The sequence below is a fragment of the Streptomyces sp. NPDC004609 genome, from assembly GCF_042873655.1.
GTDB lineage: Bacteria > Actinomycetota > Actinomycetes > Streptomycetales > Streptomycetaceae > Streptomyces.
In genome coordinates, this window is record NZ_JBIALS010000013.1 from 1 (window position 1) to 56666 (window position 56666).

Here is a 56666-nt window from a genome sequence, read left to right on the forward strand (position 1 = left end):
CTCGTACTGGACGTACTTGGGTGATTCCGACAACGCAGCGAGTGTGCGTGCTGGGCGTCGCAGGCCAGGCGGGACTTTCGATACACGCCCTAGGGTCCGGTGGGCTCCGGGAGGCCGGGGCCCACGCCCGGTCCCGGCCTCCCGGAGCCGGGCGGCTGGGGGATCCGGGGGCCCCGGGGTACGGGGGTGGTGCGGTCAGGTCACCCGGCGGGCGCCGTGCTTCGACGCCCTCAGATGGGCCTCCGTCGGGAGCACCGCCAGGCCCGCCGAGTCACGGGCGCGGGCCAGCGTCTCGCCGGACAGCCGGGAGAGCGTCCGCGCGGGTGAGGCGTACGGCTCCAGTTGCAGCCGGATCCGGGCCTCGGGTCCGGCCCTGCGGCCCTTGAGGGTGACCCGGGCCCGGTGGACGCCGTCCAGGGACTCCGCCTCCCCCGCCAGGACACCCTCCAGGGCCCGGCCGTGCAGCAGCGCGCCCTCGCCGTCACGGCTGTCGACGAGGACTTCGGTCAGCCGGGCGCGGCGGAGCTGTGCGAGCAGCAGCCACAGCGCGAGCAGGACGAGGATCGCGAGGCCCGCGATGACGGAGGGCCACCACCAGCTCTCGTCGCGCCACCGCTCGCGGTCGGCGGTGCTCAGCAGGACGTCGTCGCGGCCGTCCCAGGGCCACCAGGAGGGCACCGAGAGGCCCGCACCCGCCGCGAGCACCCCGCCCCCTACGCACACCAGCACTACTCCGGCAAGGCCGAGCACCACACGATTGACGCCACGCAGCATCCGTCTCTCACCTCTTCTTCGCGGGCGGCCGGGTCACCTGCACGGTCAGCGCCGGGCTCCTGGCGAGGCCCAGCTCGGCGATGCCCGCGCCGAGCGCCTCGTCCAGATCGGCACGGACGTCGTCGAGTTCACGGAAGTGGGACCGGGCCCTCACCGAGACCTTGGAGCGCCCCACCCGGACCCGGGCGGACTGGACGCCGGAGACCTCCATCGCCCGGTCGCGCAGCACCAGTGCCGCCGCGTCCCGCGTCAGCCCCGCGCGTACGGAGGGCTCGTCCCGGCGCATCGGGAGCACCGAGCGCATTCCGGGGGTGGCCGCGATCACGATCAGACAGATCCCGAGAAGGGCGACGGCCGCGGCGACCACCAGCACCCAGGGTTCGTCGACCTGCCACTGGGCGAGGTCGTGCCCGAGGGAGCGCCGCCATTGCATGGCCGGCCGGTCCACCCGTACCGCCGCGATGTCGTACAGGAGGATGCCCGCGCCGCCGAGGACCACCAGCGCGAGCAGCGCGGCCGGCACCCGGCGGACGGACCAGAAGCGCCCCGCCCTGTGGCCGCTTTCGCCGTCGCGCTCCGGGACCGGTGCGTGCGAGGCCCCCGACGCGGACCGGTCCGGGTCGAGCACGGGCGCCGTCGGTTCGGACTCGGTCATCTGATCCTCCCCTGCGCCGCGCCGCGCGCGTGCGCCGAGTGCAGGCGTTCGACGAACACCGACACCTCGGGCACGTCCATGCCGGCCAGCGTCCTCACCCGTTCGGTGACCCGGTGCCGCACCGCGCCGCACTGTCCGCCGATGTCGGAGGGGTAGTCGAGTTCGAGGGTGATCCGGACCCGGGCGGCGTCGTGGTGCACGACGACCGTGGCATGGGGCGCGCTGCCGCCCCGGGGCACCGCGTCGAGCGCTTCCCGCGCTGCCTGTGCGGCGATCTTCGCCACGACCCGGTCGGCGATGACGGTCGCACCGCGGTCTCCGGCGGCGACACCGGGGGCGGAGCCGCCGCGTCCACCGCTCCGTTCACCGGCCACGCCGGGTCACCGCCGCCGGTCGCCGCGCTCGCGACCCCGGAAGAAGTCCCCGGCTTCGAGATCGCCCTCCAGGAAGCGGCCCACCACGAACCCGACCGCGCCGAGCGCGGCGACCAGCAGAAACGCGCCGAAGCCGCCGAAGTACCCGGCGAACCCGAGCGCCATGCCGGCCAGCAGGCCGACCACAGCCATGTTCATCGTGAACTCCTCCATCAGGACTGCCTGCGGGGACGGCCCGTGCCACCGGTGTGGCCCGTGCGGCCGGCCCCTCGGCTACTGGATCCGTGGCTCTTCCTCTTCCTCTTCCTCTTCGGGCAGCTTCACATCGCTGACCGCGATATTGACCTCGACGACCTCAAGTCCGGTCATCCGCTCGACCGCGGAGATCACGTTCTCCCGCACCGCGCGGGCGACGTCCGAGATCGAGACGCCGTAGTCGACGACGATCTCCAGGTCGAGGGCCGTCTGCACCTCGCCGACCTCGGCCTTCACTCCACGGGTGGCCTGGGATCTGCTGCCTCCCGGCACCCGGTCGCGTACCGCGCCGAAGGTGCGGGACAGCCCGCTGCCCATGGCGTGGACACCGAGCACATCGCGTGCGGCCAGTCCGGCGATCTTCTCGACGACGCCGTCGGCGATGGTGGTCCGGCCCCGGGAGCCGGGGTCCCCGCCGCCGCGCTTGCTCGTCGTCCTCCGGGGTTCGTTCCTGGGGGCCTCGGCCGAGCCGGACTCACCACCGGCTGTGTCGGTCCGGCTCCTGGGGGCGGTCTCACTCATCGCCTCGTCCTTTCGGGGCTGTACGGCCTTGCGGACAGTGCTGGAGTCCCCTCACGGGTGCCTCGGTGGATCCCGCCGGAGTCCGGTGCGGTCCGCAAGACACCCCCTAGCCCACATTAAGCGCGGATGCCCCGTCCCGCTCCGAACATGCGGCAGGCTGGAGCAGTGACCACTGCAGACGCGGTACGGAGACGGCTCGGCCTCGGCAGACTGCTTCCGCTGGGAGACCCCGGGGCCGGGGCCTGGCTGACCGAACAGTCGGCCGAAACCGTGCTGCGGCACGCGGCCGACGGCCTTCCCGGGGTGGAGCCCGGCAGGCTGCGGCTGGCGCTCGCCGACCCGGAATCGGTCGCCGCCCCCGCCGTACCGCCACCGCCGAGCGCCCTGCCGCCGGGTCCGCTGCGGATCGACGCCGACTTCGCGGCCGTGGGGCCGCGACCGCTGCCCGAGCTGGCGTCCGCGCTGCGGGAGACCCTCTTCACCGCGGCGGCGGACAGACTCGGACTGGTGGTCACCGAGGTCGATCTGCGGGTGACGGAGCTGCTCGACGCGCCCGCCGGGGTGCCCGGCGCCCCGCCGCAGGCTGCGGGAACAGCCGGGGCCGGAGGAACAGCCGGGGCCTCGGGGAGCACGGCGGGCGGGACCGCCGGGGAAGCCGACCGGGCGCGGCCGGACACCGCCGGTCCTGCCGCGGCACGGCCCGCCGAAACCGCCGATCCGGTCGCGGTGGCGGCGGCCGGGGCGCCCGGCGTCGCCGGTCTGACGGCCGTCCTGGGCGCTCCGGTGCATCGCGCGGCGGACCATGTCCGTGTCGAGGTGGCGGTGGCGCACGGCCACCGTCCGCCCGAGGTGGTGCGGGCGGTCCGCGAGGCGGTCTCGGCGGCTCTCGCGGACGGGCGCCCGGTATCGGTCCTGGTCACCGCCGTCGAGATCTGACCCCGAGCCCCGCTCCGGCCGGTGACGGTGCGGTCAGTCGCCGATGCCGGCCAGGTCCCGGAGCCTGCGTGCCTGCGCGGCGCGCTCGGCGGTGCGCTGCTCCTCGTACGTCCGGCCCGGCACGCCCTGGAGCAGGGCCTTCGTCTCGATGACCGCGTCGCGGGGCGCCGCGAGCAGCGCGGCGGCCAGGTCCCGTACCGCGGCGTCGAGTTCGTCACCGGGCACGACGAGGTTGGCGAGCCCGGTGCGCTCGGCCTCCTCGGCGTGGACGAAGCGGCCCGTGGCGCAGATCTCCAGCGCACGGGCGTATCCGACGAGCGACACCAGCGGATGCGTCCCGGTGAGGTCGGGGACGAGCCCGAGGCTGGTCTCGCGCATGGCGAACTGGACGTCCTCGGCCACGACCCGCAGATCGCAGGCGAGAGCGAGCTGGAATCCGGCACCGATCGCATGGCCCTGCACGGCGGCGATCGTGACGATGTCACTCCGCCGCCACCAGGTGAACGCCTCCTGGTACTCGGCGATGACGGCGTCCAGCTCCGCGTCGGAACCCCGTGCGAGATCGAGGAAGGACGGCTCGCCGTCGAATCCTTCCGGCGTGAACGCCTGCCGGTCGAGTCCGGCGGAGAAGGACTTGCCCTCGCCGCGCAGCACCACGACCCGCACCGTGCCCGGCAACGACCGTCCGGCATGCGTCAACGCCCGCCACAGAGCGGGGGATTGGGCGTTGCGCTTGGCCGGGTTGGCCAGTGTTACGGTGGCAACCGCGTTCTCGACGGTGAGCCGTACGCCGTCCTTGTCCAACACGAGATCACGTACAGGGTCACGGTCCTGTACGGAGTCACGGTCCTGCGCGGGGTCGGACGAAGTCATGGAGCGCCTCCGGTTCGGGTGCAGTCACTGCAGACTAGCTAAGCGACTGCACAGTAACCACCCGGCCGACCGTGACGACCGGCCGGGTGACCACCGTGAGAACCGGTGGACCGAAGGAGCCCTGACGTGCTGACCGACGCCAGACGTCCGGCATCAGGCCGATGCGGCCTTCTTGCCTCGTGTCGCCCCGCCGCGTCCCCGCAGCGTGACTCCGGACTCGCTGAGCATCCGATGGACGAATCCGTAGGAACGGCCGGTCTCTTCGGCCAGCGCCCGGATACTCGCACCGGAGTCGTACTTCTTCTTCAGGTCTGCCGCGAGCTTGTCGCGCGCGGCGCCGGTAACCCGGCTGCCCTTCTTCAGAGTCTCGGCCACCCGTGCCTCCTCATGGGAAGTGCGCTCTGGACTTCTCATGATCACCCCTTGTCGGCTTCCTGGCCACCCATTCGGCAAGGTCCATGGGACGACCTTTGCCGTGCGCGGAGCGCCCATCACGACCGGAATCCCTGATTCCGAGTGCAGGTGTCGGGCACGCCGGGCCATCGCCTCCGGAGAGTTGGCAGGTCAGGGGCTGTACGGAGAATCCGGCCGGGGGCGGCGCAGAAACGCGGGCGCTGCACCGAGTGCCACGCCGGGGTACGAGACGCTCTCACTCAGATGATGGATCACCCGTGGGCCGAATGATCCATACGGAGTGGATCACTCCCCGCCCCCGGGCCCCGCCGGAGCGGCCCCGGGAACGGCGCCGGAGACGGATGCGGAACGGCCCCGGACCGCCCCGGACCGCCTCGGGGCCCGTCAGGACAGGGTCCGCACGGTTCCGGCGGAACCGCCGCGGGCGATGCGGGGCACGCGGGTCCGGTCCGCGGGCTCGTCAGGCGAGGGCCACCAGGTCCGCGTAGTCCGCGCCCCACAGGTCCTCGACCCCGTCCGGCAGCAGAATGATCCGCTCCGGTTCCAGTGCCTCCACGGCGCCCTCGTCGTGGGTGACGAGGACGACCGCTCCCTTGTAGGTGCGCAGCGCGCCGAGGATCTCCGCTCGGCTGGCCGGGTCGAGGTTGTTGGTGGGCTCGTCCAGGAGCAGGACGTTGGCCGAGGAGACGACCAGGGTCGCCAGGGCGAGCCGGGTCTTCTCCCCGCCGGAGAGCACTCCGGCCGGCTTGTCGACGTCGTCGCCGGAGAACAGGAACGAGCCCAGCGTCTTGCGCACCTCGACCAGATCGAGGTCGGGCGCCGAGGAGCGCATGTTCTCCAGGACCGTGCGCTCGGGGTCGAGGGTCTCGTGCTCCTGGGCGTAGTAGCCGAGCTTGAGGCCGTGGCCGGGGGTGACGGTGCCGGTGTCGGGCTTCTCGACACCGGCGAGGAGCCGGAGCAGGGTGGTCTTGCCCGCGCCGTTGAGGCCGAGGATGACGACCCGGGAGCCCTTGTCGATCGCGAGGTCGACATCGGTGAAGATCTCCAGCGAGCCGTACGACTTGGACAGGCCCTCGGCGGTGAGCGGGGTCCTGCCGCACGGCGCGGGCTCGGGGAAGCGGAGCTTGGCGACCTTGTCGGCGGCCCGCACCTCCTCCAGCCCGGCGAGCAGCCGCTCGGCGCGCCTGGCCATGTTCTGGGCGGCGACCGTCTTGGTGGCCTTGGCCCGCATCTTGTCGGCCTGCGAATTGAGCGCGGCGGCCTTCTTCTCGGCGTTCTGGCGCTCGCGCCTGCGGCGCTTCTCGTCGGCCTCGCGCTGCTGCTGGTAGAGCTTCCAGCCCATGTTGTAGATGTCGATGACGGAGCGGTTGGCGTCGAGGTAGAAGACCTTGTTGACGACCGTCTCGACGAGGTCGACGTCGTGGGAGATGACGATGAAGCCGCCGCGGTAGGTCTTCAGATAGTCACGCAGCCAGACGATCGAGTCGGCGTCGAGGTGGTTGGTGGGCTCGTCGAGCAGCAGGGTGTCGGCGTCCGAGAAGAGGATGCGGGCCAGCTCGACCCGGCGGCGCTGACCGCCGGAGAGCGTATGGAGGGGCTGGCCGAGCACGCGGTCGGGCAGTCCGAGCGCGGCGGCGATGGTGGCGGCCTCGGCCTCGGCGGCGTAACCGCCCTTGGTGAGGAACTCCGTCTCCAGGCGCTCGTACCTCTTCATCGCCTTCTCGCGGGTGGCGCCCTTGCCGTTCGCCATCCGGTCCTCGTTCTCGCGCATCTTCTTCAGCACGCTGTCGAGTTCCCGGGCGGAGAGGATGCGGTCGCGCGCGAGCATGTCGAGGTCGCCGGTGCGCGGGTCCTGCGGGAGGTAGCCGACCTCACCGGAGCGGGTGATGGCGCCCCCGGCGGGGATGCCCTCGCCCGCGAGGCATTTGGTGAGGGTGGTCTTGCCGGCGCCGTTGCGGCCGACCAGGCCGATGCGGTCGCCCTTGGCGATACGGAAGGAAGCGGACTCGATGAGGACGCGCGCGCCGGCGCGCAACTCGATGCCGGAAGCGGTGATCACGGACAGACTCCAGGGCAAGCGGTACGGACGGCGGAAGGGAGGGCGCGCGAGACTTCGACGCCGTCTAATGCACGAGGAGAATGGCCATGGGGGCCAGTCTAACGGGGGCGTGCAAGTGGTTTCGCCGCCCGCGGGGGCGGGAGAGGTGTTTCCGGCGGGCCGGGGACGGGGCCACGGGCCCGGCCGCGAGGCGGGCCTGGGGTACGGCGCCGGGGCGTCCGTCACGCGGGAGCCGGGACGGACGGGACGGAACCGGTGGAAGCTGATCGACGGGGAACTGCCGGCGGTGTTCGTCTCCGACGGCGGCGAAACGCTCTCGGGCGTATCCGATCCGGACGAGGGCGTATCCGGCCTGGACGAGGAACGTCCACATCTGGCCGGACCCCGTCCTCCCGTCGGCGACCGGCTCGCCACACGGGTGCCGCGCCACGCCGGGTACCACGGCCACAACGCCCCCGCGGTCCTCTCCGGCATGCTGCTCGCCGCCCTGCTGATCACGCCCGTCCTCTGGCTGGGCCGGGACGGGCTGCCCGGCGCCGTCGCCTGGCTCCTGTGCGCTCCGGCCGTCTCGGTCCTCTTCGCCGGGGTGCGCAGCGGATTCCCCAGGGGCGCGCTCTCGGACGACCTGACGTGGTCCGAGCGCGAGGAAGGGGACCCGTCGATCCGGTGACCCGGCGGGGGTGACGCCCGCCGGGCTCGCTCACCGTCTCCGGACCGGCCGGCGGCGGACGGACCTACGCGCCGCCGGTGTGGACCTGGAACGCCGCTCGCCGGACGGCCTTGGCGAGCGCCGGGTCGGGGTGGGCCGCGGCGAGGGCGACCAGGACCTGGACCGTGCGGGGGTGGCCGCCGGAGCGGACCTCTTCGAGCAGTGCGGGGACCGTGCCCTGGACCGCGGAGTCCAGGTGGCGCAGCAGCAGTTGGGGCTCGCCGTGGTCCGCGACGGCCGCCGCGGTGTCCACCCAGAGCCAGGTGGCCTCCTCGCGGGTGAGCACATCGGCCGCGTCGTCGGCGTCGACCCCCTCGTACTCGGCGAGCCAGAGCAGGGCGTACGGGCGCAGTGTGGGCTCATCGGCGGCGGCCCGGACCTCGGCCTCGGCGGGGGCTCCGACGGCCCGCAGCGCCTCGAAGGCCAGGCCCCGCAGGAGGGCGTCCTCGCCGCGGGCGACGGTGAGCAGTTCGGCCACGGCGCTGGAGACCGTACGGGCGGCCAGCCAGGCGCGGTACTCGGCGCGGGCCGGGCCCGGGGTGAGGCGGGCGCAGCCGCGGAGCATGTCGTCGGCGGACTGCTCGATATTGCCCGCCGGGCTCTGGGCGGCGACACAGATCTGCTCCAGCTTGACCCAGACCGCCCAGTTGCCGAGGGGGGTGAGGGTGGCGGACCGGCCCCTGTCGAGCGTGAGCGCGCCGACGGCGGCCAGGCCGTCGAGGGCCCAGTCGAGCAGCCGGGAGACGGGGACGTCCGGCTCGGCGTCCGCCGTCCCGCCGCCGCCGGACACCACGAGCGCGGCCGGGCCGCCGGCGCGGGCGGCGGCGGTCCCGGTGGCGGGCAGGGAGGTTTCGGCGGCCGGACCGGACGCGTCCGGTCCGAGGGCGCCGGACCGGAGCACCGCCGCGTCGGGGGCGTCGGCCGCGGGCCCGGGCGCACCCGCGGCGGGCCGTGCACCGGTGTCCGGCACGGGTCCGGCGCCGGGCGGCGGGGCGGCTTCGGCCGGGGATCCGGGCTGCGCCTGGGGGCCGTACGGGACCTCGCAGCGCTCCTCGCGGAGTTCCGCGACCCGCTGCTCCAGCAGATCGAGCAGCGCCGGGACGAGCACCGGCCCCGCCGAGAGCTGGAGGAGGGAGAGCAGCTGGGGGACCGCTTCGACGACCTCGGCGACGGCGGTGGGCGCGGCATCGCCGGGGGCGGGGTGCGCCAGCGACCAGGCGTCGAAGAGGGCGACCCAGCCGCGGAGCACGGCCATGTCGTCGCGGTCCCAGGCGCGCAGCCGCCAGCCGGGGCGGGCGATGTCGCCGTGCAGTTCGACCAGTCCGGCGAGGCGGGCGCGGTCCCAGCCGGCGCGTACCTGGGCGGGGGTCAACTCCAGTGCGGCGGCGGCCCGTTCCTCCGCGCAGTCGGCGAGTGGGGCGGTGCTGGGGTCCCGGTCGACGGCGGCCCAGCGGGCGATCCGTACGGCGTCGGTGAGGACTTCTCTCGCCCGGCGGGCCAGTTCCGCGGGCGGAGGCGTGCCCTCGGGAGGCCTCGGGGCCGAACGGGTGCGCCGCGTCGTCACGGCCCTGCGGGCGCTGGCCAGCGGCCGCGGGCGGACGAGACGGAGTCTGGAGTTGCGCGCCAATTGCTCATCAGGCTTTCGGGACGTCACAGGGAGCAGTCTTCCCGTTGACGGCCCGAAAGCCCAAACGGAACCCTGCGGGCGGAAGATCGGCCGGATTCCGCACCCGCGGCGGCCGGGCGGCGCGGGGATCCGCGGGAGAGTCCGGCGCGGGCTAGAGCAGAGGGGTGAGAAAGCGGCGGAGCGCTTCCTCGTAACGCGCCGGGTCGGCGTTCCACATGGCCGCGTGCGGGGCGTCGAGGACCGTGTGGAGGGTGACGAGTTCCGGGCGGCCCGCGGCCAGCGCACGGGAGGGTCCCCAGGGGGCCAGGGTGTCGTCGGGGCCGTGGACGATCAGGGTCGGCACCCGTACGGCCTGTGCGTCGGCCATGGTGAGGAGCCGGCCGCCGTTGAGCCCCGCCCGGCCGCGGGCCGCTCTGGCGACGAGCGGCACCAGGGGCCCGGGAGTGTGGCGGGCCGCGGCCAGACCCCGCAGGGTCGCGTCCTTGTCGAGAACCGGGGAGTCGAGGACGAGGCCGCTGATCCGGTCGCGCAGCGCGGAGTTGGCGGCGGTGTGCAGTGCCATGGCCGCGCCGGTGGACCAGCCGAAGAGAACGACGCTCGCGGCTCCGCGGCCCACGGCGAAGCGGAGGGCGGCGTCGAGGTCCCGCCACTCGGAGTCGCCGAGGTGGCCGAGCCCGTCCGGGGGCCGGGGGGCGTCCGGGTCGCCCCGGTAGCCGAGGCCGAGCACGGGCACGCGTCTGCCGTGGAGAAACGGCAGGAGGTTCATGGGGTGTTCCCGGGTGGCGCCGAGCCCGTGCACGGCGATCACCCAGGTGTCGCGGGGGGCCGGCACCAACCAGGCGGGCAGCGGGCCGAGTTCGCCGGGGATGCTGACGTCCTCGTGGTCGATGCCGAGGGCGTCCGTGGGGGTGCCGGTGTGGAGCCGGGGGCTCATCCGGACGCGGGTGCCCGGCTCCAGGACGCCGTGGCCGACCTGCTCCAGCCTGCGGACCAGGGTGTCGGCGGGGTGGGAGACCCCTTCGAGGACGGGGCCGACGATCGCGTGCACGCCCGGGCCGTCGATCCCGTACGTGCCGGGGCGGCGGGAGGCGAGGCCCCGGGTGAGGGTCACCCGGCCGGCCGCGGTGGCGTGCACGGTGAGCCGGGGGTCTCCGGGGAGGGGTCGGCCGGGCGACGCCTTGAGCGTGGCGTCGCCCGCGTACCGGCCGGCCGCGACCGCGGCCGCGCCGACGCCTATCAGGGTGGTGACGGCCGCTGCCGTCGCGGTTACCGGGCGCATCCCCTCAGTGTCGGCACGGGCGCGGCACGCTGCCAGTGGACGGACGCCGGCCGGGTACCTCCGGGGGTGCCGGTGCGCCGCGCCTTCGGCGGCGCGCGGCCGGGTCCTCCCGGCGCCCGGGGCGGCATGGGCGGCCCGGCCCCGGGCCCCTCCCCCGACTCCGGCGGGCTCCGGAACACCGGGCTGGGAACACCGGGCGGCGGGCTCCGGAACACCGGCCGGAAACACCGGGCGCGGGCGGGGGCGCGGGGACCCGGGCCGCGGGTTCCGGATCGAACGCCCGGCATCGGATCCCGTGGCTCCTCCGGCCGTCCCGGCCGGCGTGATGACCCGGGCGGCGGATCACGGAAGCGCGGTGACGCGGATCACCATAAAATCCTACGAAAGCCACTTCCCGCCGGCTTCGACCTGCCACAACCGGAATCCCGGTCCCGGGGAAGCGGAAGCGGAAGGATGAGAACCGGTTGGAGACACCCTGAGTCCCGCCCCAGTTCACCTTCCGTTCACCCAGGTTACCTACGTTCGGCGGGCCACTGACCTCCAGAGATTGCCTGGGTAAATGGAACACATCACGCTGCTGCTCACGATCGTGATCGTGACAGCTCTCGTGTTCGATTTCACGAACGGTTTCCACGACACCGCCAACGCGATGGCGACGACCATCTCGACCGGCGCAATGAAGCCCAAGACCGCGGTGGCCATGTCCGCCGTGCTCAACCTCGTCGGCGCGTTCCTGTCGGTGGAGGTCGCGAAGACGATCTCCAGTGGCATCGTCAACGAGTCAGGCATCACCCCAGAAGTCATCTTCGCGGCGCTCGTCGGCGCCATCCTCTGGAATCTGGCCACCTGGCTGATAGGCCTGCCGTCCAGCAGCTCGCACGCCCTCATGGGCGGACTGATCGGGGCGACCATCGCTTCGGTCGGTATCAGCGGGGTCAACGGCGGCACGGTCGTCACCAAGGTCCTGATTCCCGCCGTCGCCGCGCCGCTGGTCGCCGGCATCGCGGCGCTCCTCGCCGCCAGGCTGACGTACCGCATCGGCCGCAAGACGGGCGGCAAGGGCACGGAGAAGGGCTACCGGGCGGGTCAGATCGCCTCGGCGGGTCTGGTCTCCCTGGCCCATGGCACCAACGACGCCCAGAAGACGATGGGAATCATCACGCTGGCCCTGGTCGCCGGCGGTGTGCTCTCCCCCGGCTCCAACCCTCCGATGTGGGTCATCGTCTCCGCGGGCGTGGCGATCGCGCTCGGCACCTACCTCGGCGGCTGGCGCATCATCCGCACCATGGGCAAGGGTCTGACCGACCTCCAGCCGCAGCAGGGCTTCGCCGCCCAGACCAGCGCGGCCAGCGTCATCCTCGCCTCCTCGAACCTCGGCTTCTCCCTCTCCACCACGCACTCCTGCTCGGGCGCCGTCATGGGCGCGGGCCTCGGCCGCAAGGGCGGAGTGGTCCGCTGGTCCACCGCCACCCGGATGTTCGTGGCCTGGGGGCTGACGCTGCCGGCCGCCGCGCTGGTGGCCGCGGGTTCCGAGTACGTGACCAAGCAGGGCGACTGGGGAGTGGCGGCCGTCGCCGTCTTCCTCATCGCCTCGTGCGCCGCGATCTGGCTGGTCTCGCGCCGCCAGGTCGTCGACCACACGAACGTGAACGACGTGCACCACGGCGACGGGCGCCCGGGCGCCGTCGACGCCGCCATCGCCCAGGACGACCTCAAGACCACCATCCCGTCCCCCGCTCCTTCGGCCCCCGAAGCGGGTCCGGCGAGCCGGGCCGCGGTGTAAGGACGGATCAGCATGAAAATCGACTGGGCAGCTCTCGGCTCCGTCTTCGGTGTGAGCCTCGTGTCGACCGTGGTGGTGGTGGGCTTCTTCGCCCTCGGCGTGGTCGCCCTCAGCAGGCAGGAGTCGGCAGCAGGCGGAGGCGGCGGCTCCGCGGCACTCGCCCGTACCGGCGCGTACGCCTGCTTCGCGGTCTGCGCCGCGGCGGTGGCGTACGGGATATATCTGATCATCACCTGACGGCCGCCGCCCAAGGACACTCCTCGCGCATCACCCCGTTCCCGCCGCAGGGCCGGGCACCCGAGTCGGGTGCCCGGCCCTGCGGCTGTCCGGATGTGGGCCTCAGCACACTGTCCCTCCGCAGGTCAAGGACAGGTTGACGGGTGTTCTCGGCGCATGGTGGACTTCCGGGGCCATCACGACGGAGGCAGAGGAAGCCGGTGCGAATCCGGCGCGGTCCCGCCACTGTGACCGGGGAACGACTCCCGGGAGCCAGGAACTCTCACCGTCGGACTCGTCGAACCAGGGCGCGGACACCCTGAGTGAGGACATATCGCCATGCGCGGCTGCGGTTCAGCTCCTGCCCCGAACACACCGAGAGCACCGAAGGACCTGAGGGCGCCGGGTACGGCACCGGGTTCGCCGTTCCCCCGAGGCGGGGCACCGGCCTGACCCATGCGTGCCGACCGAGTATTCGCGTACGGCTCCGCTCTCGGCCTCACCGGCGACCTGCTGCTCGGCGATCCGCGCCGGGGGCACCCCGTCGCCGCGTTCGGGCGGGCCGCGGGCGCCGTCGAGCGGGTCCTGTGGCGTGACCACCGGGGCTGGGGCGCGCTCCACACCGCCGTGTGCGCCGGAGGCGCCGCCGCCGGTGCCGCGCTCCTCGCCCGTGGGGCGCGCCCGAACGCGGCCGTGTCCCTGTCCCTGACCGCCGCCGCCACCTGGACCGTCGTCGGGGGTACGTCGCTGGGGCGCGAGGCCCGTGCCGTCGGCCGGGCGCTCGCCGCGGGCGACACGGCGGCGGCCCGTGAGCGGCTGCCGCATCTGTGCGGACGCGATCCGCACTCCCTGGACGAGCAGCAGATCGCGCGCGCCGTCGTCGAGTCCGTCGCCGAGAACACCTCCGACGCCGTCGTGGGGGCGCTGGTGTGGGGTGCGCTGGCCGGTGTGCCCGGGCTGGTGGGGTTCCGCGCGGTCAACACCCTGGACGCGATGGTGGGTCACCGATCGCCCCGCTACCGGCGGTTCGGCTGGGCCTCGGCCCGCCTCGACGACCTCGCCGGCTGGCCGGGCGCCCGCCTCACCGCCGTGCTGGCCGTGCTCGCGGGCGGCGACGCTCCCGGAGCCGTACGGGCCTGGCGGTCCGACGCGCACCGGCATCCGAGCCCCAACGCGGGCCCGGTCGAGGCGGCGTTCGCGGGAGCCCTCGGCGTACGGCTCGGCGGGACCCTCTCGTACGGCGGCCGGGTCGAGCACCGGCCCGTGCTCAACGGCGGGGGGCGCGCGGTGCGGATCACCGACATCGAACGGGCCGTCCGGCTGTCGCGCCGGGTCGGGCTGCTCGCGCTCGGCGCCTCCGTCGCCGGACGGCTGCTGCTCCGCAGGGCGGCACGCGCCGCGGGAACGGCGGGGGCGGCCGGAACCACGGGCACGGCAGCGGCTCCGCTCCACCGGGGCGGCGTGCGATGACCGGGCGCGGGGGCGGGCTCCTCGTCGCCGGCACCACGTCGGACGCGGGCAAGAGCGTCGTCACCGCGGGGATCTGCCGCTGGCTCGTACGGCAGGGGGTGCGAACGGCCCCCTTCAAGGGGCAGAACATGTCGCTCAACTCCTTCGTGACCCGTGACGGCGCGGAGATCGGCCGCGCGCAGGCCATGCAGGCGCAGGCCGCCCGCGTCGAACCGACCGCGCTGATGAACCCCGTCCTCCTCAAGCCCGGCGGCGACCGCAGCAGCCAGGTCGTCCTGATGGGCAGGCCCGTCGGCGAGATGAGCGCGCGCGGCTACCACGGCGGCCGGCAGGAGGCGCTGCTCGGGACGGTCGTGGAGTGCCTGGAGGAGCTGCGGCGCACGTACGACGCCGTGATCTGCGAGGGGGCGGGCAGCCCGGCCGAGATCAACCTCCGGCGCACGGACATCGTGAACATGGGGGTCGCCCGGGCCGGACGGCTGCCGGTGCTCGTCGTCGGGGACATCGACCGCGGCGGGGTCTTCGCGTCCTTCTTCGGCACCACCGCGCTGCTGAGCGCCGAGGACCAGGGGCTGGTCGCGGGGTATCTCGTCAACAAGTTCCGCGGGGACGTGTCGCTGCTGGAGCCCGGACTGGACATGCTGCGCCGGCTCACCGGGCGGCGGACGTACGGGGTCCTGCCGTACGCGGCCGGGCTCGGCATCGACGAGGAGGACGGGCTGCGCGTGTCCCTGCGCGGAGCCGTCCGCGAGTCGGTCGTGGCGCCGCCCGTCGGGGAGGAGATCCTGCGGATCGCGGTGTGCGCGGTGCCGCTGATGTCCAACTTCACGGACGTGGACGCCCTCGCCGCCGAACCGGGTGTGGTCGTGCGATTCGCCGACCGGCCCGAGGAGTTGACGGACGCGGATCTGGTGATCGTGCCGGGAACCCGGGGCACGGTCCGGGCATTGGACTGGCTGAGGAAGCGGGGACTGGCGGCGGAGCTTGTGCGCAGGGCGGCCGAGGGGCGTCCGGTGCTGGGGATCTGCGGCGGGTTCCAGATGCTCGGTGAGCACATCGAGGACGCGGTCGAGTCACGGGCGGGTTCCGTGACCGGTCTCGGACTGCTGCCCGTGCGGGTGCGGTTCGCGGCCGAGAAGACACTGGCGAGGCCGGCCGGCACAGCCCTCGGCGAGCCCGTGGAGGGATACGAGATCCACCACGGCGTCGCCGAGGTCCTGGGCGGGGAGCCGTTCATCACCGACGGCTCGGGACACGGCCTGGAGGGCTGCCGGGTGGGTGAGGTGTGGGGCACCCACTGGCACGGCTCATTGGAGAGCGACGGCTTCCGGCGGCAGTTCCTGAGACGGGTCGCGAGCGCCACCGGCCGGCGCTTCGTGCCCGCTCCGGACACGTCGTTCGGAGCGCTGCGCGAGGAGCAGCTGGACCGGCTCGGCGACCTCGTCGAAGAACACGCGGACACGGACGCGCTCATGCGGCTCATCGAGCGGGGCGCGCCCGTGGATCTTCCCTTCATCCCCCCTGGCGCGCCCAGTGGCCCCGGAGACCTTGGAGCACCCGCATGAGCACTGTGCTGTTGTTGTCGACCGCCGACACGGATCTGCTGGCGGCCCGCGCGTCCGGCGCGCCGTACCGCATCGGCAACCCGACCCGTGTGGATGCCGGGAGCGAACTGCCCGCGCTGATCGAGGGCGCGTCCATCGCGGTCGTACGGCTGCTGGGCGGCAGACGCGCCTGGGAGGACGGGCTGGCCGTGCTGCGGGAGTCGGGGATTCCGACCGTGCTGCTGGGCGGGGAGGCCGTTCCGGACGCGGAGTTGATGGCCGAGTCCTCCGTCCACGCGGGCGCGGTGGCCGAGGCACTGCGCTATCTCGTGGAGGGCGGCCCGGACAATCTCGTGGAGCTGGCCCGGTTCCTGATCCAGGACGTGCTGCGGACGGGGGCCGGGCGGGCCGGGGAGGCCCGCGAGAGGCAGAGCGCCGAGCCCCGGAGGATGCCCGCCTGGGGCGTGCACGGCTCCCGTGAGCGGCGGGAGGGGCTGCCGACGGTCGGGGTGCTCTTCTACCGCGCGCACGAGCTGTCGGGGAACACCTCGTTCGTCGATGTGCTGTGCGACCGGATCGAGGCCCGGGGCGCCAATGCCCTCCCGGTGTACGTCGGTTCGCTGCGGGACGCCGATCCGGAGCTGTTCGGGCTGCTGGGGACCGCGGACACCCTGATAGCGACGGTCCTCGCGGCGGGCGGGACCACCGCGTCGCGGGCGAGCGCGGGCGGTGACGACGAGGCGTGGGACATCGGCGCGCTCGCCGAGCTGGACGTGCCCGTCCTCCAGGGGCTCTGCCTCACCTCGTCCCGCCGCGCCTGGGAGGAGTCGGACGCGGCCCTCTCCCCCATGGACGCGGCGATGCAGGTCGCGATCCCCGAGTTCGACGGGCGGATCGTCACGGTCCCGTTCTCGTTCAAGGAGCAGGGCCCGGACGGCGTCCCGGTGTACACGGCGGACCCCGAGCGGGCCGGGCGCGTCGCCGGGATCGCGGTGCGCCACGCCCGGCTGAGGCACCAGGCGAACGCGGACAAGAAGGTGGCGCTCGTCTTCACCGCGTATCCGACGAAGCACTCACGGGTCGGCAACGCGGTGGGGCTCGACACGCCCGTCTCCGCCGTGCGGGTGCTCGACGCGCTCAGGGACGCCGGTTACCGGGTGGAGGGCCACCCGGACAGCGGGGACGAGCTGATCCACCGGCTCATCGGCGCGGGCGGCCACGATGTGGAGTGGCTGACCGAGGATCAGCTCGCCGCCGCGCCCGCGCGCGTGCCGCTCGCCGACTACCGGGCCTGGTTCGACAGGCTGGAGCCAAAGCTGCGGGACGCCATGCTGGAGCACTGGGGGGAGCCGCCGGGCTCGCTCTACGTCGACGGTGACGACATCGTGCTGGCCTCGCTCCGCTTCGGGAACGTCATCGTGATGATCCAGCCGCCGCGCGGCTTCGGTGAGAACCCGATCGCGATCTACCACGACCCGGACATGCCGCCCTCGCACCACTATCTGGCCGCCTACCGGTGGCTGGAGGAGTCGTTCGGGGCCGACGCGGTCGTCCACATGGGCAAGCACGGCACCATGGAGTGGCTGCCGGGCAAGGGGCTGGGTCTGTCGGCCGGCTGCGGCCCCGACGCGGTCCTCGGCGAACTGCCCCTCGTCTACCCGTTCATCGTGAACGACCCCGGCGAGGGCACCCAGGCCAAGCGCCGGGGCCACGCCACCGTGGTGGACCATCTGGTGCCGCCGATGGCGCGCGCCGACACCTACGGCGACCTCGCCAAGCTGGAACAGCTCCTCGACGAGTACGCGCTGGTCAGCGATCTCGACCCGGCGAAGGCACCGGCGGTGCGGGCGCAGATCTGGACGCTGGTGAAGGCGGCCGAGCTGCATCACGACCTGCGGGTCGAGGACCAGCCGGACGACGACGCGTTCGACGAGTTCGTCATGCACATCGACGGCTATCTGTGCGAGATCAAGGACGTCCAGATCAGGGACGGGCTCCATGTCCTCGGCGGCGGCCCCAAGGCGGAGGCCCGGGTCAATCTGGTGCTGGCCGTGCTGCGCGCTTCCCAGGTCTGGGGCGGCAAAGCGAACGCGCTGCCGGGCCTGCGGGCCGCCGTCGCCGGCCACTTCGGCCTGGTGGAGAAGGAGCTGCTCGCCGAGCCGGGCGCGCCCGTCAAGGTCCCGGACGCTCTCGTGTCACTGGTCCCCGGCCTGCCCGCGCGCACGGGCGCGGACGCGATCGATCTGCTGGAGCAGCTCTGCCGACGGCTGGCCGAGGGCATGGAGTCCCACGGCTGGGAGCCGGCCCGGGTGGGCCCCCTGGTCCGCCGGGTGCTGGAGACCGAGCTGCCGGACGCGGTGGCGGTGCTGGAGTTCGCCTGCCGGGAGGTCGTGCCCCGGCTGGCGCGGACGACGGACGAGATCGGCAACATCCTGCACGCGCTGGACGGCGGGTACGTCCCGGCCGGACCGTCCGGCTCACCGACGCGCGGCCTGGTCAACGTCCTGCCGACCGGGCGGAACTTCTACTCCGTCGACCCCAAGGCGATCCCGTCCCGGCTGTCGTGGGAGGTGGGCCAGTCGCTGGCCGACTCCCTGGTGGCCCGCTATCTCGCCGACACCGGCGCCTATCCCCGGTCGGTGGGCCTGACCGTCTGGGGCACCTCGGCGATGCGCACCCAGGGCGACGACATCGCCGAGATCCTCGCGCTGCTGGGCTGCCGCCCGGTGTGGGACGACGCGTCCCGGCGGGTGACCGGTTTCGAGGTGGTACCGCCCGGGGAGCTGGGCCGCCCGCGCATCGATGTGACGGTCCGGATCTCCGGCTTCTTCCGGGACGCCTTCCCGCATGTGGTCGGCCTGATCGACGATGCCGTACGGACGGTGGCCGAGCTGGACGAACCGGCCGACGTCAACTACGTACGGGCGCATGCCGACGAGGACACCGCCGGGCACGGCGACCGCCGCCGGGCCACGTCCCGGATCTTCGGTTCCAAGCCCGGGGCGTACGGAGCGGGCCTGCTGCCGCTGATCGACGCGCGGAACTGGACGTCCGACGCGGATCTCGCCGAGGTGTACGCGGTGTGGGGCGGCTACGCGTACGGGCGCGGGCTGGACGGGCGGGCCGCCCGCGGGGACATGGAGACGGCGTTCCGGCGGATCGCTGTCGCCGCGAAGAACGTCGACACCCGGGAACACGATCTCGTCGACGCCGACGACTACTTCCAGTACCACGGAGGCATGGTGGCGATGGTGCGCCATCTGACGGGCGGGTCCCCGGAGGCGTACGTCGGTGACAGCGCGACCCCCGACCAGGTGAAGACCCGCACGCTGGGCGAGGAGACGCACCGCGTGTTCCGGGCGCGGGTGGTCAACCCCCGCTGGATGAGCGCCATGAGAAGGCACGGCTACAAGGGCGCCTTCGAGATGGCCGCGACCGTGGACTATCTGTTCGGCTACGACGCCACGGCGGGGGTCGTGGACGACTGGATGTACGAGAAGTTGTCCGCGGAGTACGTCTTCGACCCGGAGAACCGGGACTTCATGAAGCGGTCCAACCCCTGGGCGCTGCGGGGCATCGCGGAGAGGCTGCTGGAGGCGGCCGACCGGGGGCTGTGGGCGGAGCCGGACGCCGCGACGCTGGAGCGGCTGCGGGAGACCTATCTCGAACTCGAAGGTGATCTGGAGGGGGACGCATGAGCACGCCTTACCCGTTCACGGCGATCGTCGGACAGGACGACCTCCGGCTCGCCCTGCTGCTGAACGCGGTGTCGCCCCGGGTCGGCGGGGTGCTGGTGCGGGGCGAGAAGGGGACCGCGAAGTCCACCGCCGTCCGGGCCCTGGCGGCGCTGGCACCGGAGGTCGCGGTCGTCGCCGGGTGCCGGTTCTCCTGCGATCCGGCCTCCCCCGATCCGGGGTGCCCGGACGGGCCGCATGAGACGGGCCCGGGGGTGGTCCGGCCCGCGCGGACGGTGGAGCTGCCCGTCGGCGCGTCCGAGGACCGGCTCGTCGGGGCGCTCGACATCGAGCGGGCGCTCGCGGAGGGCGTGAAGGCGTTCGAACCGGGACTGCTCGCGGACGCGCACCGGGGAATCCTGTACGTCGACGAGGTGAACCTCCTCCACGACCATCTGGTGGACGTCCTGCTGGACGCCGCGGCCATGGGCGCGTCCTACGTCGAGCGCGAGGGGGTCTCCGTACGGCACGCCGCCCGGTTCCTGCTCGTGGGGACCATGAACCCCGAAGAGGGTGAACTCCGGCCGCAGTTGCTGGACCGCTTCGGGCTGACCGTGGAGGTCACGGCCTCGCGGGAGCCGGATCAGCGGGTGGAGGTCGTCCGCCGCCGGCTGGCGTACGACGACGATCCGGCCGCCTTCGCCGACCGGTGGAACGACGAGGAGAGCGCGCTGAGGGCCCGGATCGCGGCGGCGCGGGCGCTGCTGCCGGAGGTCCGGCTCGGCGACGGCGCGCTGCGCCAGATCGCGGCCACATGCGCGGCGTTCGAGGTCGACGGGATGCGGGCGGACATCGTGATGGCCCGGACGGCCACCGCGCTGGCCGCATGGGCGGGGCGCGCGGACGTCCTCGCGGAGGATGTGCGGCAGGCGGCGCTGCTGGCGCTGCCCCACCGGCGGCGGCGCAATCCGTTCGACGCACCCGGTCTGGACGAGGACAGGCTGGACGAGACGCTGGAGGAGTTCGCGGGCTCCGGGGGCCCGGATGCGGCCGGAGCGTCCGGGGCCCCGGACGAGTCCCGTGAACCCGGGGAGCCCGATCAGCCCGATCAGCCCGGGGATTCCGGGGATTCCGGGGACGACGACGAGCCGGACCCCGGCGGCGGCGGGCAGCCGCTGCCGGACGGGCCCGAGGGGCCCGAGGGATCGTCGCCGGGCGGGACTCCCGCGGGGCCCGAGGGCGATGAGGAGGGCGGGCCTTCGGGTGGTGGCGGCGAGCAGCGGGCCGTCGGGGCGGGCGAGCCGTTCCGGGCGAAGACGCTGAGTGTGCCGGGCATCGGCGAGGGCGCGGCCGGCCGGCGCTCGCGCTCCCGGTCCGAGCACGGGAGGACGACGGGGGCGCGCCGCCCCCGGGGCGCGCTCACCAAGCTGCATCTGGCGGCGACCGTGCGGGCCGCGGCCCCGTATCAGCGGGCCCGGGGGCGCACGGGCGCCGGCCTGGTGGTGCGCCGGGACGATCTGCGGCAGGCGGTGCGCGAGGGCCGGGAGTCGAATCTGGTGCTGTTCGTGGTGGACGCGTCCGGTTCGATGGCGGCCCGACAGCGGATGAGCGCGGTCAAGGGCGCGGTGCTGTCGCTGCTTCTGGACGCGTACCAGCGCCGGGACAAGGTCGGTCTGGTCACCTTCCGCGGCCGGGACGCCGAGGTGGCGCTGCCTCCGACGTCCTCCGTGGACGCGGCGGCGGCCCGGCTCGGCCTTCTGCCGACCGGCGGGCGCACACCTCTGGCGGCGGGGCTGCTCAGGGCGCATGACGTCCTGCGGGTGGAGCGGATGCGCGATCCGTCGCGCCGCCCCCTGTTGGTGGTGGTGACCGACGGCCGGGCGACCGGCGGCCCCGATCCGGTGGGGCTGGCGTCCCGGGCGGCGCGGCTGCACGCCGCCGAGGGGACGGCCGCGATCGTCGTGGACTGCGAGTCGGGGCCGGTGCGGCTGGGGCTCGCGGGCGCGCTCGCCGGTGAGCTCCGGGGTGCCGCGGTGACGCTCGGCGAGCTGCGGGCGGACGCGATAGCCGGGCTGGTGAAGGACGTTCGTACGGCGGGCACCGGTTCCGCCCCGGGGCCCGGCAGGGGTTCGGGTTCCGCTCCGGGTCCGGGGCGGGGCTCAGCCTCCGCTCCGGGTTCGGGTTCGGGTAGTCGTACCGCAAGGAGGGCCGCGTAGTGCCACAGGGACAGCCGTCCGTCGTTCCGGACGACGGGCTCACCACACGTCAGCGCCGTAACCGACCGCTCGTCGTGGTGCACACGGGCATCGGCAAGGGCAAGTCGACCGCCGCGTTCGGGCTCGCGCTGCGGGCCTGGAATCAGGGGTGGCCGATCGGGGTGTTCCAGTTCGTGAAGTCCGCGAAGTGGAAGGTCGGCGAGGAGAACGCGCTGAGGGTCCTCGGGGCGTCCGGCGAGGGCGGCCCGGTGGACTGGCACAAGATGGGCGAGGGCTGGTCATGGGTCCAGCGCGACCGGCAGCTCGACAACGAGGAGGCGGCCCGCGAGGGCTGGGAACAGGTCAAGCGGGATCTGGCCGCGGAGTCGTACCGGCTGTACGTCCTGGACGAGTTCGCCTACCCCCTGCGCTGGGGGTGGGTGGACACCGCCGAGGTGATCTCGGTGCTGCGGGACCGCCCCGGTAACCAGCATGTGGTGATCACCGGACGGAACGCGCCGGAGGAACTGCTCGGCTTCGCCGATCTGGTGACCGAGATGTCGAAGGTGAAGCACCCGATGGACGCCGGCCAGAAGGGGCAGCGGGGCATCGAGTGGTAGCACGTCTCGTGATCGCCGCGCCCTGCTCGGGCAGCGGCAAGACCACCGTCGCGACGGGCCTGATGGCGGCCTTCGCCGCGTCGGGGCTCGCCGTGTCCCCGCACAAGGTGGGGCCCGACTACATCGACCCGGGCTATCACACGCTGGCGACGGGCCGGCCGGGCCGCAATCTGGACGCCTTTCTGTGCGGTACGGAACTGATGGCCCCGCTGTTCGCGCACGGTGCGGCCGGGTGCGACGTGGCCGTGGTCGAGGGGGTGATGGGGCTGTACGACGGCGCGGCGGGCGCCGGTGAGCTGGCCTCGACCGCGCAGATCTCCCAGCTGCTGCGGGCGCCGGTGGTGCTGGTCGTGGACGCGTCCTCCCAGTCGCGGTCGGTGGCGGCGCTGGTGCACGGCTTCGTCTCCTGGGACCCCGGGGTCCGGATCGGCGGGGTGATCCTCAACAAGGTGGGCTCCGACCGGCACGAGGAACTGCTGCGGGAGGCACTGGAATCGGTGGGGGTCCCGGTGCTGGGGGCGCTGCGCCGGGGCGCCGCCGTGTCGACACCGTCCCGGCATCTCGGCCTGGTTCCGGTGGCGGAGCGGGCGGCGGACGCGGTGGCCTCCGTACGCGCGATGGGCGAGCTGGTACGGCGCGGGTGCGATCTGGAACGGCTCCTGGCGCTGGCGAGGTCGGCTCCCGAGGACACGGCTCGGCCCTGGAGCCCGGACGGGTGTCTCCGGGCTGCCGCCCCGCTCCCCGCTCCGCAGCCGCCCGCGCGGGGAGCGAGCCCCTCGCGGGGTGCCGCGACCGGCCCCGGTTCCCGGACTCCGCAGGGGCCGGACGATCCCGCTGCCGCCGGAGGGACGACCGGCCTCCGGGGCGGGCGGGCACCGGGCCCCGACCGGCGTCCGGGGCCCGGTGGTCCGGGGGCACGGCGCCCCGTGATCGCCGTCGCGGCTGGAGCGGCGTTCACGTTCTCGTACGCCGAGCAGCCGGAGCTGCTCCGCGCGGCGGGCGCGGAGGTCGTCCGGTTCGACCCCCTGCGGGACGAGGCGCTGCCCGACGGCACGGGCGGGATCGTCGTCGGAGGCGGGTTCCCGGAGGTGTACGCGCCGGAGCTGTCGGCGAACGAGCCGCTGCGGAAGGCGGTAGCCCGGTTCGCGCGCGCCGGCGGGCCCGTCGCCGCCGAGTGCGCCGGACTGCTGTATCTGGCGCGCTCGCTCGACGGGCAGCCGATGTGCTCGGTGCTGGAGGCCGACGCCCGGATGGGTGAGCGGCTCACGCTCGGGTACCGGGAGGCGGTCGCGGTCACCGACAGCTGCCTCGCGCCGACGGGGACCCGGCTGCGCGGACACGAGTTCCACCGGACCGTGATCGAACCCGGGGCGGGGCCCGGCCCCGCCTGGGGCCTGCACCGCCCGGAGCGCCGTACCGAAGGGTTCGTACAGCAGGGCGTGCATGCGAGTTATCTGCATACGCACTGGGCCGCGGCGCCCGGTGTCGCCCGTCGATTTGTGGAGAGGTGCACACGATGAGCAGGCTGATCGGCGTCGGAGTGGGGCCCGGTGACCCGGAGTTGGTGACCGTCAAGGGCGTACGCGTGCTGCGTGAGGCCGATGTGGTCGTCGTGCCCGTGATGGAGGGCGGCGAGCGGGGGCGCGCCGAGGCGACGGTGCTGCACCATGTGGGCGCGGACCGGGTGGTACGGGTGGTGTTCGCGCTCAACGAGCGCACCGACCGGGCCCGGCGCGAGGCCGCGTGGGACGCGGCGGGCGCGCGCGTGGCGGAGCTGCTGCGGGACCGGGGCACCGTCGCGTTCGCGACGATCGGCGATCCCCATGTGTACTCGACGTTCACCTATCTCGCGCAGACGATCGGCGAACTGGTTCCGGGGACCGTGGTGGAGACCGTGCCCGGTATCACCGCGATGCAGGATCTCGCGGCCCGCAGCGGCGCGGTCCTGGCGGAGGGCACCGAGCCGCTGACCCTGGTGCCGGTGACCGCGGGGGCCGCCGTGCTGAAGCAGGCGCTGGAGGGGTCGGGGACGGTCGTGGCGTACAAGTTCGGACGGCTGGCGGCGGAGGTCGCGACGGCCCTGCGGGAGACCGGCCGCACCGGGGACGCGGTGTGGGGGTCCGCGCTCGGGCTGCCCGGCGAGTCGATCCGCGGGGCGTCGGAGATGGACGGGCTCGCCGGCCCGCTGCCGTATCTGTCGACGCTGATCGCGCCCGCGCCGCGCGACGGCGGCAGAGGCGGCAAGCTGTGAGGCGGCCCGGCGAACCACCCGGCGAGACCCACCACCGACCGGACTCATGCGACCAGACCCACCCCCGACCCTACTCATGCGACGAGACCCACCGCCGGCCGGACTCATGCGGCAAGGCCCACCGCCGGCCGGACTCATGCGGCAAGGCCCACCGCCAGCCAGATGAAGGCCACTCCCCCGACGGTGCACAGCAGGGTGGAGCGCCCCGGATGGGTGTGATGGGCCTCGGGCAGGATCTCGGCGGCGGCGAGATAGAGCAGGGCGCCGCCGAAGAATCCCAGGTAGCTGCCGAGCAGTTCCACCGGAATGGTGAACAGCAGGGTGGAGGCCGCCCCGGCGACCGGCGCGATCGCGTCGGCGACGAGCATCGCGACCGCCTTGGCCCGGGTGTTCCCGTAGAGGCTGGCGAGGGTGTAGGTGTTGAAGCCGTCCGCGAAGTCATGGGCGATGACCGCGAGTGCCACCGTGAGCCCCATGGCCTCGCCGACCTGGAACGCCGCGCCGATGGCGATGCCGTCCATCAGGCTGTGGCCGACCATCGCCGCTGCCGCCGTCAGCCCCACCTGCGGGACCTTGTCCTCCTCGCCCGCCCCGTGTGCCGCCTGGCGCCCGGCCAGCAGCCGTTCCACCAGATGCGCGGTCAGAAAGCCTCCGACGAACAGCAGCAGTGCCTGCGGTACGCCGAACACCGGCCGGCCCGCCGCCTCCAGCGCCTCGGGCAGCAGATCGAGGCCGACCACGCCGAGCATCAGCCCGCCGGCCAGACCGAGTACGAGGTGCCGTCGGTCGGTGACGCGTTGCGCCGTCCACCCGCCGAACAGCGTCATCAGGAACGCGCCGAGCGCGACGAACACCGCCATGCGCCCTTGCTAGCGGATTGAGCCGCGTCTTCTCTCCTTCGGACCGGTGCGGTTCACCCGTTTGCCCGCAGACCGCCGGGATCCGCCGACCGCCCGCCGCCCGAGACCACCCGCCACCCTCCGCCCACCACTCACGATCTTCGACCCGCGACTTTTCGCCCGAGACATTCGATCCGAGTCGTGCGACCCACGATTCCGCCGTTCCGAGAGGACCCCGTCATGGCCGATGCCGTACCCGGCGTACCCGGCAAGGTGACGTTCGTCGGCGCCGGCCCCGGTGCCGCCGATCTTCTGACGTTCCGCGCAGCGCGGGCGATCGCCGCCGCCGATGTCGTCATCTGGGCGGCGAGCCTGGTGCAGCCCGATGTGCTCGACCACGCCCGGGAGGGCGCCGAGATCCTGGACTCGGCCGCCATGTCGCTGGAGGACGTGGTCGCCGTGTACGGGCGGGCGCGGGACCAGGGGCTGAAGGTGGCCCGTGTCCACTCCGGCGACCCGGCGCTGTGGGGCGGTACGCAGGAGCAGGTCGACCGCTGCGCGGAGCTGGGCATCGAGGTGGAGATCGTGCCGGGGGTGTCGTCGTTCTCGGCCGTCGCCGCCATCGCGCAGCGGGAGCTGACGATCCCGGAGGTCGCGCAGTCCGTGATCCTGACCCGCCTGGGCGGCGGGAAGACCCCGATGCCGCCGGGCGAGGAGGTCCGGGAGTTCGCACGGCACGGGACGACGATGGCGCTCTTCCTGTCGGCGGCGCGCTCGGGGCAGCTCGCGCAGGAGCTGCTGGAGGGCGGCTATCCGACGAGTACGCCGGTGGTGATCGCGTATCAGGCGACCTGGCCGGAGGAGCTGGTTCTGCGCTGCACGGTCGGCACACTGGAGGAGACCGTCAAGGAGCACCGGCTCTGGAAGCACACGCTGTTCCTGGTCGGCCCGGCGCTGTCGGCGTCGGGCACCCGCTCGCACCTCTACCACCCGGGGCACTTCCACGGCTTCCGCAGGGCCGAGCCGGCCGCCCGCAGGGCGCTGCGCGCGCAGGGTGCGACGCCGTGATCACCGTCATCGGTACGGGCGCGGGGACGCCGCTGCCGGCCCCGGACGCCGAGGCCCTGGCGTCGGCGTCGCTGGTCGTGGGCGCGAGGCGGCATCTGGCGGCGGCCGCCGTGCCCGCCGCGGCCGAGCGGATCGTCCTCGGCCCGCTGGATCCGGCGCTCGACCGCATCGAGGCGGTCCTCGGCCGCGGCACGCCGGTGCCCGGCCGTGGCCGGGACGCGAACGGAGAGACCGACGGACACACGGACGGCGACACAGCAAGCGATACGGAGGGCGATCCGGACGGTGATACGGGCCGACCGGGCGCGGTGCCCGGCGGGAGGCCCCGCGTGGTGGTCCTCGCCTCCGGGGACCCGGGCTTCTTCGGGATCGTCCGGGCCCTGGCCGACCGCTTCGGCCCGGGTGCGCTGGACGTGCGGCCCGGAGCCCCGTCCGTCGCCGTCGCCTTCGCCCGCGTCGGACTGCCCTGGGACGACGCGGTCGTGGTCAGCGCCCACGGCCGCGATCTGCGCACCGCCGTCCATGTGTGCCGCGCACACCCCAAGACGGCGGTGCTGACCGGCCCCGGGGCGGGCCCCGCCGAGCTGGGGGCCGCGCTCACCGGCACGGGCCGGACGCTGGTGGTGGCCTCCGCGCTCGGCGACCCCCGGCGTGAGCGCGTCGAGCGGCTGTCGCCGCGGAGCGCCGCCGCCCGGGAGTGGGAGGCGGTGAGCGTGGTCCTGTGTCTGGACGAGTCCCGGGCGCTCGCTCCGGAGCCGGTCACGGTGGCCGGGCCCCGGACCGGCCCCTCCCGGTGGGCGCTGGAGGAGGGCGAGTTCGAGCACCGGGACTCGATGATCACCAAGTTCGAGGTGAGGGCGCTGGCACTGGCCCGCCTCGGGCCGCGTACGGGCGATCTGGTGTGGGACATCGGCGCGGGCTCCGGTTCGGTGGCCGTCGAGTGCGCCCGGTTCGGCGCCGCCGTGGTCGCGGTGGAGAAGACCGCGGACGGTGTCCGGCGCATCCGGGCGAACGCTCTCGCGCACGGCGTGGACGTGCCGGCCGTGCACGGGACCGCGCCCGCCGCGCTGGCCGACCTGCCGGACCCGGACGCGGTGTTCGTCGGAGGCGGGGGCGGTGATCTGCCCGCGATCGTCGCCGCGTGCGCGCGGCGTGCCCGGCGCACGGTGGTCGTCGCGCTGGCGGCCCTGGACCGGGTACCCGGGGTCGGATCCGTGCTCGCCGCGGAGGGCTTCACCACCGGTGGCGTCCTGCTGAACGCGGCCCGCCTCGCACCGCTGCCCGGGGACGTGACCCGGCTCGCGGCGGTCAATCCGGTGTTCCTGCTGTGGGGCGACCGCTCCACGGCCGGTGTGTCCGAACCCGGACGCGCAGGAGAACCAGAGCATGAAGAAGGAGGGGTCCAGTGATCGGCCTGATCTCCGCGACGGCGTCCGGTGCCGCCGCCCGTGACCGGCTCGCGGCGGCCTGGCCCGGCCGCACCCGGGTGTACGAGGGTCCCGTGCGGGCCGCCGTGGAGCGCGCGTTCGCGGAGTGCGAGCAGGTGGTCTGCTTCTTCGCGACGGGCGCGGCCGTACGGCTGATCGCCCCGCTCCTGGAGGGCAAGTCGGCGGATCCCGGTGTGGTGTGCGTGGACGAGGGACAGCGGTACGCGGTGTCCCTGCTGGGCGGGCACGGCGGCGGCGCGAACGAACTGGCGGGCCGGATCGCGGAGGTCCTGGGCTGCGAGCCGGTGGTGACGACGGCCACGGACGCGGCGGACGTACCGGGCCTGGACACCCTGGGGCTGCCGGTCGAGGGCGCGATCGCGGCGGTGACCCGGGCGGTCCTGGACGGCGAGCCGGTGGAACTGCGGGCGGACGCGGTGTGGCCGCTGCCGCCGCTGCCGCCGAATGTGGGGCCCGACCCGGCGCCGGTGGTGCTGCGGGTGACGGACCGGATCGTCGCGGCGGATCCCCGCCAGGCGGTGCTGCGGCCCCCGTCGCTGGTCGTCGGGGTCGGCGCGTCCAGCGGGGCGCCCCTGGAGGAAGTCCTCGGGCTTGTCGAGGAGACGCTCCGCGACGCCGGTCTTTCGGCGCTGAGCGTCGCCGAGCTGGCGACCGTCGACGCGAAGGCGGACGAGCCGGGCATCGTGGGCGCGGCCCGGGCGCTGGGCGTGCCGCTGGTGACCCATTCCGCGGAGCGCCTGGCGGGAGTCTCCGTACCGAATCCGTCCGACGCGCCGCTGGCGGCGGTGGGGACGCCGTCGGTCGCCGAGGCGTCCGCGCTCGCGGAGGGCGGGGAACTCCTCGTGCCGAAGCGGAAGTCGAGCCCCGGGGGGCGGGCCGCGATGGCGACCTGCGCGGTGGTGCGCCGACGGCCGCGCGGGCGGCTCGCCGTGGTCGGCCTCGGGCCGGGCGCGCGCGATCTGCTCACTCCCCGGGCGGCGGACGAGCTGCGGCGGGCCTCGGTGCTCGTGGGGCTCGATCAGTACGTCGACCAGATCCTCGATCTGCTGAGGCCCGGGACCCGCGTGCTGGAGTCCGGTCTGGGCGCGGAGGAGGAACGTGCCCGTACGGCCGTGGCCGAGGCGCGGGCCGGCCGCGCGGTCGCGCTGATCGGCAGCGGTGACGCGGGGGTGTACGCGATGGCGTCGCCCGCGCTCGCCGAGGCGTCCGACGACATCGACGTGGTGGGCGTACCCGGTGTGACGGCGGCCCTCGCGGCGGCGGCGATCCTGGGCGCGCCGCTCGGCCACGACCACGTCTCGATCAGCCTCTCCGATCTGCACACGCCGTGGGAGGTCATCGAGCGCCGGGTCCGGGCAGCGGCCGAGGCGGACATCATCGTGACCTTCTACAACCCGCGCAGCCGGGGCCGTGACTGGCAGCTCCCGAAGGCCCTGGAGATCCTCGCGGAGCACCGGACTCCGGACACGCCGGTCGGTGTGGTGCGCAACGCGTCCCGCCCGGACGAATCCAGCCGCGTGACCACACTCGGCGGAGTGGATCCGGCTTCGGTGGACATGATGACGGTCGTGACGGTCGGCAACACGGCCACCCGCGAGATCGCGGGCCGCATGGTGACCCCGCGCGGCTATCGGTGGCAGTCGTGATCCCGGGTGTCCCTCCGGCCGGTGGACCGGGGGCCGAGCCGGTGCCCGGCGCCCGATCACCGGTCGACGAGCAGCCCGCCGCAGAGCCGGATCCGGCACGGCCGGTGCCGGATTCCGCGATCGGCCGTCCCGCGGTCTCCCCCGTACGCCCGGTCTCCGTGGTACCCGCAGGCTCTGCGGCAGCGGCCGTCGAGCCGGCCGGGCCCGGCCCGGCGCCCTCCCGGAGCGGGGGCGAGCCGTCCCTGCCCGGCCGGCGCACCGGATTCCCGGCGCGGGACCGCCGCGTTCCGGCCGTACCCCGTGGGTCTCGCGATCCGTCGGGCACCACCGCACCGATCCCCGCGCCCGTCCCCGTACCGATCCCCGTTCCGGAGCCGCCGTATGACGCGTGTCGTCCACCCCATCGAGCAGGAGTCCTTCCGGAGGCTGCGGGCACGGCTGGACACCACCGGGCTGCCGCCGCTGACGCGCGCCGTCGTGGAACGGGTGGTGCACTCCGCCGCCGATCTGGACTACGCGACCGATCTCGTCTGCGATGAGGCGTCCCTCGAAGCGGCGCACGGCGCCCTGCACTCGGGTGCCCCGGTCGTCGTCGACGTGGAGATGGTGGCGGCCGGGATCACCCGGCGCGAGACGGTCTGCCGGCTGAGGGACGCGGAGGCCGGGCCGGGTCTGACGCGGTCCGCCCACGCCGTACGGCTGGCGTACGAGCAGGTGGGTCCCGGGGCGATCTGGGTCGTCGGATGCGCGCCCACCGCGCTCGAAGAACTGCTGGCGCTGAACGCCGGTCCGGCACTCGTCATCGGGCTGCCCGTCGGTTTCGTCGGCGCCGTCGAGTCCAAGGCCGCTCTGCGCGAGAGCGGGCTCCCGGCCGTCAGCAACGTGTCCGAGAAAGGGGGCAGCGCCGTCGCCGCGGCGGCGCTCAACGCCCTGCTGTACCACCCCCGTACCCCTCATCTCAAGGAGAACGCGTGACCACCCCGCCCGCACTGCTCATCGCCGGCCACGGCACCCGTGACGAAGCGGGGGCCGGCGCCTTCCGGGACTTCGTACGGGAACTGGGACGCCGCAACCCCGGGCTCCCCGTCGCCGGGGGCTTCATCGAACTGTCGCCGCCGCCGCTCGGCGAGGCCGTCACCGAACTGGTGGAGCGCGGTGTGCGGCGCTTCGCCGCGGTGCCGCTGATGCTGGTGTCCGCCGGGCACGCCAAGGGGGACATCCCGGCGGCGCTGGCCCGCGAGAAGGAGCGGCACCCGGGCATCTCGTACTCCTACGGCCGTCCCCTCGGCCCGCACCCGGGCCTGCTGTCGGTGCTGGAGCGGCGGATAGCCGAGGCCCTAGGCGACCCCGGCGCCGACCGCTCCGAGGTCACCGTGCTGCTGGTGGGCCGGGGTTCGACCGACCCGGACGCCAACGCCGAGGTGCTGAAGGCGGCACGGCTGCTGTGGGAGGGGCGGGAGTACGCGGGTGTCGAGACGGCCTTCGTGTCGCTCGCCGCGCCCGATGTGCCGAGCGGGCTGGACCGGTGTGTACGGCTGGGGGCGCGGCGGATCGTCGTGCTGCCGTACTTCCTGTTCACCGGCGTCCTGCCGGAGCGGGTGCGGGCGCAGACGGAGAGCTGGGCCGCGGAGCATCCGGAGACGGAGGTGTCGTCGGCCGACGTGATCGGCCCCACCGAGGAGTTGCTCGATCTGGTGATGGAGCGCTACCGGGAGGCCGTGGCGGGCGACATCCGGATGAACTGCGACTCGTGCGTGTACCGGATCGCGCTGCCCGGCTTCGAGGAGAAGGTCGGCATGCCGCAGCAGCCGCACTTCCACCCGGACGACGACGGGCACCACCACGGGCACGGACACGGGGGGCACGGGCACGGCGATCACGGCGGGCCGGGGCATCACCACGGCAACCATGCACACGCACACTGACCCGCACGATCTCGGCCACCACGGAGACGCGGAGCTGCTGGACGCGGCCGAGGAGCTGACCGATCTCGCGGTCAACGTGCGGGCGGGCACTCCCCCGGAGTGGCTGCGTGAACGGATCGCCGGGTCCCTGACGTCGCTCGCCGCCTACCCGGACGGGCGGGCCGCACGGGCCGCCGTGGCGGAACGGCACGGTCTCCCGGTGGAGCGGGTGCTGCTCACGGCGGGAGCGGCCGAGGCGTTCGTACTGCTGGCACGGGCCCTGACGGTACGCCATCCGCTCGTCGTGCACCCGCAGTTCACCGAGCCCGAGGCGGCGCTTCGGGACGCGGGCCATGAGGTGGGGCGCCTGCTGCTGCGGGAGCGGGACGGCTTCCGTTTCGATCCGTCGGCGGTGCCCGAGGACGCCGATCTGGTGATGGTCGGCAATCCGACGAACCCGACGTCCGTGCTGCATCCCGCTTCCGCGCTGGCCGCCGCCGCCCGCCCGGGGCGGCTGCTCGTGGTGGACGAGGCGTTCATGGACGCGGTGCCGGACGAGTCGCAGACCCTGGCGGACCGTACGGATGTGCCGGGGCTGGTCGTCCTGCGCAGCCTCACGAAGACCTGGGGGCTCGCGGGGCTGCGGATCGGATACGTACTGGCGGAGCCGGACACCATCGCCGCGCTGGAGCGGGCGCAGCCGCTGTGGCCCGTGTCCTCCCCCGCGCTGACGGCCGCCGGGGCGTGCATGGAGCCGGCGGCGCTGACTGAGGCGGGCCGGGCGGCGGTGCGGATCGCGGTGGACCGGGCGCATCTGCTCGCGGGGCTCGCGGAGTTCGACGAGGTCCGGGTGGTGGAGCCGGCGGAGGGGCCGTTCGTGCTCCTCCATGTCCGCCGGGGCGCGGAGGTCCGCGAACACCTGCGCCGCCTGGGCTTCGCCACCCGCCGAGGTGACACCTTCCCGGGCCTCGGCCCCGGCTGGATCCGTCTCGCGGTTCGCGACCGCTCCACGACGAACCGTTTCCTCCAGGCCCTGGACCAGGCGCTGGCGCGGGTCGGGGGGTAGGGGCGGCAGCCCCTGCCCCGGCGGCCCGTACCGGCCGGGCGCGGGGGCACGGGCGGGGCGGGGCGGGGCATGCGGCCGGGCCGGGCGGGTCGGGGGCGGGGCATGCGGGGCCCAGCCAGCCGCCTGGGCCGCCCGGGCCGCCCGGCGAAGGGCGCCGGGTACGGAAGCCGGCCCCGGACCACCGGAGTGGGCTGGGACCCGGACGACCGAAGAAAGCCGTGTCCGGAGCAAGCCGTGTCCGGATGGCCGGAGAAGGCGCCTGCCAACGGGCGGGGACCTGCGGCCCCCGGCCACAGGTCCCTGGTGCGCCCCTCGGGGCGCCGATTCCCGTCTCACTCCCCGTTCAGGGCGTCACGCGCGGTTGCGGGCCCGTGCGCGTGCCATCACGAGCGCTCCGCCGCCGAGGCCCAGCAGGATCGCCGAGCCGCCGGCGAGGTACATCGTGGTGGCGCTGCCGCCCGTCTCGGCGAGGTTCTCCGTGGGCGTGGTGTCACCGCCCTGGGTCTTGACGTCGGGCGTGGAGGTGCCGGCGGGCTCCTCCTCCTCGACCGCGGGCTCCTCCGGCTTCTTCTCGGGCTCCGCCGCCTTGGGCGCCTCGCACTTCGCCTCGATGAGGGTGACGGAGCCGTCGACCTCGGCGACGTTCAGATTGAGCGGATTGACCGCCACCTTCAGTTCGAGCGCGGTGGCCGCGGCCGTACGGCTGGTGGTCTCGGTCCGGGAGAGGTCGAGGGTCACCTTGCCGACCCCCGGAACCTCCACCTTGGTCTGGCCGCCCGCGGTGAGCGTGACCTTCTGGCCGAGCACCTTCACATGGCCGAGCAGATTCGATTCGGCAACCGGCTTCTTCCCCGCCTCGCACACTGCCTTGGAGGTGACCTTCTCGACCTCGATGAGCGAGAGGAGCGGCAGTCCGGGGACATGGACCCTGGCCCGCGCGAGGTTGGCGTACCCCTCGGACTTCTTCTTGTCCGTCGTGGCCTTCGCCGTGGCCACGTCCGCGCGGAGCATCTGGAAGGGCTTGCCCTCGTCGACTCCGTCGAGCTGCACGGTCAGCGCGGTCTTCTCGGCGCTGGCGGGTGCCTTGACCTCGTTGAGAGACGCGCTGAGCGGGATGTTGACGGACTTGTTGAGCAGGGAGACTTCGAGCCCCGCGCGGAGGACGACGGCGCTCGCCCGTCCCTCCGCGTCGCCTCCGGTGGCGTGCGCCGGGCCGGCGAACGCGACGGGCGCCGCGACCAGTGCGACGGCGGCCGTGACCGCGGCGCAGCGGCGGGCGGGCAGGCGAAAGGTGTTGCTGTTCAAGATGGTGGAACCCCCACAAGAGGAATGACGCCGTCCGCCTTCCACGGGGACACGTGGACGGCGACGACCGAGACGCCAATCATCTTTACGCACCGAGAGTGAACTGGCCGACACCTGACGTGAGTTCACTCCAAAGGGGGGTTTCCGCACCCGTATTCGATTCATACGGCACGGGCGTTCCCCTGGAACGCGTCCGTCACGGCCCCGGGGTTGTGCGCCGGTCGTATGCAGGGGATCCCACAAAAAGTGATCTAACGACTCGCAACGGGAGAAAGTCACGCTCGGTCAACACGGCGCCCCGCCTCCGGCACGGGATCAGCCCACGATCCGCCCGTTGAGGATCACCCGCAGGGGCTCCGCGAGGACTCCGGCATCCGCCCGCGGGTCCGTGCCGTAGACGACCAGATCCGCGGGCTCGCCCTCGGTCAGCCCGGGACGGCCGAGCCACTCCCGTGCGCCCCAGGCCGTCGCCGACAGGGCTTCGAGGGGCGGAATCCCTGCCTTCACCAGCTCGGCGACCTCCGCCGCGACCAGGCCGTGCGGCAGCGAGCCGCCCGCGTCGGTGCCGACGAAGACCGGGATGCCCGCGTCGTACGCCGAGCGGACCGTGTCGTAACGGCGCTCGTGCAGCCGCCGCATATGGGCCGACCAGACGGGGAACCTGCTCTCGCCGCCGTCCGCGAGCGCCGGAAAGGTGGCGATGTTGACCAGCGTCGGGACGATGGCGACCCCGCGCTCGGCGAACAGCGGAATCGTCTCCTCGGTGAGCCCGGTGGCGTGCTCGATGCAGTCGATCCCCGCTTCGACCAGATCCCGGAGCGAGTCCTCGGCGAAGCAGTGCGCGGTCACCCGCGCGCCCAGCCGGTGCGCCTCGGCGATCGCCGCCCGGACCGCGTCGCGCGGCCAGCACGCGGTGAGATCGCCGGCGTCCCGGTCGATCCAGTCGCCGACGAGCTTGACCCAGCCGTCGCCGCGCCGGGCCTCCCGCGCCACGTACGCGACCAGGTCGCCGGGCTCGATCTCATGGGCGTAGTTGCGGATGTAGCGGCGGGTCCGGGCGATGTGGCGGCCCGCCCGGATAATCTTCGGCAGATCCTCGCGGTCGTCGATCCAGCGGGTGTCGGACGGCGATCCCGCGTCCCTGATCAGCAGGGTTCCCGCGTCCCGGTCGGCCAGCGCCTGCTTCTCGCTGGTCGCGTCGTCCACGGGGCCGTGCCGGTCGAGGCCCACATGGCAGTGGGCGTCGACCAGACCGGGCAGCGCCCAGCCCTGGACGGTCAGGACATCGCCGGAGCCCGGCGGGCGGTCGTAGGTGACACGTCCGCCGACGACCCACAGTTCGTCGCGTACGTCCTCCGGGCCGACGAGCACCCGCCCCTTCACATGCACCACCGCGTGATCGCTCATGTCTGCACTGTACGAGTGCCTGGGTACCCTCGACCGAGCGGCCGGACCTGCCCGGCCGGGACACCCATGTCAGAGAACCGTCGAAGAAGGCACCACCGTGACACATCCGTTTCTGGACCTGCCCCCGCTGACCGCCGCCCACTTCGCGGGCATCGAACGGCGGGTCGCCGCGCTGCTCGGCACCGAACAGGATGTGGTGATCACCCAGGGTGAGGCGCTGCTTCCGCTGGAGGGCTGCATCCGCGCCGGCGCGCGGCCCGGCTCGACCGCGCTGAACGTGGTGACCGGTCCGTACGGCCAGACCTTCGGGAACTGGCTGCGGGACTGCGGGGCGAAGGTCGTCGATCTGGAGGTCCCCTTCCACACGGCGGTCACCGCCGGGCAGGTGGAGCAGGCCCTGGCGGCCACCCCGGAGATCGACTTCGTCTCGCTGGTGCACGCGGAGGCCGCGACCGGCAACACCAACCCGGTCGCGGAGATCGGCGAGGTCGTCCGCGCGCACGGCGCCCTCTTCATGCTGGACGCGGTGGCCTCCGTCGCCGCCGAGCCGCTCCTGCCGGACGACTGGGGTGTGGATCTGTGCGTCATCGGCGCCCAGAAGGCGATGGGCGGTCCGGCGGGCGTCTCGGCGGTGTCGGTGAGCGAGCGCGCCTGGGAGCGGTTCGCGGCGAACCCGGCGGCGCCCCGGCGCTCGTACCTCTCCCTCCTCGACTGGAAGGAGCGCTGGATCGACGGCGGCCGTACGGCGCTGCTGCACGCGCCCGCGCAGTTGGAGATGCTGGCGCTCGAAGCCTGTGTGGAGCGGATCGAGGCCGAGGGGCCGAGCGCGGTGATGGCCCGCCACGCGTCGGCGGCGGCGGCGACCCGCGCGGGCGCCCTGGCACTCGGCGGCGGTCTGGAGCCGTATGTGTACGAGGCGCGGGACGCGGCACCGGTGGCCACGACGCTGCGTGCCCCGGCGGGCGTGAACGCGGCAGGGCTGGTCGCCGCCGCGCTGGCCGCGGACCCCTCGCTGCCGCTGATCGCCGGCGGCGGCTCGCTCGCCAAGGAGATGATCCGCGTCAACCACTACGGCGTGGACGCCACGCGCGGCGCGGTGCGCTCCTGTCTGGCGGCGCTGGGCGCGGCCCTGGCACAGACGGGTGCGACGGTCGACCTGGAGGCCGCCGGGCGCGCGGTGTCCGACGTCTGGCCCTAAGGGCTGACCCCCCGGGGAATCGGGCGGGAATGCGGCCCCGGGTCCGGGGACAACAGAACAACAATGGCAGACGAATAGGCGGCAAAAACCCAGCGGGACGAGCACAACAAGAACGACAGGAATGACACGAAGAACGGGAAGCTGCCTTTTCCACGGCAGCTTCCCGTTTTCTTCTGCCCCCGTTCCCCGGCCTTAAACGCTAAGGTTTCAACAGGGCCCACTGACCGCCTGAGCGGTGTGACCGACTCCACAGGGCAACCGTTTCACGGCTTATGTACGGCACAAAACTCACCAAAACGGCAGCCTTCCGCCGCGCCACTCGCGCCCGCGTGATAACACACAGGCCGTCTTCTCCCAACCCTTCCTCGCCATGCATTTCTTGAATTGGCTAGGTAAATTACCTGGGCATGACCGCCGCGCAAGACAACCTTGTACGAGCAGCACCTCACCATGAATTCACCCGCATTGAAGCGCCACGAGTGGAGGACGGAGCCGCGATCTGGCGCATTGCCCGCGACTCCGAGGTCCTGGACCTCAACTCCTCGTACAGCTATCTGCTGTGGTGCCGTGACTTCGCCGCCACCTCCCTCGTGGCGCGGAACGCGGACGGGGAGCCCATCGCCTTCGTCACCGGGTACGCACGGCCGGACCGGCCCCAGACCCTCGTCGTCTGGCAGATCGCCGTCGACCGGTCCCACCGCGGGCAGGGCCTCGCGGGAACCCTCCTCGACGCGCTGACCGCCAGGGTCACCGCCGACCGGGGCATCCGGGTGCTGGAGACCACCGTCACCCCCGACAACACCGCGTCCGACCGGCTGTTCACCGCCTACGCCGAGCGCCACGGGGCACGGCTCGAACGCGAAGTGCTCTTCGCGGGCCATCTGTTCCCCGAGGAGTCCGGGGCCCCGGCGACGGCCGGGGAGGCCCAGGCGCCCGGGAAGGCCGGGGAACCCACGACGGCCGAGGCACCCGGGAAGGCCGGGGAGCCATGGGCGGCCGAGGCGCCCGGGAAGCCCGCCGGGTCCCTTGATCCGGGAGCATCCGGAACCCCTCCGCCGTCCGGCCCCTCTGGTACGTCGGGGACCTCCGCGCCATCCGGTACGCCGGCGGCGCCCGGGGGGACGGGAACGCCCGCCGACCGCGGACACCCCGCCGGGCCGGCGCACCAGCCGGAAGTCCTCTACCGCATCAGCCCCATCTCCGTCTGACCGACCACCAACTGGAGAACGCTGTGACCATCACCCCGCCCGCCCTGAGTGTCTTCGAGACCCTGGAGTCGGAGGTGCGCAGCTACTGCCGTGGCTGGCCCGCAGTCTTCGACCGTGCGCAGGGCAGCCGTCTCACCGACGAGGACGGCCACACCTATCTCGACTTCTTCGCCGGGGCCGGCTCCCTCAACTACGGCCACAACAACCCGGTGCTCAAACGCGCGCTCATCGACTACATCGAACGCGATGGCATCACCCACGGCCTGGACATGGCGACCACGGCGAAACGGGCCTTCCTGGAGTCGTTCCAGAACATCGTCCTGCGACCGCGGGACCTGCCGTACAAGGTGATGTTCCCCGGCCCGACCGGCACCAACGCGGTGGAGTCGGCGCTGAAGCTGGCCCGCAAGGTGAAGGGCCGCGAGTCGGTCGTCTCGTTCACCAACGCCTTCCACGGCATGTCGCTCGGTTCACTCGCCGTCACGGGCAACGCCTTCAAGCGGGCCGGCGCCGGTATCCCGCTCGTCCACGGCACCCCGATGCCGTTCGACAACTACTTCGACGGCCAGGTGCCCGACTTCCTCTGGTTCGAGCGGCTGCTGGAGGACCAGGGCTCCGGCCTCAACAAACCCGCCGCGGTGATCGTCGAGACCGTGCAGGGCGAGGGCGGGATCAATGTGGCCCGGCCCGAGTGGCTGCGCGCGCTCCGGTCGCTGTGCGAGCGCCAGGACATGCTGCTGATCGTCGACGACATCCAGATGGGCTGCGGGCGCACGGGCGGCTTCTTCTCCTTCGAGGAGGCGGGCATCACGCCCGACATCGTCACCCTGTCCAAGTCCATCAGCGGTTACGGGCTGCCGATGTCGCTGTGCCTGTTCAAGCCGGAGCTGGACCTCTGGGAGCCGGGTGAGCACAACGGCACCTTCCGCGGCAACAACCCCGCCTTCGTCACCGCCGCCGCCGCGCTCGACACCTACTGGGCCGACGGCCAGATGGAGAAGCAGACCCTCGCCCGCGGTGAGCAGGTGGAGCAGGCCCTGCTGGCCGTCGTCGCGGAGACCACCGGACCCGACGAGACCGGTCCCGCCTTCCGCGGCCGCGGTCTGGTCTGGGGTCTTGAGTTCGCGGACAAGTCCCGGGCCTCGGCCATCTGCGCCCGCGCCTTCGAACTCGGTCTGCTGCTGGAGACCTCCGGTCCCGAGGGCGAGGTGGTGAAGCTGCTGCCCGCACTCACCGTCACGCCCGAGGAACTCGACGAGGGGCTGCGCATCCTCGCCCGGTCGATCCGCGAAACGGCCTGACGACGTAACCGCGCGGCCCCGGCATCCCGACATCCCTACGAGCAGGAAAGGCAGCATCACACCGTGATCGTCCGATCGTTCAAGGACATCGAGAACACCGAGCGCCATGTGAGATCCGCATCCGGCACCTGGGAGAGCAAGCGCATCGTGCTCGCCAAGGAGAAGGTCGGCTTCTCGCTCCACGAGACCGTGCTGTACGCGGGTACGGAGACCTCCATGTGGTACGCGAACCACATCGAGGCCGTGCTCTGCGTGGAGGGCGAGGCCGAACTCACCAACGACGAGACGGGTGAGACCCACTGGATCGCGCCCGGGACGATGTATCTGCTCGACGGGCACGAGCGCCACACACTCCGCCCCAAGACCGACTTCCGCTGCGTCTGCGTCTTCAATCCGCCCGTCACCGGGCGCGAGGACCACGACGAGAACGGCGTCTATCCCCTGATCACCGAGGAGGGCTGAACCATGGCGACCGCCACCGGCGTACGCAACGACCTCTATCCGACCCGTGGCACCGCCGAGGTGGAGACCCCGCGTCAGGACCCGGTCGTCTGGTCCGCGCCGGGCGCACCCGGACCGATGCTCCGTTCCGAGCTGGAGGGCTTCGAACGCGACGGCTTCATCGGCGTCGAGGACCAGATCTCCGACGACGAAGTGGCGCTCTACCGCGCCGAGATGGACCGGCTGATCGCCGACCCGGCCGTACGGGCCGACGAGCGCTCGATCATCGAGCCGAGGTCACGGGACGTGCGCTCGGTCTTCGAGGTGCACAGGCTCAGCCCGGTGTTCGCCGCGCTGGTGCGCGACGAGCGGGTGGTCGGCCGGGCCCGGCAGATCCTGGGCTCGGACGTGTACGTCCACCAGTCCCGTATCAATGTGAAGCCGGGCTTCGGGGCGTCGGGGTTCTCCTGGCACTCGGACTTCGAGACCTGGCACGCGGAGGACGGGCTGCCGAACATGCGGGCCGTGTCGGTCTCCATCGCGCTGACGGAGAACCGCGACACCAACGGCGGGCTGATGATCATGCCCGGTTCGCACCGGACGTTCCTCGGGTGCGCGGGTGCCACCCCCGAGGACAACTACAAGAAGTCGCTGCGGATGCAGGATGCCGGGACCCCGTCCGACGCGGCGCTGACCCGGTTCGCCGATCAGCACGGCATCCGGCTGTTCACCGGCCGGGCGGGTTCGGCGACCTGGTTCGACTGCAACTGCATGCACGGCTCGGGGGATAACATCACCCCCTACGCGCGCAGCAATGTGTTCATCGTGTTCAACAGTGTGGAGAACGCGGCCGTCCGGCCGTTCGCGGCGCCCGTGCCGAGGCCGGAGTTCATCGGGGCGCGGGACTTCACACCGGTCCGGTAGCCCGTACTGACGGGCCGCGGGCGGGGGCCGGAACCGGGATCGCCCGGTGACGGCCCCCGTACCCGGTGGGCCCGCCGGAGGACTCGCCCCGCCGCCCGGCCCCCGTACCCGGGCCGGAACCGGGCGAGTCCGCCCCGGCTCCCGCTCCCCCGCCGCGCGGCCCCTCACCCCGAACCGCGGGCCGCCCGCCCCGTCGGCCCGGCCGGTTCCGGTCCGCCGTCAGGCGTCCGTCAGCTGCCCGGCCCGGTCGAGCACCGGGTAGTCCGTGAAGCCCTTGCCGTCGCCGCCGAAGAACCCGGCGGGATCCGGGGTGTTGTACGGCCCCGAGGTCCTCAGCCGCCGCGGAAGGTCCGGATTGGCCAGGAAGAGCGCCCCGAAGGCGATCATGTCGGCGAGGCCCTCCTCGACCAGCCCGAGAGCCCGGTGGTCGGTGGGTCCCTCGGTGAGGGGGTTGAGGATCAGCGTCCCGCTGAAGCGGTCGCGTACGGCCCTGGTCACCTCGCGGGACTCGGGGCTGTTCTCGGAGATGTGCACATAGGCGAGCCCGAGCGGCTCCAGCCGGTCGGCGAGCACCGGGTACACGTCGTGCGGGTCGGACTCGGCGATGTCGTTCAAGCGGTTGGCGGGCGAGAGCCGGATCGCGGTCCGGCCGGCGCCGATGGCGTCCGCCACGGACCCGGCGGCCTCCACGGCGAAGCGGATGCGGTTCTCGACGGAACCGCCCCACTCGTCGGTGCGCAGATTGGTGTTCGAGGCCAGGAACTGGTGGATCAGATAGCCGTTGGCGCCGTGCAGCTCGACACCGTCGAAACCGGCCTCGACGGCGTTGCGCGCGCTGTGGGCGAACTCCTCGATCACGGCGGGAATCTCCTCGGCCGACAGCTCGCGCGGCGCGACGAAGCTCTTCGGGCCCTCGGCCGTGTACAGCTCTCCCGCCGCGGCGACGGCGGAGGGCGCGACGCTCGCCCGGCCGTCCGGGAAGAGCGAGGGGTGGCCGACGCGCCCCGAGTGCATCAGCTGCGCGAAGATCCGGCCGCCCCGGGCGTGCACGGCATCGGTGACCTTGCGCCAGGCGGCGACCTGCTCCTCGCTGTGCAGTCCGGGGGTGTCGGGGTAGCCCTGGCCCGTGACGGACGGCTGGATGCCCTCGGTCACGATCAGACCGGCCGTGGCCCGCTGCGCGTAGTACTCGGCCACGAGCTCGGTCGGCGAGAGGCCGGGGCCGTAGGCGCGGCTGCGGGTCATCGGAGCCATGGCGATGCGGTTCGCGAGCTGTGTGCCCGACAGGTCGATCGGGTCGAATGCGGTGGTCATGATGGCTCCCGAAGAATATATGTGGTCGGCCAAGTAATTTCGCCGGGAGTCACTGTAGCGTATTTACTTGGTCGGCCAACCCTTGTTACTTGGTCGGCCAAGGTAAAATTTCTGGGAGAGACTGGAGGGAACGGAGAGAATTCGCCACGAGTACGCCGTCACCCGCATCCCGCACAGCGCTCCCGAGGAGGCCCGATGAAGCCCGAGGCCGTGGCCGGTCCCGCCCGCAGCGAGCCCGTCCACCACGACCCGGCCCGTGGCGGGGCCGCCGCCGATGACGCGGCGCCCGGCGGGCTGTCCGCCAGTGCGGAGGCCGAGTGCCTGGAGGCGTCATCGGCGTGCGCGCTGGGCGGGCCCGTCGGTTACTCGGTCGCCCGGGTCTCCCGGCTGTACCGCATGGCCGCGGGCAAGACGCTCCGGGCGCTCGGGCTGTACCCCGGGCAGGAGTTCGTGATGCTGCATCTGTGGCGGTCCGGCCCGGTGCGGCAGGGCGACCTGATCAAGACCGCGGATCTGGACCCTTCCACGGTCACGAAGATGCTCCAGCGCCTGGAGCAGGCGGGCCACGTCAGGCGCCGCCCGGACCCGGCCGACCGCCGCGCGGTCCTCGTCGAGGCGACGGAGGAGAGCTGCGGTCTGCGCTCCGCGGTGGAGGCTTCGCTGGCGTCCCTGGAGCAGCACACACTGGCCGGACTGGGGGAAGAGGAGCGGGGGGAACTGCTCAGGCTCCTCTCCAAGGTGGAGGCCAACCTCTACGCCCAGACCGCCGACTGCCCGGGCCTCCCCTGAGGCCGCGCGCGGTCCGGCGCCCGGATCCGGATGTCCCGGACCCGCTCCCCGATCGCCGCAGGAGCCGGGCGCCCGGACCCTCGCGGGCCGGATCCCGCCGTCCGGCGGCTGAGAACGAGCAGGAGAGCCCGGGAGTGTGGGGTCCCCTTCGGCGCCGTGCCCCGATGACGGCGACGGACGCGGTGCCGGACGCCCCCGGTCCCGGTCCCGGGGTCAGGCAGCCAGGAGGGAGAGCACGCGGGTGACGTCGTCCGGGGAGTTGTAGAGGTGGAACGCCAGCCTCAGATTCCCCGCCCGCTCCGACGCCACCACTCCGCCCTTCTCCAGGTCCGCGACCCGGTGCCCCATCCCCGGCACCGCCACGACCGCCGAGTCGCCCGGCAGCGGGGACAGACCCCGTTCCGCCAGCCCCTCCCGGAACGCCCTCGCGAGCCCCGTGTCGTACGCGTGGATCGCGGGCACCCCGATCTCCTCCACCAGCGCCAGCGCGTCCACCGCCCCGTGGTAGGCCACGAACGCCGGGGACTCGTCGAAACGGCGTGCCGTCCGCGCGAGGTCCTCGACGGGCCCGTAGATCGTCCAGCTGTCGGACGCGAAGCACCCCGCGTGGAGCGGAACCAGCGACTCCTGCGCCTCCTCGGTGACCGTGAGGAACGAGACCCCGCGCGGGCACAGCAGAAACTTGAACGCGGTCGTGACGGTGAAGTCCCAGTCACCCGCGTTCAGCGGCAGCCACCCCGCCGACTGACTGGTGTCGACGAGCGTACGGGCGCCGTGCGCCGCCGCCGCGGCCCGTACCGCCGGCAGATCGGCGATCCGGCCGTCCGCCGACTGCACGGAGGAGAACGCCACCAGCGCCGTACCGGGCCGTACCGCCTCCGCGAGGCCGGCCAGGGGCACATAGCGCAGCACGAGGTCACCGCGTACGGCGAAGGGGGTGACGACCGAGGTGTACTCCCCCTCGGGGAAGAGGACTTCCGCACCCGGCGGCAGGGAGTTCGCGATCAGCGCGACCTGCACCGAGAGCGAACTGCCGGCGGAGACCCGGTCCTCGGCCACCCCCGCCAGCCGGGCGAACGACCGCCGCGCGGCGGCCACCGTCTCGTGGTCGCCCGACCCGCCGGGGCGGCCGGCCGCGAGTTCGCCGATCAGCCGGGTCATCGCGGCGGCGGCCCGGCGGGGCAGGACCCCGCAGGAGGACGTGTTCAGATAGGTCTTGTCCGGCGCGAACTCGGCACCACCCAGAGTCTCCATGCACTCACCCTGAGGCGCCGAGCACCGCCGGTCAATCGCGTGAGGCCGGGAATCACCCTCCGGCCGTGATCACCGTGCCGCCTCCGGGACCTCGCACGCGCCGTCCGCGTCGCACGCGGGTGCGTCATCGGCGGTGGCCGGCACGGTCTCGCGTCCCTTCCACGCCTGCTCCAGGGCCTGGGTGAACAGCTCGGCGGGCTGCCCGCCGGAGACCCCGTAACGCCGGTCGAAGACGAAGAACGGCACCCCGTTCGCCCCCAGCTCCGCTGCCTCGCGCTCATCGGCGCGCACCTCGTCGGCGTACGCGTCACCGGCGAGGACCGCGCGCGCCTCGGCCTCGTCGAGTCCGGCCTCGACGGCGAGCGCGATCAGCACCTCGTCGTCGAAGACCGAGCGCTCGTCGGCGAAGTTGGTGCGGTAGGCGAGGTTCAGCAACTCGTCCTGACGGCCCCTGGCCCGGGCCAGATGCAGCAGCCGGTGGATGTCGAAGGTGCTGCCGTGGTCACGGCCCTCGGTGCGGTAGCCGAGCCCCTCGGCGCGTGCGTTGGAGGCGACGTGCTCCTCCATGGCCAGGGCCTCCTCGCGGGTACGCCCGTACTTCCGCGCCAGCATGTCGACGACGGACCCGGTGTCGCCCTTGGCCCGGTTCGGGTCGAGCTCGAAGGAGCGGTGGACCACCCGGACCCGGTCGCGGTGGGGGAACTCGGCGAGCCCCTTCTCGAAGCGTGCCTTCCCGATGTAGCACCAGGGGCAGGCGATGTCGCTCCATATCTCGACGAGCATGCTGACTCTCTCCAGGGGATCGCGGGGTTCCGGCGAAGCGGGGGACGGAATGTCTCGTCCGTCCGGTAATCAACGCACCCGGCCGGCGGCTCATTCCCCCAAGGAGACCAAGATCCACCGCGCGTTTCAAGATCGACGGCGTCCCGTGGTCACGGGGTGCTCAGGATCCGTCGCGCAGCCCCTCGGGCCAGCTCGCCCGGTACTCGATCCCCTCGAACGCCACCGCGCACCCCTCCCCCACCGGCGACTGCGCGAGAAAGCCGACCAGGGCGGCCCCGGCCTCCTCATCCGTCCCCAGCGCGAAGATCCGTACGAAGGTCCACCGCTCGCCGTCCGCGGACGCGTGGAAGGCGAACGCCCTGCCGGTGCGGCTGATCCGCAGCCAGACGCTGTCGCCGTCGGCCTCGAAGGAGTTGGCGTCGTCGGAGTGGCCGCGGGTGACGACGGTGCAGACGGTGGGCCGGTCCGGGGAGAGCTCCAGACAGAGCTTGGCCCACTCGCGCTCGCCGACGTGCAGATACAGTGCCCCGGCGTCGAAGGACGCGCCGAAGCCGACGGTGGCGCGGGCGATGAGCTGGAAGTCCCCCTCGGGGGCGCCGAGCAGCCGCGGCGCGTCGGACGCGGGGTCCAGGGACGCGCCCGACGGGGGCACGAAGCGGTCCTGGCGGGCGCCCGCCCGGCCGGTGAGGACACCGTCCGTGTACGCCCAGCCGGCCTCGGGGCCGTACGCGCGCAGGGGAAAGGGAAGTTCGGGCAGCTCGATGGAGTCGGTCACCCGCTCAGCTTGCTGGACCCTCCGGGCGTCCGTCCACCCGACGCGGCAGTCCGAGCGGGTGCCCGAGCGGGCGGGTTCCCGTACGGGAGGCGGCACCCCACGCCCAGGCGGCTGCCCCTTCCCGCCTTCCCCGGCCGTCGTCCGCAGGGCCCGTCCGATGGCTCTCGTTCGGTATCGTGAACGCCGTTCTGACTGATGAATGGCTGAGAAACTCTGCTTCCGGGCGTTCCGCACGGCCGGGAAGGAGCGAGGAGCGATGGTGACGGCCGATTCCGGTGGGGCTCCGGTCAAGTCCGCGGTACGGACGGTGGAATTGCTGGAGTACTTCGCCGGGCGCCCCGGGATGCACTCGCTCGCCGCGGTCCAGGAGGCCGTGGGCTACCCCAAGTCCAGCCTCTACATGCTGCTGCGCACCCTCGTCGAGCTGGGCTGGGTGGAGACGGACGCGACGGGCACGCGGTACGGGATCGGGGTGCGCGCGCTGCTGGTCGGGACCTCGTACATCGACGGTGACGAGGTCGTGGCGGCGGCGCGCCCGACCCTGGACCGGCTCTCCGACGACACCACCGAGACCATTCATCTCGCCCGGCTCGACGGCACCACGGTGGTGTATCTGGCGACCCGTCAGTCCCAGCACTATCTCCGCCCCTTCACCCGTGTCGGCCGCCGGCTTCCCGTGCACTCGACCTCACTGGGCAAGGCGCTGCTCGCGACGCACAGCGACGAGCAGGTGCGCAGGCTGCTCCCGCGGACCCTGCCGTCCGTCACCGAACACACGATCACCGACCGCGAGCGGCTGATCGAGGAGCTGGCGGCCGTCCGCGAGCTGGGCTGTGCCGTGGACCGCGAGGAGAACACCCTCGGACTGCGCTGCTTCGGTGTCGCGATTCCCTACCGCACTCCGGCGCGGGACGCGATCAGCTGCTCGGTGCCCGTGGCCCGGCTCACCCCCGCCCATGAGCAGATGATCAAGGACGCGCTCTTCGACGCGCGCGAGCGGCTGACCCTGGCGACCCGCAGGCTGTAGGGCCCGGGCGCTGTCCGGCCCCGCCGGGCCGCCTCTCCCCGCCCGAAAGTCCCGCTGTGTGAGGATTCCCTGAGAAGTGGACCCGCCGGGAACCTCGTGATCGGTGCCGTTCGTCCTACTGCGGGATGAACAAGACGATCAGACACGCCGCCGTCTTCTGCCTGCTGCTGGTGCTCGCCCTGCTGGTGCGGGCCACCTGGGTCCAGGCGTACGACGCCAAGGCGCTCGCGGACAACGACAAGAACCGGCGCAAGACCATCGACCAGTACGCGCAGCCGCTGGGCGACATCGTCGTGGCCGGATCTCCCGTCACCGGGTCCGCCCGGACCACCGGCAGCGATCTCGCGTACAAGCGGACCTACACCGAGGGCGCGCTGTACGCGGCGGTGACCGGCTACAGCTCCCAGGCGTACGGATCGACCCAGCTGGAGGGCATCCACAGCGCGGTCCTGGACGGCACCGACCTCCGGCTGGCCGATCCGGTGGACGCGCTCACCGGCAGGCAGCAGGCGCCCGGCGACGTCCTGACCACGATCGACCCGGCCGTCCAGAAGGCGGGGTACGAGGCGCTCGGTGACGCCAAGGGCGCTGCCGTCGCCATGGATCCGAAGACCGGGCGTGTCCTCGGACTGGTCAGCACGCCCTCCTACGACCCGTCGGTGATCGCCGGGACCTCGGACGGGGACGCCTGGCAAAAGCTGCTGGACGACCCGGACAAGCCGCTGGTCAACCGGGCGCTGCGGCAGCCGCTGGCCCCCGGCTCGACCTTCAAGCTGGTCGTGGCGGCGGCGGCGCTGGAGGACGGGCTGTACGGCTCGGTGGACGAGAAGACCGGCAGCCCCATGCCCTATGTGCTCCCGCTCTCCAGCAAGGTGTTGGAGAACGACATCCCCGACGCGCCCTGCGAGGACGCCTCCATCCGGACGGCCCTGCGCTACTCGTGCAACAACGTCTTCGCGCAGATGGCCGTCGATCTGGGCCAGGACACGGTCCGTGCGATGGCGGAGAAGTTCGGCTTCAACAACAAGGAACTGGACATTCCGGTCCGGGCGTACCCCAGTGTCTATCCGACGGGGCTGGACGCACCGCAGACGGCGCTGACGGGCATCGGCCAGTTCGATGTGACCGCCACCCCGCTCCAGATGGCCATGGTGTCCGCGGCGATCGCCAACGACGGGGTCCTGAAGTCACCGCACATGGTCTCCGAGGTCGTGGACTCCGAGGGCACCGCCCTCGACGCGTACGACGGCGGCGAGGGTGAGCGGATCGTCTCCAGCGGGACCGCCGAGCAGTTGCGCAGCGCGATGGTGACCGTGGTGGAGGACGGCACGGTCACCAACGCGCGGGTCGGCGGGGCCGAGGTGGGCGGCAAGACCGGTACGGCCCAGCGCGGTGTGAACAACAGCGAGACGCCGTACGCGTGGTTCACCTCGTTCGCCGAGGATTCCGCTTCCGGCGAGCAGGTCGCGGTGGCGGTGCTGATCGAGGACGCGGGCGGTCCCCGCTCGGAGGTCAGCGGCAACGGACTGGCGGCGCCCGTGGCCCAGAAGATGATGGCGGCGGCGCTCAGGTAGAAGCTCCGCGCCCCCGGGGAGGGGTGCGGCGACCGGATGGAGCGTTCTATCCGGCCGACGGGCAGGGAGCCTGCCGCATCCCGTCCTCCGCCGGAAAGGCCCGGTGGACGACCCCGGCGATGTGCCCGTGCAGGGCGTCGGCGGCCGCCTGCCCGTCGCCGCTCCGCGCGAGCCGCAGAATCTCCCGGTGCTCGGCGGCCTCCCGCTCCCGGGACGCCCCGGTGGACCCGGTGACGGCCGCCACCAGAGCCGCCTGGTCGCGGACGTCGTCGAGCATACGGACGAGCAGGGGATTGCCGCAGGCGGCGTACAGGGCGCCGTGGAACCGCCGGTTGGCGAGCCGGAGCCGGGCGCCGTCGGAGGCGTCCTCGGCCTCGGCCAGCGCCTCCTGCGCCGGGTCGAGCCCGGCGGCCCGCGCGACCGTCCGGCGCAGGGCCTCCGGTTCCAGCAGCAGCCGTACGTCGTACACCTCGCGCGCCATGGCGGCGTCCACGGTCCGCACCGTGACGCCCTTGTACTGGCTCATCACCACCAGCCCGGTCCCGGCGAGCGTCTTGAGCGCCTCCCGCACCGGAGTCTTCGACACCCCGAAGTGCGCGGCGAGTTCGGTCTCGACGAGCGCCTGTCCCGGGCGCAGCCGGCCCGTGAGCACGGCGTGCCTGATGGCGTCGAGGACGAACTGCGTGCGGGAGGGGAGGGGAGCCGGGGCGGCGGTCGGCATACGCTCTTGTTCTCCGGTCTCGTTCTCCGGGCCGGTCATGGACGGCACAGGGCCACACGGCGGGCAGGTCATATATGAAGATATGACGCAGGACGCTATGAGCCACCGGGAACGTACGTCAAGACGGCGCCTCGGGTCCGCCCGGCCCTCCTCCTGATCGCCACGGCGCCCCCGCCACGGTCCCGCCCCTCGCCGGACGCCGCTCGGGGCTCCCGCCCGACTCGGCGGTAAGGGAACGGCAAAGCGGCCTCGCTCGTTGTCCCGGCATGACAGCTATGACCCCCGGCTCGAACATTCCTCTCCCCGCCGCGCGTGTCGCGGTGGACGTCGCCGCCCCGGTGCGGCTCGACGTTTCGGGCCTGCTGCTCACCGCCGACGGCAAGGTGCGCTCCGACGACGACTTCATCTTCTACAACCAGCCGGCCGGCCCCGGAGTCAGCTATCGCTCCGGCGGCGGGGCCGCGCCGGACGCGATCGTGGTGGACACCAGCGCCGTCCCGCCCGGCATCGAGAAGATCGTCGTGACGGCGAGCCCGGACGCGGCGGGGCAGACCTTCCAGGGCATCGAGCCCACGGCCACGATCCGGAACGCGGACGACGGCAGCCCGCTCGCCACCTTCACCCCGCCGCGGCTCGGCGCGGAGACCGCCCTGGTGATCGTGGAGATCTATCTGCGCAACGGCGTCTGGAAGGCCCGCGCGGTCGGCCAGGGCTATGCGAACGGGCTGGCCGGCATCGCCACGGACTTCGGCGTCTCGGTGGAGGAGGAGCCGGCGGCGGCCGCCCCGGTCGCCCCGCCCGCGCCCGTGGCACCCCCGGCGCCGCCCGCCCCGGTCCCGCCGGCCGCCCCGGTGGACCCGAGGCTGGCCGCCCCCGCTCCCCCGGCCCCGCCGGCGCCCGCCCCGGTCACCGGGAAGATCAACCTGGACAAGGGCCGGGTCAGCCTCCAGAAGAACCAGACGGTGTCGCTGGTCAAGGGGGGCCGCCCACTGCTGTCCCAGGTCAAGATGGGCCTGGGCTGGGAGCCCGCGTTCCGTGGCAAGGACATCGACCTCGACGCCTCCGTCATCGCCTACGGCCCCAAGCGCAACCACCTGGACAGCTGCTACTTCGGCAAGCTGAACATCCTGAACAACGCGATCAGGCACTCCGGCGACAATCTGACCGGTGAGGGCGCGGGCGACGACGAGGTGATCACCGTCGATCTGGGACGGCTCCCCGCCGACGCGACCGGCCTGGTCTTCACGGTGAACTCGTTCTCGGGACAGAAGTTCACCGAGGTCGCCAAGGCGTACTGCCGGCTCATGGACGCGGCCACCGGCGAGGAGCTGGTCCGCTTCGATCTGACCGGCGCGGAGCCGCAGACCGGAGTCATGATGGCGAAGCTGATCAGGCAGTTCTCGGGGGAGTGGGAGATGACGGCCATGGGTGACTTCGTGAAGTCCCGGACCGTCCGGGGGATGGTGAAGCCCGCCGCTCAGGCTCTCTGACCGGGGCGGGCCCCGGGTGGGCCGGACGCGGTAGAGCCATGGGGCCCGCCGTCACGGGCGTGACGGCGGGCCCCACGGTTCTGATCAGAGCGAGAGCGGTCCGGCCGGCGGGCCGGGCCGAAGCGGTCCTCAGTGACTCGATCAGGGCCTCAGAGCTTGGCCAGCTTGGCGTAGGGACTGGGAATCCGTCCCTTGCGGCCGGCGAAGTCGACGAGGACGGCGATGTTGTCGCCCTCGACGGCGATGACTCGCCCCAGGCCGAACTGATCGTGCGAGACCCGGTCGCCCACCGTGTACTGCTCGATCGGAGGGTCTGCCTGGGCGTTGCGGTTGAAGGGACTGGACGGCAGGTGGCGCCGGGATCCGGCTGACTTGGTCATTGCTGCCAGTATGGTCCCTCCGGCGGCCTCTGGACAGCGATCCGATCCGACAGTGGTCAGATCGAAACAGGTTCAGAACACAAAAGCGATCAGCACACCGGTGGGACCACCGGGACGGCGGGGCCCCGGGAGGCCGCCCGCGGCGGTGGGCCGGGTCCCGGCCCACCGCCTGCTTCCCGGGCCAGGCGGCGTCACGGCCCCGCTCCAGGAGCGGCACCATCCGGAAGGCCGCGTCCGGGAGGCCGCCGAAGGGTGTGTCGGCCGGGCTTGTCCGACCCGGCGGGGCCCACCCGGTAGCCCCCCGGATTCCAGATGCAGCCGGGGATGTGTTCCGGGACCTGCTCCGCCGGGTCGCCCCGGTGGTGGTAGGCCGCCCACTCGTCGGTGACGATCAGGACCCGGTTTGTAGCCCGCCCTGGTAGTGCTGTCGGACCGCCTCGGTCGTGTGGGTACCGCCGAGTGAGCCGAACCGGTCGATGACCTTCAGGACCGACTCGCCCTGGCGGAACGGCACCGGGTGACTTGTCGTACCGAACTCCACCAGATCAGCCTTTCCGCCCTCATCGCCACCGCGGCCCGAACACGGCGGCGGCGTCCGCCCGGATCAGCTCGGAACGCTGCGAGAGCGGCCCCCACAGGGAGCCCGAGCGGTCGACGAGGGCCAGGGTCCGTCCGGCCGCTCAGCACGGGCACCCGGGCCGGCGAATCGCCGAGCGCCTTCTCCAGCGGGTACGCCCAGCGCAGCGACGGCGCGTGCTGGTACGCGGCGAGATACCGGAACGGGAACCGCCGCGACCGCTCGACCGCCGCCGGATCCGAGATCGCCTCCGCGACCCCTACCGCGACCGCGCCCTGAACGCCGACTTCCGCGCCTCCTTGGCGACCCGCTTGTCCGGGTGCAGCCTGCCCATCGCCTCCAGCACGTCCGCCGTGGCGGGATGGTCCACCCGCCACGCGACGTCGAAGAACCCGCTGTGCTGACCGGTCAGGCCCTCCACCAGTCCCTGGAGCTCCTCCAGCTCCCCGCCGGCGTCGAGCTGAGCGGCGATGGTGTCGATGGACAGCCAGAAGATCATCGACTCGGACGGCGGCGGCACGTCCGCCGCTCCCCGCTCGGCGAGCCACACCCGCGCGAGGCCCCCCAGCTCCGCGTCACCGAGAACCGCACGGACCGCCGGCTCGGCCCGGTGGCCGACGAGGCTCAGCGCCTGCTGGCACCGCAGCCTCCGCAGCGGCCCGCCCGCGTCCGCGCCGCGCGCCGCCGCCAGCAGCTCCCGCGCCGCGTCCGCGGGCTCGTGCCGGGCCAGCCACTGCTCGGTCTCCGCGCGCCCCGCGGACTCGGAGTAGTGCGCGAGCCCGTCGAGCAGCACATCCGCGCCCTTGCCCGCCAGCTCCCCCACCGCGGGGGCGTCGATCCCGGCCTCCAGCATCCGCGCCCGGACGCCGTAGAGCCCGAGCGGGGTCAGCTTCACCAGCCCGTACCGGGACACGTCCTCGTCCTCGACGGCCACCGCGGGATCGTCGTCCGCCTCCGCCATCAGTGCCTCGTCCACCGGCTGGTACTCGACGAGACCGGTCTGCTCCAGCAGCCGGAACTGGTCGTCGAGCCGGATCATCGCCACCGACACCTGTTCCAGGACGTCGTCGGTGGGCTCCCCCATGTCGTCGGGGACGATCATCGACGCGGCGAGCGCGGGCAGCGGCACCGGCTCCTCGCCCGAGCCGCCGTCCGCCACGGTCAGGAGGTACAGATTGCCGAGGACGCCGTCGAGGAACTCGGCCTCCCCCTCGGGGTCCCAGTCCAGCATGGTGTAGTCGATCTCGCCGTCGTCGCCGATCACGTCCGACAGATCGTCGAGGAGGGGGGCGATGGCGTCGGCGTGCGCCGCGTCCAGCGTCTCCAGCCAGATGGCGAGGACGTCCTGGGGGCCGCCGGAGGCGATGAGGCCCAGGTTCTCGCCCGGAGCCGCCGTACCGTACTCGTCGGTGTCGCGCTCGGGGTCCTCGATCACGACGAGACCCGCGTCGACCGCCGCGCGCCACGCCTCGCTCGCGCACGCCTGTCCCTCGTCGTCGTCCTTGAGTCCGAGCGCCACCGCCGCGGCGGGCAGCTGCTCGTCGGCGAGTTCGCCGCCCGCGCCCACCCGGGTGTCCGGTCCGGCCCATCGGGCGAGCCCGACGGCCCTGCTCAGCAGGGGTGTGGCGAGCGCGTCCCGCGCCAGCTCCGCGTCGGAGTTCAGCCGCACGGGCGGCAGGGTGGGACGGTCCTGGGACATCTGAACGCTTCTCCTCGGGGGGTACGGATTCCGGGCGTGGCCCCGGGGCGACTCCCCAGCGTAGACGCATTTCACCGGGTTTCGCCGCGCGCAGGTGGTTCTTGGTCATGTGGCCGGATGCCCACCCCACCGGTGCCGGACCGGCCCCGCGCCCCGCCGCGCGCCCGATATGCACCGGACGCCCCGCCTCCCCGTGCCGGACATCTCCGGCTTCACCGGCCCGACGACGTCCGTACATCTGCCGGCTCTTGACAACTCCCCTGCCCAGCCAAGAGATTGACGCGCGTAGAACCTCGCACGCACCGCACCGCGCCTCACTGCAATCCGTCGCACCGCACCACACACGGCGCAGACAGCACCGCACCCCTCCCGGCGCACGGCACCGCACCGCTGCCGTGCCGCCCGCAGCGCCGCCCGACCGCATCCCGAACCCTCGATTCCGGAGTTTTGATGCCTTCCTCCGTCATAACGAGCGCCGTACCGAGAACGGCCGCCGTCGCGACCGTCGTCGTCTCCGCGCTGGCCGCGGGCCTGCTCGCCGGTCCCTCCAGCGCGTCCGCGAAGGCCGCCGGCTCCGGCTCCGGGGTCCGCGTCCACGACATCCAGGGCACGACACGGATCTCCCCCCTGGCCGGAAAGCCGGTCACGGACGTCCCCGGCATCGTCACGGGCGTACGGACCTACGGTTCGTCGAGGGGCTTTTGGATCCAGGACCCGGACGGCGACGGCGACCCGGCCACCAGTGAGGGCGTCTTCGTCTTCACCGGCCCCGGCTCCACGCCTGCGGTGAAGGCGGGAGACGACGTCCTGGTGTCGGGCACGGTGGCCGAGTTCGTGCCGGGCGGCGCCTCGTCGGGCAATCAGTCGCTCACCCAGATCTCCCGGCCGGCGGTGACGGTGCTCGCCTCGGGGCGCCCGCTGCCCGCGCCGGTCACCGTCTCCGCCCGGTCGGTGCCCTCGGCGTACGCCCCCACCGGTGATCCCACCGCCGGAGGCAGCGTCAACGCGCTGCCGCTGAACCCCCGGAAGTACGCCCTGGACTACTACGAGTCCCTGGAGGGGACCAACGTCCGCATCGGCACCTCCCGCGTGGTCGGCGCGACGGATCCCTTCTCCGAACTGTGGGTGACGGTCAAGCCGTTCGAGAATCCGAGCGCCCGCGGCGGCAGTCTGTACGGCTCGTACGCCTCGCAGAACACCGGGCGTCTGCAGATCCAGTCGCTGGTGCCGCTCGCCGAGCAGCCGTTCCCGAAGGCGAATGTGGGCGATGTGCTGCGGGGGCGGACCGAAGGCCCCCTGGACTTCAACCAGTTCGGCGGCTACACGCTGACCGCGCGGAGTCTCGGCACGGTCGAGGACCGCGGTCTGCGCCGGGAGCGCACCCGGCCGCAGAGCCGCGGTGAGCTGGCCGTGGCCACGTACAACGTGGAGAACCTCGACCCGTCCGACCCGCAGGAGAAGTTCGACGCGCTGGGCAGGGCCGTGGTGGAGAACCTGTCGTCGCCCGACATCCTCGCCCTGGAGGAGATCCAGGACAACTCGGGCGCGCGGAGTGACGGCACGGTGGCCGCGGACCAGACCGTGAAGAGGTTCACGGACGCGATCGCCGCCGCGGGCGGCCCCGCGTACGACTGGCGCGGTGTGGACCCGGAGAACAACCGGGACGGCGGCGAGCCCGGCGGCAACATCCGCCAGGTCTTCCTCTTCAACCCGGAGCGGGTGTCCTTCACCGACCGGCCGGGCGGCGACGCGAGGACCCCGACCGGTGTCGTACGGGAGCGGGGCAGGGCGGCCCTGACCCTGTCCCCGGGCCGGATCGACCCCGGGAACACCGCGTGGGAGTCCAGCCGCAAGCCGCTCGCGGGCGAGTTCACCTTCCGCGGCCGGACGGTCTTCGTGATCGCCAACCACTTCGGCTCGAAGGGCGGCGACGAGGCCCTCACCTCGCACCACCAGCCCCCGAACCGTTCCTCCGAGGTCAAGCGGCTGCAGCAGGCGCGGCTGGTGAACGCCTTCGTCAAGGACGTCCTCAAGGCCGACCGGCGCGCGGACGTCCTGGTCGTGGGCGACATCAACGACTTCGAGTTCTCGGCGACGACCGAGGCGCTCACCGACGGCGGCGCGCTCCGGGCGGCGGTCACCTCCCTCCCGCGCCGGGAGCGCTACTCGTACGTCCACCAGGGCAACAGCCAGGTCCTGGACCAGATCCTGACCAGCCCCTCGATCGACGGCTTCGACTACGACAGCGTGCACATCAACGCGGAGTTCGCGCGGCAGGACAGCGACCACGACCCGCAGGTGCTGCGCTTCCGCCCGTAGGCGCCTCCCTACACGCCCGGACGGAGGCTCAGTCCGGGCGTGTAGCGGTCCACACGGCTGCCGGTCATCCCCGGGTACGACTGGACCTTCCGCCACTCGTCACCGACGGCTTCTCCCCCGCCGCCGGCCCGGGCCAGCGACTCCCGGTGCCCGTCCGCGCTCACCCACTCGGCGTAGTCGAGGACGCGCGTCCCGTCGGTGCTGATGTGGAAGTACGCGGAGATCCCCTCGGAGTGCCCGCCGTCGCCGCTCCCCAGCGCGGCGAACACGGAGTCCACCCAGTCGCGCCGGCTCCCGGCGTCCGGCCCGTCGAACCGGACGTCCACGATGACCACGCAGCCGGGGACACGGTCGTCGTCGGGATCGGCCCCGGACCGGTAGAGCCGGTACGAGTCGAGCCCGAGGCGCACGATTCCGGGCACGGCCGCATCGATCTCGGCGTTGCGCTCGTCCCGGTGGGAGCGCGAGAACTCCTGGTAGGCGTCCTCGCTCGCCCACTGGGAGTAGTGCAGCAGGGTCCGGCCGTCCTCGCCGGCGTGAACGGTGTACGAGAGCAGCCCGACAATCGGCCAGAGCCTGCTCCGCCAGCTGCCGGCGATGGCGTCGAGGGTCGCGCGCTGCCGTTCGGGCGTGCCGACGTCCCAGGTGGACACCTTGACGACACCGACTCCCGGACGGTCGAGGTCGGGCCGGGCGCCGGGCCGGACGGCGACGTTCACGGGCATGGCGGCATCCCTTCGATCCGGCGCGCCCCTGCGGCGAACCGCTGGTCACCATCGTGAAACGTCAAGCGCGATTGAGGTCAACCGCCGGTTCACTCATCAGCGATGCTTACCCCTCACCCCAAGCAGATCTCAGTGGACCTTCATGGTCGTGGCGCACCAGACTGCCGGTATGACCCCTTCACGTCCCTTCGGCCGCACGCTCTGCGCGATGGTCACCCCCTTCACCGCGACCGGTGACCTGGATCTGGAGAAGGCCGCGAGCCATGCCTCCGGGCTGATCGCCGAGGGCTGCGAGGGGCTGGTCCTCAGCGGCACCACGGGTGAGTCCCCGACGACGTCCGACGCGGAGAAGTCCGCGCTGGTACGGGCCGTGCGCGAGGCGGTCGGTGACGGGGTGCCGGTCGTGGCGGGCGTCGGCACCGCGGACACCCGCCACACCGCCGAACTGGCCCGCGCGGCGGAGCGGGCGGGCGCGGACGGGCTGCTGGTGGTGGCCCCGTACTACAGCAGGCCGCCGCAACCGGCCGTCGAGGCGCACTTCCGGGCGGTCGCCGACGCGGTCGGGATCCCGCTGATGCTGTACGACATCCCGGGCCGCACGGGCACCCGGATCGAGCCCGACACCCTGCTGCGGCTGGCGGACCACCCCGGGATCGTCGCCGTCAAGGACTGCGCGTACGACCTGCTCGGCTCGACGAAGGTCATCGCGCGCACCTCGCTCGCGTACTACTCCGGCTGCGAGGAGCTCAACCTTCCCCTGTACGCGGTGGGCGGCGCGGGCTGTGTCAGTACGGTCGCGAACGTCGCGCCACGTGCGGTGCGGGCGGTCCTCGACGCGTTCGACAACGGCGACACGGAGGAGGCCGCGCGCCTCAACCAGCGTCTGATCCACCTCACGGAGCTGATGATGTGCTCGGGCCTCCCGGGCACGGTCACCGCCAAGGCCCTCCTGGACGCGGGCCCGGTCCGCCCACCCCTCCAGCCCGCACCCCCCTCCTCCCTCGCCCCTCTCCACGCGGCCCACGCAGCCCTCACCGCCGCCTAGCCCGCCCCGCCGACGTCCGACGCCGCACATCCCAGCCCCGCCGACGTCCGAAGCCACCCACCCCACCCCCGCCGGCGACTGAGGCCACCCACCCCAGCCCCGCCGGCGACTGAGGCGCGGGCTTCGGGGCAGAGCCCCGACAGGCCAGGGCACGCACTCCACCCCCGCCGACGTCCGAAGCCACCCACCCCAGCCCTGCCAGCGATTGA

The 56666-nt window shown here is 73.1% G+C and carries 48 protein-coding genes, 2 pseudogenes and 1 riboswitch; of the genes and pseudogenes, 28 read left to right on the forward strand and 22 right to left on the reverse strand.

The genetic code is table 11. The annotated features are described in order from the left end of the window. Positions 1–195: 195 nt before the first annotated feature. The 5 genes from amaP to ACFYT4_RS15145 all read right to left on the reverse strand — a co-directional run bounded on the left by amaP (position 196) and on the right by ACFYT4_RS15145 (position 2580). Positions 196–774 (reverse strand): alkaline shock response membrane anchor protein AmaP, encoded by a 579-nt coding sequence (gene amaP, locus ACFYT4_RS15125; protein WP_389268390.1) that lies wholly within the window; start codon positions 772–774, stop codon positions 196–198. A 7-nt stretch (positions 775–781) separates the two neighbouring features. Continuing rightward, on the reverse strand, positions 782–1429 hold the full coding sequence (locus ACFYT4_RS15130; protein WP_389268392.1) for a DUF6286 domain-containing protein: 648 nt from the start codon (positions 1427–1429) through the stop codon (positions 782–784). Further along, the gene (locus ACFYT4_RS15135; protein ID WP_389268394.1) at positions 1426–1803 is read right to left on the reverse strand and encodes a hypothetical protein; all 378 of its coding nucleotides are present in this window, start codon (positions 1801–1803) and stop codon (positions 1426–1428) included. The genes ACFYT4_RS15130 and ACFYT4_RS15135 overlap by 4 nt, the downstream gene beginning before the upstream one ends. Positions 1804–1809: 6 nt before the next feature. Beyond that, the gene (locus ACFYT4_RS15140) at positions 1810–2001 is read right to left on the reverse strand and encodes a hypothetical protein (RefSeq protein WP_389268396.1); all 192 of its coding nucleotides are present in this window, start codon (positions 1999–2001) and stop codon (positions 1810–1812) included. A 75-nt stretch (positions 2002–2076) separates the two neighbouring features. Continuing rightward, a complete protein-coding gene (locus ACFYT4_RS15145) occupies positions 2077–2580 on the reverse strand; it encodes an Asp23/Gls24 family envelope stress response protein (RefSeq protein ID WP_389268398.1) in 504 nt (167 codons plus the stop codon). Between the two features lie 147 nt (positions 2581–2727). Here ACFYT4_RS15145 and ACFYT4_RS15150 point away from each other — a divergent pair, with 147 nt between their 5' ends. After that, positions 2728–3516 (forward strand): hypothetical protein, encoded by a 789-nt coding sequence (locus tag ACFYT4_RS15150; RefSeq protein ID WP_389268400.1) that lies wholly within the window; start codon positions 2728–2730, stop codon positions 3514–3516. A 33-nt stretch (positions 3517–3549) separates the two neighbouring features. Here the strand turns inward: ACFYT4_RS15150 and ACFYT4_RS15155 are convergent, their stop codons facing one another. From ACFYT4_RS15155 to abc-f, 3 genes are all read right to left on the reverse strand, one after another. After that, the gene (locus ACFYT4_RS15155) at positions 3550–4389 is read right to left on the reverse strand and encodes an enoyl-CoA hydratase/isomerase family protein (protein ID WP_389268402.1); all 840 of its coding nucleotides are present in this window, start codon (positions 4387–4389) and stop codon (positions 3550–3552) included. A gap of 153 nt (positions 4390–4542) precedes the next feature. After that, positions 4543–4764 carry a helix-turn-helix domain-containing protein gene (locus ACFYT4_RS15160; protein WP_006123601.1) on the reverse strand — a complete coding sequence of 74 codons (222 nt, stop codon included), beginning with the start codon at positions 4762–4764 and terminating at the stop codon, positions 4543–4545. 499 nt (positions 4765–5263) lie between these two features. Next, on the reverse strand, positions 5264–6862 hold the full coding sequence (gene abc-f / locus ACFYT4_RS15165) for a ribosomal protection-like ABC-F family protein (RefSeq protein ID WP_389268404.1): 1599 nt from the start codon (positions 6860–6862) through the stop codon (positions 5264–5266). A 286-nt stretch (positions 6863–7148) separates the two neighbouring features. On the opposite strand from abc-f, the gene ACFYT4_RS15170 reads away from it, so the two are divergent. Beyond that, positions 7149–7532 (forward strand): hypothetical protein, encoded by a 384-nt coding sequence (locus ACFYT4_RS15170; protein WP_389268406.1) that lies wholly within the window; start codon positions 7149–7151, stop codon positions 7530–7532. 64 nt (positions 7533–7596) lie between these two features. Here ACFYT4_RS15170 and ACFYT4_RS15175 read toward each other — a convergent pair whose 3' ends face one another. Next, complete coding sequence (locus ACFYT4_RS15175; protein ID WP_389268408.1) at positions 7597–9225, reverse strand: hypothetical protein; 1629 nt, start codon at positions 9223–9225, stop codon at positions 7597–7599. 124 nt (positions 9226–9349) lie between these two features. Further along, positions 9350–10477: an alpha/beta hydrolase gene (locus ACFYT4_RS15180; protein ID WP_389268410.1), complete on the reverse strand. Its 1128-nt coding sequence runs from the start codon at positions 10475–10477 to the stop codon at positions 9350–9352. 559 nt (positions 10478–11036) lie between these two features. Here ACFYT4_RS15180 and ACFYT4_RS15185 point away from each other — a divergent pair. From ACFYT4_RS15185 to cobI, 9 genes are all read left to right on the forward strand, one after another. Next, positions 11037–12260, forward strand: coding sequence for an anion permease (locus ACFYT4_RS15185; RefSeq protein ID WP_389268412.1), 1224 nt, complete (start codon positions 11037–11039; stop codon positions 12258–12260). A gap of 12 nt (positions 12261–12272) precedes the next feature. Then, positions 12273–12497, forward strand: a complete 225-nt coding sequence (locus ACFYT4_RS15190) for a hypothetical protein (RefSeq protein ID WP_389268414.1) — start codon at positions 12273–12275, stop codon at positions 12495–12497. A 142-nt stretch (positions 12498–12639) separates the two neighbouring features. Beyond that, positions 12640–12780: riboswitch (cobalamin riboswitch) on the forward strand. 152 nt (positions 12781–12932) lie between these two features. Then, the gene (locus tag ACFYT4_RS15195) at positions 12933–13946 is read left to right on the forward strand and encodes a cobalamin biosynthesis protein (protein ID WP_389268416.1); all 1014 of its coding nucleotides are present in this window, start codon (positions 12933–12935) and stop codon (positions 13944–13946) included. Next, complete coding sequence (locus tag ACFYT4_RS15200) at positions 13943–15511, forward strand: cobyric acid synthase (RefSeq protein WP_389268418.1); 1569 nt, start codon at positions 13943–13945, stop codon at positions 15509–15511. The genes ACFYT4_RS15195 and ACFYT4_RS15200 overlap by 4 nt, the downstream gene beginning before the upstream one ends. Continuing rightward, positions 15508–19188: a cobaltochelatase subunit CobN gene (gene cobN, locus ACFYT4_RS15205; RefSeq protein WP_389268420.1), complete on the forward strand. Its 3681-nt coding sequence runs from the start codon at positions 15508–15510 to the stop codon at positions 19186–19188. The genes ACFYT4_RS15200 and cobN overlap by 4 nt, the downstream gene beginning before the upstream one ends. Beyond that, the gene (locus tag ACFYT4_RS15210) at positions 19185–21380 is read left to right on the forward strand and encodes a putative cobaltochelatase (RefSeq protein ID WP_389268422.1); all 2196 of its coding nucleotides are present in this window, start codon (positions 19185–19187) and stop codon (positions 21378–21380) included. The genes cobN and ACFYT4_RS15210 overlap by 4 nt, the downstream gene beginning before the upstream one ends. Beyond that, positions 21380–21979 (forward strand): cob(I)yrinic acid a,c-diamide adenosyltransferase, encoded by a 600-nt coding sequence (gene cobO, locus ACFYT4_RS15215; protein ID WP_389268424.1) that lies wholly within the window; start codon positions 21380–21382, stop codon positions 21977–21979. Before ACFYT4_RS15210 ends, cobO begins: the two co-directional genes overlap by 1 nt. Next, on the forward strand, positions 21973–23499 hold the full coding sequence (locus ACFYT4_RS15220; protein ID WP_389268426.1) for a cobyrinate a,c-diamide synthase: 1527 nt from the start codon (positions 21973–21975) through the stop codon (positions 23497–23499). Before cobO ends, ACFYT4_RS15220 begins: the two co-directional genes overlap by 7 nt. Further along, positions 23496–24230, forward strand: coding sequence for a precorrin-2 C(20)-methyltransferase (gene cobI / locus ACFYT4_RS15225; RefSeq protein WP_389268428.1), 735 nt, complete (start codon positions 23496–23498; stop codon positions 24228–24230). The genes ACFYT4_RS15220 and cobI overlap by 4 nt, the downstream gene beginning before the upstream one ends. Positions 24231–24364: 134 nt before the next feature. Here the strand turns inward: cobI and ACFYT4_RS15230 are convergent, their stop codons facing one another. Further along, positions 24365–25090, reverse strand: coding sequence for a ZIP family metal transporter (locus ACFYT4_RS15230; RefSeq protein ID WP_389268430.1), 726 nt, complete (start codon positions 25088–25090; stop codon positions 24365–24367). A 219-nt stretch (positions 25091–25309) separates the two neighbouring features. Here ACFYT4_RS15230 and cobM point away from each other — a divergent pair, with 219 nt between their 5' ends. The 6 genes from cobM to cobC all read left to right on the forward strand — a co-directional run bounded on the left by cobM (position 25310) and on the right by cobC (position 32201). Then, on the forward strand, positions 25310–26137 hold the full coding sequence (gene cobM / locus ACFYT4_RS15235) for a precorrin-4 C(11)-methyltransferase (RefSeq protein WP_389268432.1): 828 nt from the start codon (positions 25310–25312) through the stop codon (positions 26135–26137). Further along, positions 26134–27546: a precorrin-6y C5,15-methyltransferase (decarboxylating) subunit CbiE gene (cbiE, locus tag ACFYT4_RS15240; protein WP_389268434.1), complete on the forward strand. Its 1413-nt coding sequence runs from the start codon at positions 26134–26136 to the stop codon at positions 27544–27546. Before cobM ends, cbiE begins: the two co-directional genes overlap by 4 nt. Beyond that, positions 27543–29231, forward strand: a complete 1689-nt coding sequence (gene cobJ, locus ACFYT4_RS15245) for a precorrin-3B C(17)-methyltransferase (protein WP_389268436.1) — start codon at positions 27543–27545, stop codon at positions 29229–29231. Before cbiE ends, cobJ begins: the two co-directional genes overlap by 4 nt. 381 nt (positions 29232–29612) lie before the next feature. Further along, entirely contained in the window at positions 29613–30206 is a 594-nt protein-coding gene (locus ACFYT4_RS15250; RefSeq protein ID WP_389268438.1) for a precorrin-8X methylmutase, read from the forward strand. Beyond that, the gene (locus tag ACFYT4_RS15255) at positions 30203–31156 is read left to right on the forward strand and encodes a sirohydrochlorin chelatase (protein ID WP_389268440.1); all 954 of its coding nucleotides are present in this window, start codon (positions 30203–30205) and stop codon (positions 31154–31156) included. Before ACFYT4_RS15250 ends, ACFYT4_RS15255 begins: the two co-directional genes overlap by 4 nt. Continuing rightward, on the forward strand, positions 31140–32201 hold the full coding sequence (gene cobC / locus ACFYT4_RS15260) for an Rv2231c family pyridoxal phosphate-dependent protein CobC (protein ID WP_389268442.1): 1062 nt from the start codon (positions 31140–31142) through the stop codon (positions 32199–32201). The genes ACFYT4_RS15255 and cobC overlap by 17 nt, the downstream gene beginning before the upstream one ends. 351 nt (positions 32202–32552) lie before the next feature. On the opposite strand, the gene ACFYT4_RS15265 is transcribed toward cobC, so the two are convergent. Together ACFYT4_RS15265 and ACFYT4_RS15270 are read right to left on the reverse strand one after the other, a co-directional pair. Next, positions 32553–33506 carry an SCO1860 family LAETG-anchored protein gene (locus tag ACFYT4_RS15265; RefSeq protein ID WP_389268444.1) on the reverse strand — a complete coding sequence of 318 codons (954 nt, stop codon included), beginning with the start codon at positions 33504–33506 and terminating at the stop codon, positions 32553–32555. Positions 33507–33821: 315 nt separating this feature from the next. Beyond that, a complete protein-coding gene (locus ACFYT4_RS15270) occupies positions 33822–34913 on the reverse strand; it encodes an amidohydrolase family protein (protein WP_389268446.1) in 1092 nt (363 codons plus the stop codon). A 97-nt stretch (positions 34914–35010) separates the two neighbouring features. Between ACFYT4_RS15270 and ACFYT4_RS15275 the strand changes: the two genes are divergently transcribed. The 5 genes and pseudogenes from ACFYT4_RS15275 (at position 35011) to thpD (ending at position 39985) form a co-directional block, all read left to right on the forward strand. Continuing rightward, the gene (locus ACFYT4_RS15275) at positions 35011–36111 is read left to right on the forward strand and encodes an aminotransferase class V-fold PLP-dependent enzyme (protein WP_389268448.1); all 1101 of its coding nucleotides are present in this window, start codon (positions 35011–35013) and stop codon (positions 36109–36111) included. Positions 36112–36518: 407 nt separating this feature from the next. Further along, positions 36519–37019, forward strand: a pseudogene (gene ectA / locus ACFYT4_RS15280) (diaminobutyrate acetyltransferase); the annotation flags it as partial. Between the two features lie 323 nt (positions 37020–37342). After that, positions 37343–38620, forward strand: coding sequence for a diaminobutyrate--2-oxoglutarate transaminase (gene ectB / locus ACFYT4_RS15285; RefSeq protein WP_389268450.1), 1278 nt, complete (start codon positions 37343–37345; stop codon positions 38618–38620). Between the two features lie 63 nt (positions 38621–38683). Continuing rightward, entirely contained in the window at positions 38684–39082 is a 399-nt protein-coding gene (locus ACFYT4_RS15290; protein WP_389268452.1) for an ectoine synthase, read from the forward strand. A gap of 3 nt (positions 39083–39085) precedes the next feature. Then, positions 39086–39985 (forward strand): ectoine hydroxylase, encoded by a 900-nt coding sequence (thpD, locus tag ACFYT4_RS15295; RefSeq protein WP_389268454.1) that lies wholly within the window; start codon positions 39086–39088, stop codon positions 39983–39985. A 219-nt stretch (positions 39986–40204) separates the two neighbouring features. On the opposite strand, the gene ACFYT4_RS15300 is transcribed toward thpD, so the two are convergent. Next, complete coding sequence (locus ACFYT4_RS15300) at positions 40205–41299, reverse strand: alkene reductase (protein ID WP_389268456.1); 1095 nt, start codon at positions 41297–41299, stop codon at positions 40205–40207. Between the two features lie 195 nt (positions 41300–41494). Between ACFYT4_RS15300 and ACFYT4_RS15305 the strand changes: the two genes are divergently transcribed. After that, positions 41495–42088 (forward strand): MarR family winged helix-turn-helix transcriptional regulator, encoded by a 594-nt coding sequence (locus ACFYT4_RS15305; protein WP_389268458.1) that lies wholly within the window; start codon positions 41495–41497, stop codon positions 42086–42088. 213 nt (positions 42089–42301) lie between these two features. Here ACFYT4_RS15305 and ACFYT4_RS15310 read toward each other — a convergent pair whose 3' ends face one another. From ACFYT4_RS15310 to ACFYT4_RS15320, 3 genes are all read right to left on the reverse strand, one after another. Beyond that, a complete protein-coding gene (locus ACFYT4_RS15310) occupies positions 42302–43342 on the reverse strand; it encodes an aminotransferase class V-fold PLP-dependent enzyme (protein WP_389268460.1) in 1041 nt (346 codons plus the stop codon). A gap of 69 nt (positions 43343–43411) precedes the next feature. Continuing rightward, positions 43412–44125, reverse strand: coding sequence for a DsbA family oxidoreductase (locus ACFYT4_RS15315; protein ID WP_389268462.1), 714 nt, complete (start codon positions 44123–44125; stop codon positions 43412–43414). Positions 44126–44285: 160 nt separating this feature from the next. Continuing rightward, positions 44286–44900, reverse strand: coding sequence for a DUF1349 domain-containing protein (locus ACFYT4_RS15320; RefSeq protein ID WP_389268464.1), 615 nt, complete (start codon positions 44898–44900; stop codon positions 44286–44288). A gap of 256 nt (positions 44901–45156) precedes the next feature. Between ACFYT4_RS15320 and ACFYT4_RS15325 the strand changes: the two genes are divergently transcribed. Together ACFYT4_RS15325 and ACFYT4_RS15330 are read left to right on the forward strand one after the other, a co-directional pair. Then, positions 45157–45927, forward strand: coding sequence for an IclR family transcriptional regulator (locus ACFYT4_RS15325; protein ID WP_389268466.1), 771 nt, complete (start codon positions 45157–45159; stop codon positions 45925–45927). A gap of 125 nt (positions 45928–46052) precedes the next feature. Next, the gene (locus ACFYT4_RS15330) at positions 46053–47501 is read left to right on the forward strand and encodes a penicillin-binding transpeptidase domain-containing protein (protein WP_389268468.1); all 1449 of its coding nucleotides are present in this window, start codon (positions 46053–46055) and stop codon (positions 47499–47501) included. 46 nt (positions 47502–47547) lie between these two features. Here the strand turns inward: ACFYT4_RS15330 and ACFYT4_RS15335 are convergent, their stop codons facing one another. Then, a complete protein-coding gene (locus ACFYT4_RS15335) occupies positions 47548–48222 on the reverse strand; it encodes a GntR family transcriptional regulator (RefSeq protein WP_389268470.1) in 675 nt (224 codons plus the stop codon). A gap of 266 nt (positions 48223–48488) precedes the next feature. Between ACFYT4_RS15335 and ACFYT4_RS15340 the strand changes: the two genes are divergently transcribed. Further along, the gene (locus ACFYT4_RS15340) at positions 48489–49712 is read left to right on the forward strand and encodes a TerD family protein (protein WP_389268472.1); all 1224 of its coding nucleotides are present in this window, start codon (positions 48489–48491) and stop codon (positions 49710–49712) included. A 149-nt stretch (positions 49713–49861) separates the two neighbouring features. Here the strand turns inward: ACFYT4_RS15340 and ACFYT4_RS15345 are convergent, their stop codons facing one another. The 3 genes and pseudogenes from ACFYT4_RS15345 to ACFYT4_RS15355 all read right to left on the reverse strand — a co-directional run bounded on the left by ACFYT4_RS15345 (position 49862) and on the right by ACFYT4_RS15355 (position 52368). Further along, positions 49862–50092, reverse strand: a complete 231-nt coding sequence (locus ACFYT4_RS15345; RefSeq protein WP_389268474.1) for a hypothetical protein — start codon at positions 50090–50092, stop codon at positions 49862–49864. 178 nt (positions 50093–50270) lie between these two features. Continuing rightward, positions 50271–50959 (reverse strand): annotated as a pseudogene (locus tag ACFYT4_RS15350) (TROVE domain-containing protein); the annotation flags it as partial. Next, the gene (locus ACFYT4_RS15355) at positions 50929–52368 is read right to left on the reverse strand and encodes a hypothetical protein (RefSeq protein ID WP_389268476.1); all 1440 of its coding nucleotides are present in this window, start codon (positions 52366–52368) and stop codon (positions 50929–50931) included. The pseudogene ACFYT4_RS15350 and the gene ACFYT4_RS15355, both read right to left, overlap by 31 nt. A 450-nt stretch (positions 52369–52818) precedes the next feature. Between ACFYT4_RS15355 and ACFYT4_RS15360 the strand changes: the two genes are divergently transcribed. Beyond that, on the forward strand, positions 52819–54687 hold the full coding sequence (locus tag ACFYT4_RS15360) for an endonuclease/exonuclease/phosphatase family protein (RefSeq protein WP_389268478.1): 1869 nt from the start codon (positions 52819–52821) through the stop codon (positions 54685–54687). Positions 54688–54695: 8 nt separating this feature from the next. Here ACFYT4_RS15360 and ACFYT4_RS15365 read toward each other — a convergent pair whose 3' ends face one another. Beyond that, complete coding sequence (locus ACFYT4_RS15365) at positions 54696–55412, reverse strand: antibiotic biosynthesis monooxygenase (protein ID WP_389268481.1); 717 nt, start codon at positions 55410–55412, stop codon at positions 54696–54698. A gap of 169 nt (positions 55413–55581) precedes the next feature. Here ACFYT4_RS15365 and dapA point away from each other — a divergent pair, with 169 nt between their 5' ends. Further along, a complete protein-coding gene (dapA, locus tag ACFYT4_RS15370) occupies positions 55582–56457 on the forward strand; it encodes a 4-hydroxy-tetrahydrodipicolinate synthase (RefSeq protein WP_389268483.1) in 876 nt (291 codons plus the stop codon). Positions 56458–56666: the final 209 nt, after the last annotated feature.

Bases quoted from the DNA above. Each gene is read 5' to 3' on its own strand.
- ACFYT4_RS15200 (WP_389268418.1), top strand. From the start codon at position 13,943: ATGACCGGGCGCGGGGGCGGGCTCCTCGTCGCCGGCACCACGTCGGAC.
- ACFYT4_RS15150 (WP_389268400.1), top strand. From the start codon at position 2,728: ATGCGGCAGGCTGGAGCAGTGACCACTGCAGACGCGGTACGGAGACGG.
- ACFYT4_RS15365 (WP_389268481.1), bottom strand. From the start codon at position 55,412: ATGCCCGTGAACGTCGCCGTCCGGCCCGGCGCCCGGCCCGACCTCGAC.
- dapA (WP_389268483.1), top strand. From the start codon at position 55,582: ATGACCCCTTCACGTCCCTTCGGCCGCACGCTCTGCGCGATGGTCACC.
- ACFYT4_RS15140 (WP_389268396.1), bottom strand. From the start codon at position 2,001: ATGAACATGGCTGTGGTCGGCCTGCTGGCCGGCATGGCGCTCGGGTTC.
- amaP (WP_389268390.1), bottom strand. From the start codon at position 774: ATGCTGCGTGGCGTCAATCGTGTGGTGCTCGGCCTTGCCGGAGTAGTG.
- ACFYT4_RS15335 (WP_389268470.1), bottom strand. From the start codon at position 48,222: ATGCCGACCGCCGCCCCGGCTCCCCTCCCCTCCCGCACGCAGTTCGTC.
- ACFYT4_RS15190 (WP_389268414.1), top strand. From the start codon at position 12,273: ATGAAAATCGACTGGGCAGCTCTCGGCTCCGTCTTCGGTGTGAGCCTC.
- ACFYT4_RS15195 (WP_389268416.1), top strand. From the start codon at position 12,933: ATGCGTGCCGACCGAGTATTCGCGTACGGCTCCGCTCTCGGCCTCACC.
- ACFYT4_RS15315 (WP_389268462.1), bottom strand. From the start codon at position 44,125: ATGCTCGTCGAGATATGGAGCGACATCGCCTGCCCCTGGTGCTACATC.
- ACFYT4_RS15210 (WP_389268422.1), top strand. From the start codon at position 19,185: ATGAGCACGCCTTACCCGTTCACGGCGATCGTCGGACAGGACGACCTC.
- ACFYT4_RS15300 (WP_389268456.1), bottom strand. From the start codon at position 41,299: ATGACCACCGCATTCGACCCGATCGACCTGTCGGGCACACAGCTCGCG.
- cobM (WP_389268432.1), top strand. From the start codon at position 25,310: ATGGCCGATGCCGTACCCGGCGTACCCGGCAAGGTGACGTTCGTCGGC.
- ACFYT4_RS15310 (WP_389268460.1), bottom strand. From the start codon at position 43,342: ATGGAGACTCTGGGTGGTGCCGAGTTCGCGCCGGACAAGACCTATCTG.
- ACFYT4_RS15130 (WP_389268392.1), bottom strand. From the start codon at position 1,429: ATGACCGAGTCCGAACCGACGGCGCCCGTGCTCGACCCGGACCGGTCC.
- ACFYT4_RS15180 (WP_389268410.1), bottom strand. From the start codon at position 10,477: ATGCGCCCGGTAACCGCGACGGCAGCGGCCGTCACCACCCTGATAGGC.
- ACFYT4_RS15155 (WP_389268402.1), bottom strand. From the start codon at position 4,389: ATGACTTCGTCCGACCCCGCGCAGGACCGTGACTCCGTACAGGACCGT.
- ACFYT4_RS15340 (WP_389268472.1), top strand. From the start codon at position 48,489: ATGACAGCTATGACCCCCGGCTCGAACATTCCTCTCCCCGCCGCGCGT.
- ACFYT4_RS15360 (WP_389268478.1), top strand. From the start codon at position 52,819: ATGCCTTCCTCCGTCATAACGAGCGCCGTACCGAGAACGGCCGCCGTC.
- cobN (WP_389268420.1), top strand. From the start codon at position 15,508: ATGAGCACTGTGCTGTTGTTGTCGACCGCCGACACGGATCTGCTGGCG.
- ACFYT4_RS15145 (WP_389268398.1), bottom strand. From the start codon at position 2,580: ATGAGTGAGACCGCCCCCAGGAGCCGGACCGACACAGCCGGTGGTGAG.
- cobC (WP_389268442.1), top strand. From the start codon at position 31,140: ATGCACACGCACACTGACCCGCACGATCTCGGCCACCACGGAGACGCG.
- ACFYT4_RS15325 (WP_389268466.1), top strand. From the start codon at position 45,157: ATGGTGACGGCCGATTCCGGTGGGGCTCCGGTCAAGTCCGCGGTACGG.
- cobI (WP_389268428.1), top strand. From the start codon at position 23,496: ATGAGCAGGCTGATCGGCGTCGGAGTGGGGCCCGGTGACCCGGAGTTG.
- ACFYT4_RS15330 (WP_389268468.1), top strand. From the start codon at position 46,053: ATGAACAAGACGATCAGACACGCCGCCGTCTTCTGCCTGCTGCTGGTG.
- thpD (WP_389268454.1), top strand. From the start codon at position 39,086: ATGGCGACCGCCACCGGCGTACGCAACGACCTCTATCCGACCCGTGGC.
- ACFYT4_RS15355 (WP_389268476.1), bottom strand. From the start codon at position 52,368: ATGTCCCAGGACCGTCCCACCCTGCCGCCCGTGCGGCTGAACTCCGAC.
- ACFYT4_RS15270 (WP_389268446.1), bottom strand. From the start codon at position 34,913: ATGAGCGATCACGCGGTGGTGCATGTGAAGGGGCGGGTGCTCGTCGGC.
- ACFYT4_RS15230 (WP_389268430.1), bottom strand. From the start codon at position 25,090: ATGGCGGTGTTCGTCGCGCTCGGCGCGTTCCTGATGACGCTGTTCGGC.
- ACFYT4_RS15345 (WP_389268474.1), bottom strand. From the start codon at position 50,092: ATGACCAAGTCAGCCGGATCCCGGCGCCACCTGCCGTCCAGTCCCTTC.
- ACFYT4_RS15305 (WP_389268458.1), top strand. From the start codon at position 41,495: ATGAAGCCCGAGGCCGTGGCCGGTCCCGCCCGCAGCGAGCCCGTCCAC.
- ACFYT4_RS15185 (WP_389268412.1), top strand. From the start codon at position 11,037: ATGGAACACATCACGCTGCTGCTCACGATCGTGATCGTGACAGCTCTC.
- ACFYT4_RS15250 (WP_389268438.1), top strand. From the start codon at position 29,613: ATGACGCGTGTCGTCCACCCCATCGAGCAGGAGTCCTTCCGGAGGCTG.